The 57,006-nt window shown below is 49.4% G+C and carries 55 protein-coding genes (1 of these 55 only partly in view); 29 read left to right on the top strand and 26 right to left on the bottom strand.

The window, feature by feature from the left end; all coding sequences use genetic code 11:
- From E6Q52_RS04880 to E6Q52_RS04870, 3 genes are all read right to left on the bottom strand, one after another.
- On the bottom strand, window positions 1-312 hold the 5' portion of the coding sequence (locus E6Q52_RS04880; protein ID WP_052179068.1) for a copper-binding protein. 15 nt of this gene lie to the left of the window's left edge; the window shows 312 of its 327 coding nt (coding positions 1-312); its start codon is at window positions 310-312; the stop codon falls past the left edge of the window.
- 144 nt (window positions 313-456) lie between these two features.
- Window positions 457-1,851 (bottom strand): heavy metal sensor histidine kinase, encoded by a 1,395-nt coding sequence (locus tag E6Q52_RS04875; protein WP_292781904.1) that lies wholly within the window; start codon window positions 1,849-1,851, stop codon window positions 457-459.
- Entirely contained in the window at window positions 1,848-2,525 is a 678-nt protein-coding gene (locus E6Q52_RS04870; RefSeq protein WP_047516687.1) for a heavy metal response regulator transcription factor, read from the bottom strand. Before E6Q52_RS04870 ends, E6Q52_RS04875 begins: the two co-directional genes overlap by 4 nt.
- Window positions 2,526-2,819: 294 nt before the next feature.
- Here E6Q52_RS04870 and E6Q52_RS04865 point away from each other — a divergent pair, with 294 nt between their 5' ends.
- Genes E6Q52_RS04865 through E6Q52_RS04850 form a run of 4 tightly spaced genes read left to right on the top strand, consistent with a single transcriptional unit; the run spans window position 2,820 to window position 7,191 of the window.
- Window positions 2,820-3,209 (top strand): hypothetical protein, encoded by a 390-nt coding sequence (locus E6Q52_RS04865; protein ID WP_292781907.1) that lies wholly within the window; start codon window positions 2,820-2,822, stop codon window positions 3,207-3,209.
- Window positions 3,210-3,261: 52 nt separating this feature from the next.
- Window positions 3,262-4,416 carry a DUF2231 domain-containing protein gene (locus tag E6Q52_RS04860; RefSeq protein WP_052179071.1) on the top strand — a complete coding sequence of 385 codons (1,155 nt, stop codon included), beginning with the start codon at window positions 3,262-3,264 and terminating at the stop codon, window positions 4,414-4,416.
- Window positions 4,406-5,788 (top strand): TolC family protein, encoded by a 1,383-nt coding sequence (locus tag E6Q52_RS04855; RefSeq protein WP_047516698.1) that lies wholly within the window; start codon window positions 4,406-4,408, stop codon window positions 5,786-5,788. The genes E6Q52_RS04860 and E6Q52_RS04855 overlap by 11 nt, the downstream gene beginning before the upstream one ends.
- A 2-nt stretch (window positions 5,789-5,790) precedes the next feature.
- Window positions 5,791-7,191: a multicopper oxidase domain-containing protein gene (locus E6Q52_RS04850; RefSeq protein WP_047516701.1), complete on the top strand. Its 1,401-nt coding sequence runs from the start codon at window positions 5,791-5,793 to the stop codon at window positions 7,189-7,191.
- Between the two features lie 75 nt (window positions 7,192-7,266).
- Here the strand turns inward: E6Q52_RS04850 and E6Q52_RS04845 are convergent, their stop codons facing one another.
- From E6Q52_RS04845 to E6Q52_RS04820, 6 genes are all read right to left on the bottom strand, one after another.
- Window positions 7,267-7,761, bottom strand: a complete 495-nt coding sequence (locus E6Q52_RS04845) for a DUF305 domain-containing protein (protein ID WP_235273071.1) — start codon at window positions 7,759-7,761, stop codon at window positions 7,267-7,269.
- Between the two features lie 422 nt (window positions 7,762-8,183).
- Window positions 8,184-8,654, bottom strand: a complete 471-nt coding sequence (locus tag E6Q52_RS04840; RefSeq protein ID WP_047516704.1) for an arsenate reductase ArsC — start codon at window positions 8,652-8,654, stop codon at window positions 8,184-8,186.
- Between the two features lie 16 nt (window positions 8,655-8,670).
- Window positions 8,671-9,717 (bottom strand): ACR3 family arsenite efflux transporter, encoded by a 1,047-nt coding sequence (gene arsB / locus E6Q52_RS04835; RefSeq protein WP_047516707.1) that lies wholly within the window; start codon window positions 9,715-9,717, stop codon window positions 8,671-8,673.
- Complete coding sequence (locus E6Q52_RS04830; RefSeq protein ID WP_047516709.1) at window positions 9,718-10,176, bottom strand: ArsI/CadI family heavy metal resistance metalloenzyme; 459 nt, start codon at window positions 10,174-10,176, stop codon at window positions 9,718-9,720.
- A complete protein-coding gene (locus tag E6Q52_RS04825; protein WP_047516712.1) occupies window positions 10,173-10,514 on the bottom strand; it encodes a helix-turn-helix transcriptional regulator in 342 nt (113 codons plus the stop codon). The genes E6Q52_RS04830 and E6Q52_RS04825 overlap by 4 nt, the downstream gene beginning before the upstream one ends.
- A gap of 405 nt (window positions 10,515-10,919) precedes the next feature.
- Window positions 10,920-12,617: a phosphoethanolamine transferase gene (locus tag E6Q52_RS04820; RefSeq protein WP_235273072.1), complete on the bottom strand. Its 1,698-nt coding sequence runs from the start codon at window positions 12,615-12,617 to the stop codon at window positions 10,920-10,922.
- A 222-nt stretch (window positions 12,618-12,839) separates the two neighbouring features.
- Between E6Q52_RS04820 and E6Q52_RS04815 the strand changes: the two genes are divergently transcribed.
- The 6 genes from E6Q52_RS04815 to flgB all read left to right on the top strand — a co-directional run bounded on the left by E6Q52_RS04815 (window position 12,840) and on the right by flgB (window position 21,677).
- On the top strand, window positions 12,840-13,205 hold the full coding sequence (locus tag E6Q52_RS04815; RefSeq protein WP_047516718.1) for a hypothetical protein: 366 nt from the start codon (window positions 12,840-12,842) through the stop codon (window positions 13,203-13,205).
- A 66-nt stretch (window positions 13,206-13,271) separates the two neighbouring features.
- The gene (locus tag E6Q52_RS04810) at window positions 13,272-14,549 is read left to right on the top strand and encodes a TolC family protein (protein ID WP_235273074.1); all 1,278 of its coding nucleotides are present in this window, start codon (window positions 13,272-13,274) and stop codon (window positions 14,547-14,549) included.
- Window positions 14,550-14,558: 9 nt separating this feature from the next.
- On the top strand, window positions 14,559-15,740 hold the full coding sequence (locus E6Q52_RS04805; protein ID WP_047516724.1) for an efflux RND transporter periplasmic adaptor subunit: 1,182 nt from the start codon (window positions 14,559-14,561) through the stop codon (window positions 15,738-15,740).
- Between the two features lie 9 nt (window positions 15,741-15,749).
- Window positions 15,750-18,839 carry a CusA/CzcA family heavy metal efflux RND transporter gene (locus tag E6Q52_RS04800; RefSeq protein ID WP_047516727.1) on the top strand — a complete coding sequence of 1,030 codons (3,090 nt, stop codon included), beginning with the start codon at window positions 15,750-15,752 and terminating at the stop codon, window positions 18,837-18,839.
- 98 nt (window positions 18,840-18,937) lie between these two features.
- On the top strand, window positions 18,938-21,187 hold the full coding sequence (locus tag E6Q52_RS04795; RefSeq protein ID WP_235273076.1) for a cation-translocating P-type ATPase: 2,250 nt from the start codon (window positions 18,938-18,940) through the stop codon (window positions 21,185-21,187).
- 67 nt (window positions 21,188-21,254) lie between these two features.
- Window positions 21,255-21,677 carry a flagellar basal body rod protein FlgB gene (gene flgB / locus E6Q52_RS04790; protein ID WP_047516730.1) on the top strand — a complete coding sequence of 141 codons (423 nt, stop codon included), beginning with the start codon at window positions 21,255-21,257 and terminating at the stop codon, window positions 21,675-21,677.
- A 386-nt stretch (window positions 21,678-22,063) separates the two neighbouring features.
- On the opposite strand, the gene E6Q52_RS04785 is transcribed toward flgB, so the two are convergent.
- Window positions 22,064-22,840: a thioredoxin family protein gene (locus E6Q52_RS04785; RefSeq protein WP_292819209.1), complete on the bottom strand. Its 777-nt coding sequence runs from the start codon at window positions 22,838-22,840 to the stop codon at window positions 22,064-22,066.
- A gap of 252 nt (window positions 22,841-23,092) precedes the next feature.
- On the opposite strand from E6Q52_RS04785, the gene E6Q52_RS04780 reads away from it, so the two are divergent.
- The gene (locus tag E6Q52_RS04780; protein WP_292819206.1) at window positions 23,093-23,557 is read left to right on the top strand and encodes an EF-hand domain-containing protein; all 465 of its coding nucleotides are present in this window, start codon (window positions 23,093-23,095) and stop codon (window positions 23,555-23,557) included.
- 100 nt (window positions 23,558-23,657) lie between these two features.
- Here the strand turns inward: E6Q52_RS04780 and E6Q52_RS04775 are convergent, their stop codons facing one another.
- From E6Q52_RS04775 to E6Q52_RS04750, 6 genes are all read right to left on the bottom strand, one after another.
- A complete protein-coding gene (locus E6Q52_RS04775; RefSeq protein ID WP_292819203.1) occupies window positions 23,658-24,020 on the bottom strand; it encodes a hypothetical protein in 363 nt (120 codons plus the stop codon).
- Window positions 24,021-24,040: 20 nt separating this feature from the next.
- Window positions 24,041-25,132, bottom strand: a complete 1,092-nt coding sequence (locus E6Q52_RS04770; protein ID WP_292819200.1) for an ADP-ribosylglycohydrolase family protein — start codon at window positions 25,130-25,132, stop codon at window positions 24,041-24,043.
- Window positions 25,133-25,146: 14 nt separating this feature from the next.
- Window positions 25,147-25,869, bottom strand: a complete 723-nt coding sequence (locus tag E6Q52_RS04765) for a tetratricopeptide repeat protein (protein ID WP_292819197.1) — start codon at window positions 25,867-25,869, stop codon at window positions 25,147-25,149.
- Entirely contained in the window at window positions 25,866-27,101 is a 1,236-nt protein-coding gene (locus tag E6Q52_RS04760; RefSeq protein ID WP_292819194.1) for a MalY/PatB family protein, read from the bottom strand. Before E6Q52_RS04760 ends, E6Q52_RS04765 begins: the two co-directional genes overlap by 4 nt.
- Window positions 27,083-29,188 (bottom strand): 5-histidylcysteine sulfoxide synthase, encoded by a 2,106-nt coding sequence (ovoA, locus tag E6Q52_RS04755; RefSeq protein WP_292819191.1) that lies wholly within the window; start codon window positions 29,186-29,188, stop codon window positions 27,083-27,085. The genes E6Q52_RS04760 and ovoA overlap by 19 nt, the downstream gene beginning before the upstream one ends.
- A gap of 222 nt (window positions 29,189-29,410) precedes the next feature.
- Window positions 29,411-30,286: a hypothetical protein gene (locus tag E6Q52_RS04750; protein WP_292819190.1), complete on the bottom strand. Its 876-nt coding sequence runs from the start codon at window positions 30,284-30,286 to the stop codon at window positions 29,411-29,413.
- Window positions 30,287-30,420: 134 nt separating this feature from the next.
- On the opposite strand from E6Q52_RS04750, the gene E6Q52_RS04745 reads away from it, so the two are divergent.
- From E6Q52_RS04745 to E6Q52_RS04735, 3 genes are read left to right on the top strand one after another with little or no spacing between them, the layout of a single operon-like run.
- Window positions 30,421-30,825: a putative toxin-antitoxin system toxin component, PIN family gene (locus tag E6Q52_RS04745; protein ID WP_292819187.1), complete on the top strand. Its 405-nt coding sequence runs from the start codon at window positions 30,421-30,423 to the stop codon at window positions 30,823-30,825.
- 1 nt (window position 30,826) lies between these two features.
- Window positions 30,827-31,063 carry a toxin-antitoxin system HicB family antitoxin gene (locus tag E6Q52_RS04740; protein ID WP_292819184.1) on the top strand — a complete coding sequence of 79 codons (237 nt, stop codon included), beginning with the start codon at window positions 30,827-30,829 and terminating at the stop codon, window positions 31,061-31,063.
- A gap of 35 nt (window positions 31,064-31,098) precedes the next feature.
- Complete coding sequence (locus tag E6Q52_RS04735; protein WP_292819182.1) at window positions 31,099-31,284, top strand: hypothetical protein; 186 nt, start codon at window positions 31,099-31,101, stop codon at window positions 31,282-31,284.
- A 33-nt stretch (window positions 31,285-31,317) separates the two neighbouring features.
- Here E6Q52_RS04735 and E6Q52_RS04730 read toward each other — a convergent pair whose 3' ends face one another.
- The gene (locus E6Q52_RS04730; protein ID WP_292819180.1) at window positions 31,318-32,643 is read right to left on the bottom strand and encodes a M48 family metallopeptidase; all 1,326 of its coding nucleotides are present in this window, start codon (window positions 32,641-32,643) and stop codon (window positions 31,318-31,320) included.
- Window positions 32,644-32,922: 279 nt separating this feature from the next.
- Window positions 32,923-33,162, bottom strand: coding sequence for a hypothetical protein (locus E6Q52_RS04725; protein ID WP_292819177.1), 240 nt, complete (start codon window positions 33,160-33,162; stop codon window positions 32,923-32,925).
- A gap of 28 nt (window positions 33,163-33,190) precedes the next feature.
- Between E6Q52_RS04725 and E6Q52_RS04720 the strand changes: the two genes are divergently transcribed.
- Together E6Q52_RS04720 and E6Q52_RS04715 are read left to right on the top strand one after the other, a co-directional pair.
- Entirely contained in the window at window positions 33,191-34,834 is a 1,644-nt protein-coding gene (locus tag E6Q52_RS04720; RefSeq protein ID WP_292819174.1) for a DUF692 family multinuclear iron-containing protein, read from the top strand.
- Window positions 34,835-34,846: 12 nt separating this feature from the next.
- The gene (locus E6Q52_RS04715) at window positions 34,847-35,299 is read left to right on the top strand and encodes a DoxX family protein (RefSeq protein WP_292819170.1); all 453 of its coding nucleotides are present in this window, start codon (window positions 34,847-34,849) and stop codon (window positions 35,297-35,299) included.
- Between the two features lie 67 nt (window positions 35,300-35,366).
- On the opposite strand, the gene E6Q52_RS04710 is transcribed toward E6Q52_RS04715, so the two are convergent.
- Both E6Q52_RS04710 and E6Q52_RS04705 read right to left on the bottom strand, forming a co-directional pair.
- Window positions 35,367-35,603, bottom strand: coding sequence for a DUF2789 domain-containing protein (locus tag E6Q52_RS04710; RefSeq protein ID WP_292819167.1), 237 nt, complete (start codon window positions 35,601-35,603; stop codon window positions 35,367-35,369).
- A gap of 25 nt (window positions 35,604-35,628) precedes the next feature.
- On the bottom strand, window positions 35,629-36,492 hold the full coding sequence (locus E6Q52_RS04705; protein ID WP_292819164.1) for a bestrophin family protein: 864 nt from the start codon (window positions 36,490-36,492) through the stop codon (window positions 35,629-35,631).
- Between the two features lie 205 nt (window positions 36,493-36,697).
- Between E6Q52_RS04705 and E6Q52_RS04700 the strand changes: the two genes are divergently transcribed.
- From E6Q52_RS04700 to E6Q52_RS04690, 3 genes are all read left to right on the top strand, one after another.
- On the top strand, window positions 36,698-38,518 hold the full coding sequence (locus tag E6Q52_RS04700) for an alpha-amylase family glycosyl hydrolase (RefSeq protein WP_292819161.1): 1,821 nt from the start codon (window positions 36,698-36,700) through the stop codon (window positions 38,516-38,518).
- A gap of 162 nt (window positions 38,519-38,680) precedes the next feature.
- Window positions 38,681-39,121, top strand: coding sequence for a metal-dependent hydrolase (locus E6Q52_RS04695; protein ID WP_292819158.1), 441 nt, complete (start codon window positions 38,681-38,683; stop codon window positions 39,119-39,121).
- A gap of 28 nt (window positions 39,122-39,149) precedes the next feature.
- The gene (locus tag E6Q52_RS04690) at window positions 39,150-39,641 is read left to right on the top strand and encodes a YgjP-like metallopeptidase domain-containing protein (RefSeq protein WP_292819155.1); all 492 of its coding nucleotides are present in this window, start codon (window positions 39,150-39,152) and stop codon (window positions 39,639-39,641) included.
- A gap of 584 nt (window positions 39,642-40,225) precedes the next feature.
- Here E6Q52_RS04690 and E6Q52_RS04685 read toward each other — a convergent pair.
- The 3 genes from E6Q52_RS04685 to E6Q52_RS04675 all read right to left on the bottom strand — a co-directional run bounded on the left by E6Q52_RS04685 (window position 40,226) and on the right by E6Q52_RS04675 (window position 43,106).
- Window positions 40,226-40,486 carry a KTSC domain-containing protein gene (locus E6Q52_RS04685; protein ID WP_292819151.1) on the bottom strand — a complete coding sequence of 87 codons (261 nt, stop codon included), beginning with the start codon at window positions 40,484-40,486 and terminating at the stop codon, window positions 40,226-40,228.
- Window positions 40,487-40,490: 4 nt separating this feature from the next.
- Window positions 40,491-40,730: a hypothetical protein gene (locus E6Q52_RS04680; RefSeq protein WP_292819148.1), complete on the bottom strand. Its 240-nt coding sequence runs from the start codon at window positions 40,728-40,730 to the stop codon at window positions 40,491-40,493.
- 90 nt (window positions 40,731-40,820) lie between these two features.
- Complete coding sequence (locus tag E6Q52_RS04675; protein ID WP_292819145.1) at window positions 40,821-43,106, bottom strand: bifunctional diguanylate cyclase/phosphodiesterase; 2,286 nt, start codon at window positions 43,104-43,106, stop codon at window positions 40,821-40,823.
- A 251-nt stretch (window positions 43,107-43,357) separates the two neighbouring features.
- On the opposite strand from E6Q52_RS04675, the gene E6Q52_RS04670 reads away from it, so the two are divergent.
- The 4 genes from E6Q52_RS04670 (at window position 43,358) to E6Q52_RS04655 (ending at window position 46,293) form a co-directional block, all read left to right on the top strand.
- Window positions 43,358-44,959, top strand: coding sequence for a Na+/H+ antiporter (locus E6Q52_RS04670; RefSeq protein WP_292819143.1), 1,602 nt, complete (start codon window positions 43,358-43,360; stop codon window positions 44,957-44,959).
- 217 nt (window positions 44,960-45,176) lie between these two features.
- Window positions 45,177-45,398 carry a hypothetical protein gene (locus E6Q52_RS04665; protein WP_292819140.1) on the top strand — a complete coding sequence of 74 codons (222 nt, stop codon included), beginning with the start codon at window positions 45,177-45,179 and terminating at the stop codon, window positions 45,396-45,398.
- A 51-nt stretch (window positions 45,399-45,449) separates the two neighbouring features.
- On the top strand, window positions 45,450-45,863 hold the full coding sequence (locus tag E6Q52_RS04660; RefSeq protein ID WP_292819137.1) for a YeeE/YedE family protein: 414 nt from the start codon (window positions 45,450-45,452) through the stop codon (window positions 45,861-45,863).
- Window positions 45,864-45,873: 10 nt separating this feature from the next.
- Window positions 45,874-46,293 (top strand): DUF6691 family protein, encoded by a 420-nt coding sequence (locus tag E6Q52_RS04655; RefSeq protein ID WP_292819134.1) that lies wholly within the window; start codon window positions 45,874-45,876, stop codon window positions 46,291-46,293.
- Between the two features lie 4 nt (window positions 46,294-46,297).
- On the opposite strand, the gene E6Q52_RS04650 is transcribed toward E6Q52_RS04655, so the two are convergent.
- Window positions 46,298-47,656, bottom strand: coding sequence for a sigma 54-interacting transcriptional regulator (locus tag E6Q52_RS04650; protein WP_292819131.1), 1,359 nt, complete (start codon window positions 47,654-47,656; stop codon window positions 46,298-46,300).
- Window positions 47,657-47,831: 175 nt separating this feature from the next.
- Here E6Q52_RS04650 and E6Q52_RS04645 point away from each other — a divergent pair, with 175 nt between their 5' ends.
- Window positions 47,832-48,542 (top strand): MBL fold metallo-hydrolase, encoded by a 711-nt coding sequence (locus tag E6Q52_RS04645; protein WP_292819128.1) that lies wholly within the window; start codon window positions 47,832-47,834, stop codon window positions 48,540-48,542.
- Entirely contained in the window at window positions 48,539-50,266 is a 1,728-nt protein-coding gene (locus E6Q52_RS04640) for a SulP family inorganic anion transporter (protein ID WP_292819125.1), read from the top strand. Before E6Q52_RS04645 ends, E6Q52_RS04640 begins: the two co-directional genes overlap by 4 nt.
- Window positions 50,267-50,349: 83 nt before the next feature.
- Here E6Q52_RS04640 and E6Q52_RS04635 read toward each other — a convergent pair whose 3' ends face one another.
- Complete coding sequence (locus E6Q52_RS04635) at window positions 50,350-51,357, bottom strand: NAD(P)-dependent alcohol dehydrogenase (RefSeq protein WP_292819122.1); 1,008 nt, start codon at window positions 51,355-51,357, stop codon at window positions 50,350-50,352.
- 278 nt (window positions 51,358-51,635) lie between these two features.
- Here E6Q52_RS04635 and E6Q52_RS04630 point away from each other — a divergent pair, with 278 nt between their 5' ends.
- Genes E6Q52_RS04630 through E6Q52_RS04620 form a run of 3 tightly spaced genes read left to right on the top strand, consistent with a single transcriptional unit; the run spans window position 51,636 to window position 55,254 of the window.
- Window positions 51,636-52,091 carry a (2Fe-2S)-binding protein gene (locus E6Q52_RS04630; RefSeq protein WP_292819119.1) on the top strand — a complete coding sequence of 152 codons (456 nt, stop codon included), beginning with the start codon at window positions 51,636-51,638 and terminating at the stop codon, window positions 52,089-52,091.
- Window positions 52,092-52,103: 12 nt separating this feature from the next.
- Window positions 52,104-54,266, top strand: coding sequence for a xanthine dehydrogenase family protein molybdopterin-binding subunit (locus E6Q52_RS04625; RefSeq protein WP_292819116.1), 2,163 nt, complete (start codon window positions 52,104-52,106; stop codon window positions 54,264-54,266).
- Window positions 54,267-54,270: 4 nt separating this feature from the next.
- Window positions 54,271-55,254, top strand: a complete 984-nt coding sequence (locus tag E6Q52_RS04620) for an XdhC family protein (RefSeq protein WP_292819113.1) — start codon at window positions 54,271-54,273, stop codon at window positions 55,252-55,254.
- Window positions 55,255-55,265: 11 nt separating this feature from the next.
- Here the strand turns inward: E6Q52_RS04620 and E6Q52_RS04615 are convergent, their stop codons facing one another.
- The gene (locus E6Q52_RS04615; RefSeq protein ID WP_292819110.1) at window positions 55,266-55,865 is read right to left on the bottom strand and encodes a nucleotidyltransferase family protein; all 600 of its coding nucleotides are present in this window, start codon (window positions 55,863-55,865) and stop codon (window positions 55,266-55,268) included.
- A 94-nt stretch (window positions 55,866-55,959) separates the two neighbouring features.
- Here E6Q52_RS04615 and E6Q52_RS04610 point away from each other — a divergent pair, with 94 nt between their 5' ends.
- The gene (locus tag E6Q52_RS04610; RefSeq protein WP_292819107.1) at window positions 55,960-56,880 is read left to right on the top strand and encodes a PHB depolymerase family esterase; all 921 of its coding nucleotides are present in this window, start codon (window positions 55,960-55,962) and stop codon (window positions 56,878-56,880) included.
- Window positions 56,881-57,006 lie beyond the last annotated feature (126 nt).

Genomic DNA, 57,006 nt, shown 5'->3' with positions numbered 1-57,006 from the left:
GGTGATAACGTAATCTTGACCAGATGGAGCAAGTGTAAATGTCACGTTGTCACCTATCTTTACTTTGTCGAGTAACGCTTTCTCTTTGACCTTAAATTCCATATTCATCGCCGGCCAATTCAAAGCTGGGATTGGCTCATGTTTGAGTCTAATTTGATTGGTGGATTTGTTGATAGACATCACCTTACCCTTGCCAGTGATTACCTTTTCTGAAACCTTTTCAGACGACATAGGCATATCATCCATGGTAAAGCCGGGAATTGCTATTGCGCTTGCAATCAGAACAAACACACTTGTAATGATTTTTTTCATATTTAATCCTTGTGATCTCTAATTAATGGGGGTCTTTCAATACAATGTTACACATCATTGATATTCCTTGGCATCTGAGGAACACGGTCATCCTAAAGCTTTCCATAATGGTAAGGTCAAGAGGCATTTTCGACGATTGTTAGATTAGCCTTTGGTTAAAGTGATTTCGAACCTAGTCGAATGTTGATCAGAAACGACACGAATTTTGCCTTGATGAGCTTCGATGATTGATTTTGTAATTGCCAGCCCTAAGCCTGCGCCATCGCTGGTTTTCTGTCGGGATGGATCTACGCGATAGAAACGGTTGAACAACAAAGGTATATGTTCCGACGGGATCTGCTCTCCTGAATTCTCAACCGTCAATGTCACCAAATTTGGTTGGGTTTCAATCCGAACTATGACTTCACTATTTTTTAAAGTGTGTCGAATCGCATTAGAAAGAAGATTGCTTAGAGCTCTTCTCAACATCAACTTATTGCCTTTAGTGGTTGCCTCTCCCAATACAGTCAGCACCACATTTTTCTCTTCTGCCACCGCTTCATAAAACGCAAAAAGTTCATTTACCTCATGCGCCAAATCAATTAATTCTGTATCTGGAACAAGTTGACCATTATCAGCTTTGGCCAATAACAACATGTCTGAGATCATGCGAGCCAGGCGTTTATACTCCTCCAGGCTTGAATATAGTATTTCCCTATACTCGTCAGCAGAACGCTCACGTGACAGCATGACCTGAGTTTGGGTCATCAAGTTACTAATCGGAGTCCGTAATTCGTGAGCAAGATTAGATGAGAATTCCGAAAGACGCTTAAAGGAGCTTTCTAGCCGTGCCAACATATCATTAAAATCGAGCGCTAACCCATTCAACTCAAGTGGAACAGATTCAAGGGGAATACGCTCTCCTAAATGACTTGCAGAAACACCTCTGGTCACTTCCGCCATTTCACGAACAGGGGCAAGACCACGCCTAGCAGCGAACCAGCCTAATAGAATGGTTAAGACAATACAGGCACAAATCGCTAACCACAGGTTGCGATGGAATGCTGCCATGAACTCTTGGTGATGTTCTATATTAGTGGCCAAACCAATTAACATTTTTGGCTGCCCTGGTATGTCAGTGGCGGCATATGCAGATAGGCCTCTATACATTTGAACATCATGATTCAATATCACCATTTTTGAATGTTGAGATGATATTTTTGATGTCAACCTGCTCATCAGGTGATCGGTCAATGCTTTATCTGTCGTTGAAAAAACAAGGTGTTGTTTTGCGTCCAGAATGGCAGCAAATAGACCTGCATGACCAACAAGCGCGTCATTTAACTTACCGGGTAATTCAGTCATATCCATGTCAGAGTGGACATTTGCTAAAGCATGCCTTATGAGCTGAAGCTTTCCTTCAAGCTCAGTTTGGTCCATATGTTCAAAGTGTGACTCTACTAGTGAGTCAACTAATAGCCCGATCAAAAGCAAAACTATAGTTGATGCTGTCGAGAAAAACAGAGTTAGCCGAAAGGTAATCGATTGCGGGCGCATCATTTTTCAGGGGTTTCTAAAACATACCCCATCCCTCTTATGGTCTGGATGAGCTTGGGTTCAAAGTCATCGTCCACCTTCATACGCAGGCGTCGCATGGCGACTTCAATGACATTGGTATCGCTATCGAAATTCATATCCCAAACTTGGGAAGCAATGAGCGAACGTGGCAGTACCTCACCTTGGCGGCGAAGCAATAATTCCAGTAATGAAAACTCTTTGGATGTAAGTTCGATTCGTTTACCTGCTCGGCTGACTCGTCGGCGTAATAGGTCCAACTTTAAATCGGCAGCTTCCAATACTTCTGCCTCTTTGATTTTACCGCGCCTTAATAGCGTTCTGACACGTGCAAGCAATTCAGAAAAATCAAATGGTTTAACCAGGTAGTCATCGGCACCTAATTCCAACCCTTTAACACGGTCTTCAATCTGATCACGTGCGGTAAGAAAGAGGACAGGCATTTCTTTGCCGATTTGCCGCACAGTCTTCACAACTTGCCAGCCATCCATGCCAGGCAACATGACGTCAAGAATAATTAAATCGTAATCTTCTGTCATCGCCATATGCAAGCCATCGATGCCATCGCGCATGATATCAGTCACAAATCCTGCTTCGGACAAGCCTTGTTTCAGGTAGTCTCCGGTTTTGGTTTCATCTTCAATAATCAGGATTTTCATATGCAATTTGCACCGAGCTTAATGCTATCAATTGTGCATGAGATTTAACGGCTCTGGCAAAGATTACAAAGATGTAATGCGCTAGTCATCAATCAGTTATGGAACATCTATCAATATAGGCATTTTTATGATGTCAGCTTTTGTTCGCACTAGACAGCATGACAAGTTTGTAATATTGCCGTCAGGTTGTGGTCAACAAGCCCAGCGCAAAATGGTAACTGTCATTTCAATGCCAAATGATAAGAAGTAAAGCTCAAGGCATAAATACTTAAATTATTTAAGAAAGGCTTCAAGATGAATAAGCAAACTTTGAATCGTATGATGATCGTGATTGCACTTTGTGCTGCAGGCTTCTTTTCACTCGCAAATGCTGGCATGGATGAAGCTCAACGCCAGCTTATCCAACGTGTCACCCAGGCAAAGCAAGTCCAACAACAAGCACAGGCAGCCAAAGGGGCCGAACGGCAAAAACTTTTAGACAACCATATGAAATTAATGCATGAGAATATGGATACCTGCCGGTCTATGAAACCAAAAGCAGGCATGACCGAAAAAGAGCGGGATGACTGGTTTGCCGAGCACCAAAATATCATGAACCAAATGATGGATCAGATGATGACTGATTATCATATGGTAACCGAATTAAATGGCAGCTCTGCAGAATCCGGTACTCATAAACACTAAATCTCACCAGGCCAGCCTACAACAGGCTGGCTATTAGTTCACGAAAGTTGTTATGGCATTCATTGAAAGACCACACGGGGCAAGAGTCAATATCACTTACTCTTGGTTTAAATATATCTTATCGGCCGCAAGTGTCATTCTGTTATTGTCCGGTCAGACGAGCGCCGCCGGGGATAGTCAATCCGAACAGTCATATCAGTCTGCGTTTGATGATTACAAAGGTGACACTGAACAAAAACGTACAGATTGGATGGATGCCAATACACCAACTTCAAGTGGTCACGCAGGACATGACATGCGCAATATGCCATCTAATGACTTGTTAGGCATGGATCACTCGCAGATGAACCATATGGACCATTCGCAACATGGCACAGAAAAGTCCTCTCAGAAAAATCAATTAGCCAAAAGTAATGTAGGCCAACCAATGAATATGGATCATGCCACTATGCATGATCATAGCCAGCATGAGCACGTGAATTCACAAGCTCACGCTAAAGAGTCACCAACATCCATGAATGAGTCTATGCCGCAAGAACATCAACATGATGACATGCCAGCAATGGAAACGCATTCAGCAGAGCAAACGGAGCCTAATAGTGAACATAACAACCATGATCATGGGAGTCATAACCATGAGGATCAAACAAATTCGGCAGATAACCAGCCTGATTCAAAGCCCTCCACCCAAACTACAGGGTTTGAAATAATCCCCAATGTACATCCGGCAATTGTGCATTTTCCGATTGCATTGACACTCGTTGCATTTTTGCTGGGTTTGATCGCCTACCTTACTCGCCGGTACGCCATTACAGAACATTTTTCGGTGGCCTCTCATATGAGTTTATGGCTCGCTGCATTGGGTGCAATAGGTGCAGTTATTTTTGGCTGGTTGGCTTTCAATTCTGTTAACCATGATGAAGGAGGCCATCTGGCCATGCTGACTCATCGGGTGTGGGCGATCCCAACTGCTCTAGGTCTGGTTGGAGTCGCAGTGTGGGATATCGCTAAGAACGGCTTCAAAAAACCAGTATCTCTGTTTATGGTAATTCAATTATTGGTACTGTCGATTGGTATTAGTGTCACTGCTTGGTTAGGTGGTGAAGTGGTTTATCGTCACGGTATTGGCGTGTTATCTATACCCGCTACTTCAGGTACTGGCCATAGTCATCAGCATGGTACAGAAGGAGCTCAGCATGAACATTAATGATACTGCATTGAAGCATAAAGGAATATTGCTAGCGCTTGCTTCGGTGTTCGTATTAACCGGATGTGCGACGTTCACTAAAGACGGTGGTTTTGACAATGTACAGCAGATCGCCAAGAAACAACTTAAACAGGAAATTGCTTGGCCTAAATCTGAAAAGGAACATGAAAAGATCAATGAGCGTGTCCAGTCATTACTATCCCAGAAAATCAACGCGGATGCCGCTGTCCAGATTGCACTACTGAACAATCGAGGCTTACAGGCTGCCTTTTATGATTTAGGTATATCGGAGGCTGATTTGGTACAGGCCGGCAGATTGCCTAATCCACGCTTTTCAATGTTGTATGCCAAAAATGATGGCGAGTACAAAATCGAACAGGCCTTCACGTTTAACATTTTTTCTTTGATTACCATGCCAAAAGCTGTGGAAATTGAAAAGCGGAGATTTGAGCAAACTCAGAAGTCTACTGCCATGGAAGTGCTTAAGTTGGCAAACCACACCCGAGCTGCATATTTCAATGCAGTAGCTGCTGCTGAGCTCACCCGATACAGCGAACAGGTGAAAGAGTCAGCTGAAGCTAGTGCCGAGCTGGCTAAACGAATGTTTCAAGTGGGTAACTGGAATCAGATACAACAAATGCGTGAGCAAAGTTTTTACGCAGATGCTGCATTAGATTATGCCAATGCCAGAAACAAACAGGTCAAAGCCTATGAGGCTTTGGCCCGGCTATTGGGTGTATCAGTTACAGAACTTCACTTGGAAGAGAGGCTGCCAGATTTACCGAAGACCATTAATGATTTACAGCCTTTTGAGCAGAGTGCATTTGATCAAAGACTGGATTTGCAGGAGGTTCGTTTGGAAACGGAGGCCGTCGCTAAACAACTCGGACTTACCAAAACCACACGTTTTATCAATGTACTCGAAATCGGCCCGGCTAGAGTGCTAGAAGGTAAGCGTAGTGATCCTTATAAAAAAGGCATCGATCTTTCTTTTGAAATTCCACTTTTTGATTGGGGAACCGCCCGTGTAGGGAGAGCAGAAGCCATTTATATGCAGGCAGTGAATCGGACGGCACAAACTGTCATCAATGCGCAATCAGAGATCCGTGAATCCTATAACACGTATCGAACTTACTATGACACAACCAAACACATCCGCGATGAAATCGTGCCTTTGCGCAAGAAAACCCTGCAGCAGAGTTTACTCAGATATAACGGCATGCTTACCAGTCCGTTTGAGTTGTTTGGTGACGCCCGTGCGCAAGTTCAAAGCGTCAAAGGATACATTGAATCATTACGCGACTTTTGGGTGGCTGACGCTGCGCTACAAGCTACTTTAGTGGCAAGTCCTCAAATGATGGAAGGTCAATAAGCATGAGTAATCCAGGTTTAAACAGAAGAAGTTTTTTTAAATATGCAGGTCTCGGGATGGCGGGTGTTGCGATCTCTAGCGTCAGCAAAGTTGCAATGGCTGCGCTGCCCGAAATAGTAACTAGTGATGCGGCCACTACTCAACCCCCACTACATCCTACGACCGGTAGACCTTATAATCCCGTGGTCACATTAAATGGCTGGACACTGCCATGGCGTATGAACAATGGAGTTAAAGAATTTCATTTGGTAGCTGAACCTGTTGTGCGTGAAATTGCACCTGGTATGAAAGCACACCTATGGGGCTATAACGGCCAAAGTCCTGGGCCAACTATTGAGGTGGTGGAAGGCGACCGAGTACGAATATATGTTACCAACAGGCTTCCTGAGCGAACCAGTATACACTGGCATGGTCAACGTTTACCGAATGGCATGGATGGAGTAACTGGCTTGACGCAACCTGCGATTGAACCCGGTAAGACATTTGTCTACGAATTTGAAGCAAAACGTCCTGGTACATTCATGTACCACCCACATGCTGATGAAATGCTGCAAATGGCAATGGGCATGATGGGAAGTTGGGTGACACACCCTAAAGACCCGAATTTTATGCCGGTTGACCGTGACTTTATCTTCTTGCTCAATGCATATGATATTGAACCAGGCAGTTACACGCCAAAAACCAATACCATGCTGGATTTTAATCTTTGGACGTGGAACAGCAGAGCATTCCCAGGTATCGATTCTATTGTTGTTGGCAAAAATGATCGCGTGCGAATCCGGATGGGCAATCTAACCATGACCAATCATCCCATTCATATCCATGGACATGAGTTTGAAGTGACAGGCACTGATGGTGGATGGATACCAAAAACGGCTCGTTGGCCTGAGGTTACGACCGATGTGGCGGTTGGTCAAATGCGGGCGATTGAATTTATTGCAGATGCGCCGGGCGACTGGGCATTCCACTGCCATAAGAGTCACCACACAATGAATGCGATGGGTCATGATGTCCCCACCCTGATTGGAGTGAAACAAGGAGACCTCATCAAGAAAATAGGGAAATTGGTACCTGACTACATGCCAATGGGCGAAACAGGCATGTCAGAGATGACTGATATGGCTGAGATGATGGATATGCCTATTCCCGAAAATACCTTGCCTATGATGATGGGCACAGGCCCATTTGGTGCCATAGATATGGGTGGGATGTTCACTACTGTTAAAGTCAGAGATGGACTGAAGCGAGATGATTACAAAAATCCAGGAAATTATAAACATCCGGCGGGCACTGTGGCTCATGCGGTGGATAGAGAAGCGCCACCGATTGAGCGTAAGAATACAGTTAGTACAAATGATGCAGACGTTAAGGTTAGAAAGCCAACAGGCCACTCAGGGCATTAACTGATTTGGGTAGTATATGGTTGGTTTTAGTCGGTAGAAAGACGCTACACAGGCCAATCATATGCTCTAGAATCGTTACTGATTCCGCTTCAGGTCTGTTATATAACCTTTCATTTCATCTATCTCCTTGCGCTGCGCTTCAATAACTTCGTCCGCCAATTTCCTTACTCTAGGATCAGTTATTCTTGCCCGTTCACTAGTTAATATAGCAATCGAGTGATGAGGAATCATCGCACGCATGTATGCAACATCATCGACTGTAGTCTGACTTCGTACTAACCACAGTGACACCCCAAAAACGAGGACGCTAGTCCCTAGAATGAGTATATTGATTTGTTTGTTGGGGTACATATTCCACATGAAAGCTAGCATAACAAATGCCATGGTCGCCCCCATGATCAGTGCCATGTATGCTCTAGTTTCACTAAAGAAAACATGATCAACCGAATAAACATTCAGATACATTAGCCCAAACATGACAATTGTGCCTACCACAATCATTAGAACAAATTTTGAGTATTTCATTGAACCCATCGGGTGGTTGTGATGAGATGCAGTAGAGTTTTGCATTGGCTTCTCCTGGTCAGTTGTCTGATTTAAGAGATGACATGGTTTTAAGTGATGAGTTCAAGATCTTTGCCGTCATAAAATGGCATGGAGATTTTAAGCTGAGAGTCTTTTAAAAAAAATTTTTAGAAAGATGAGGTCAATTAGTTGCTCGGCAGTGGAATGCGTGGTCACATGAATGAAATACGCCCCATCGTAGTGATGCGAACTTCTCTTCGGCTACTCCCATGCGGGAGGCGATAACACAAATTCCAAAACCAACAAACTTGCCAGTGATCATCAACGGCATACCATTTAACAAAGCATCGCGACCTGCGGTTAACTCATGACCTAAAACGCTATAGAGTCCCTAGCAGCAGCACTGCTAACAAACGATATAGTGTTTTAGACTTTAATTAGTGGCCCATGAAGCACCATAGGAACGTTCAAATATTACCAATGAGCTGTAACTCTTGCTTAAGTCTCTCTTTATCATTCAAGATGTCTGGACTTAAGTTAAGAAATGCCTCAATCCTCTTGCGAAGTATTGAATAAGCCTGAACGAATGAAGCTTCTATCTCAGCATCTGTGCCTGTTGCTTTGGCAGGATCATCCACTCCCCAATGCGCTCTTAAGACATTTCCCAGATAGGCCGGACAGGTTTCCCCTGCTGCATTACTGCAAACTGTAATAACGATGTCTGGGGTCACCGGCAGGCTATCCCATGACTTGCTATAATAGCCTTCTGTAGATATGCCTTCACGCTTTAACAATACAATAGAACGTGGATGCACCTCGCCTGTAGGCTGGCTTCCGGCGCTCATTGCTTTCATGCCTGTTGGTGCCAGAGCATTGAATGTTGCCTCAGCCAAAATTGAACGGCATGAGTTACCTGTACATAAAAATAGAATATTCATTGATAGCTTTCGATTATTAGGCACTCTCGTACCAATGACGGCTACGATTCACAATTGCGATGACTGACAACATGACAGGCACTTCAATCAGCACACCTACAACGGTAGCTAGAGCGGCGCCTGAATTAAATCCAAAGAGTGCAATAGCCGTTGCGACAGCCAACTCAAAAAAGTTTGAAGCACCAATCAGCGCGGATGGAGCAGCTACGCAGTGCGCTACCTTAAGTTTTTTATTCAGCCAGTAAGCCAGCATAGAGTTGAAATACACCTGGATAATAATAGGCACTGCTATCAGGACAATAACGATGGGCTGGGCAAGTATTTGCTGGCCTTGAAAACCAAAAAGCAAAATTAAGGTTGCCAGCAAAGCGGACAAAGAAATAGGCTGAATACGCTTAAGTAATGCATCAAGTGATTTTGGGCGGCCAGACAATATTACCTCTCGCACAAATTGGCTGATTACCACAGGTACAATAATGAAGAGTACTAGAGACAGGAAAAGCGTGTCCCATGGCACAACGATATTCGAGAGGCCTAATAACAACCCTACAAGTGGTGCAAAAGCGAACAGCATAATGGCGTCATTGAGTGCAACCTGAGATAACGTAAACTTGGGTTCACCGCCACACAAGCCGCTCCAAACAAAAACCATAGCCGTGCATGGGGCAGCAGCTAAGAGAATCAGTCCGGCTATGTAACTATCAATCTGGTCTGCGGGCAACAAGTCACCGAAAACATGACGAATGAATACCCAAGCGAGTAAAGCCATAGAGAAAGGCTTTACTATCCAGTTGATGAACAAAGTAACACCTATCCCTTTGCTGTGGGCCAAGACGTCTCCCATGGTCTTGAAGTCGATTTTTAGCAGCATCGGGATAATCATTAACCATATTAGGGCAGCTACAGGCAGGTTGACTTCTGCAATCTTGAGACTTCCAACAGCCTGAAAGAACTTAGGAAAGGCTTCACCTAATCCAATCCCGACCAGAATGCATCCAAGAACCCACCATGTCAGGTTGCGCTCAAAGCTGCTTATTGAGTTTGGTTGAGTGATGGCATTCATTTAGCAACACTGCTTTCTAGTAGCAAACTCTACTTTCTGGGCAGCGGGCACACAACATGCAGCGCTAGGCTCAGTTGTCTCTTGGCCGCTAAATGTCGGAGCACTGTCTAAGGTCCGATAGGTTTCCCAGGCAATCCCCGAAGGGTCTTGTACCCAATGCTTATCTGACTTAGCGTAGCAGCAAGTCGTGCCTTCTTCAGTAAGCAAGCTCAGCTCAGCCTTATCTAAGCGGTCTTTGATTTCTTCAAGCTCTGACTCACTCTCAACCTGAATACCAATATGGTCTAGGCCAGCTTTAGCGCCACGTTTGCTAATCGCAAAATTGACTAGAGGATCATCTAACATCCACTTGGCATAATCCGGTTTCGATACTGTGGGCGAAGCACCAAACAGATTGCTATAGAAACCTACACTTTGATTGATGTCATCAACGGAGATGTGCAAATGCATACGTTTCATGGTTCATTTCCTTTCTCTTGATTGCAGATTGTTATATCAGGACAGCACTCGTTCACACCTGCACAGCAATTTTCAGTGAGGTAGGCAAGTAAGCCATTCATTGCGGCATAGTTGGCGGTGTAGTAAATGAATCTACTAACCTGGCGTGAGTCAATCAGTCCGGCATGGCTTAGCTCTTTAAGGTGAAATGAGAGAGTGCTGGGCGGAATATTAAGCTTCTCTCCAATGCTTCCCGCTGGCAGCCCTTCAACCCCCGCTTGAACAAGCAAGCGAAATATCTCTAAGCGAGCCTCTTGGGCAATTGAAGAAAGTTGCGTCACTGCTGATTTGATGTCCATGTATTCTATATTTCCATAATTATGGAAATAATGCAACCATTAGATGGTTTGAATGAAGCAGAGGATTAATCAAAATCAGTAGTAATGTAAAAACAAAATACAACAACGGTGAAGTCGATTTTTATGTGATTATCGCTAAATCGACATTTCAACTGACATCCCCAAAGTCACACTCAAAATTAATTTCCAAGCTACCAGGTTACGCTGCAAGTGGGGTACAAGTGTGTTGGTACGTTCTATGGGTGCCTTTACTATATTACGTCACCTACCTTCTAGAGGTAGGTAATTTAGATTACATACATCAAATAATGGATGGTTGATGAGGAATCATTGCACGCATTTATAGGTATTAAAAAGACTAATAGATGACAACGATTAGACTCGGACAATACCTATAGGTAAAACTTAGCTGGTAGAGCCTTGATCTTCAACTGCAATTACATCGTGATCTAATGAGTTGTATAGGTGTTTAGCTGACTCCACATAAGGCATACAAACATTCGAGCGGAAGTCATATGCTACTAGTAAAGAGCAAAAAACATCATCATGGCTAAGCGCAACATTTTTGTGTTGTCTTAAATGACTTTGGGGAAAGGATGAGGTATTACCTGTCCAAACGATGAGCGGAACTCTAGTCTGTTCTTTGGGAGCAATCATCACCGGCGCTGCATGAAGATACATTCCGTATTCCCCAAGCGATTCACCATGATCTGCTATATACATCATTCCAACATCATAGTTTTCTTCATAGGGTTTCAAAAACTTAATGACCTCTGACAAAAAGTAATCGGTGTACAAGATTGCGTTGTCGTAAGCATTGTCGATTTCCTGTTTAGTGCAATCCTTTAGCTCTTTGGATTTACAAACAGGACTAAATTTCTCAAAGGCAGCCGGATACCTTCTGAAGTATTCTGGGCCATGATTTCCCATTTGATGTAACACAATCAAAATGTCTTTATCACTTTTAGACTGAATATGCTTATCAAGACCATCAAGCATTCCAACATCTCTGCACTCAGGGTCGCAGATGGGATTTAAGGTCGTAGATTGAAAATCTTGGTATTTGACTCTCAATGCAACCCCTTTTGAGTCAGAGTTGTTATCTCTCCATAGTACGTCGATACCATTTCTGGCAAGCACATCAATGACATTTTCCTGATTCACTGCAGCTTTCTTATCGTAATGTCTTTTACCCAAGGATGAAAACATACAAGGAACCGAAACACCTGTTGAAGTGCCGCAAGATGAAACATCATCAAAACTAATTACATTGGCTTTAGCCAGATTGGGATTCGTTAGCCGTTGATAGCCATTGAGGGAGAATCTGTCAAATCTGGCAGTTTCACCAACTACCATAATCACTAACTTATGTTTATTGCTGGTTGTAGAGGTTTTTACAGCGTCTTCTGCAATCTTTTTGAGAGGTGTATTGCGTGCTTCATAAACATTAGCTTCTTGATTCAAGTACTTGTATGAAGAATAAATAGAGTAAGTTGGATTTGCATAAAATCTCACAATTTTATGTTCTCGAATGAACGACGCATAACCCGCGGTAAATGGCATCACGACTATTAGGGTGGTTAAGCTTAAAGTTGCTACAGTTTTGAGTCGCCCTTTGATTTCTTGATTAAATGCTCCTGCCTTTGGAAAGGACTTAATAACGAAATACGCTGGTAGCAATCCAAATAAAATCAATCTCATTAATAGTTCGATACTAATTAACCCTTGCAGCTCTTTAAGATCAGTTTGAGCTACGTTATCCATCATAGTGTGATCAATGACCACTCCAAAGCTATCCATAAAATAAGCATTAATGGAGGAAACAATTATTAACAAGGCTAAAATCCATTTGGCAGATTTTCCAATGCAAAGAATTTGGAAAACAATTGCGATCGTAGCAAAAAAGAAAATAACTAAGGAAATTAGAAAAGGTAAGTTATGGAAATTGAATGGGTAAGTCTTTAGGAGGTTTTGGAAAAGAGAAAGGTTATCAGTCACCATGATAAATAACGAACCTGCCAAAATCCACGTTGTTTGTGTATTTGGTAGAAAACAGTATTTTGCAATCCGAGTTTTGAAAGTACTTAAGAGCATTTGGCTCATTTTCTATTGATATCATTATCCACAAGCAAGCCGGATGCCAATTCATAACATACTGATAATTAATAATTTATTTAAATATTCTGTTCTGAATGCTGCAATTTTTGCAGGACTTTTATTTTTCTTCTGCAATTTTTGCAGAACTGTCAAATTTCATTAATGCCTTACAATCGTTACATACGACTAATTGACTAATTGACTAATTATTGTTAGATTTGAAAGGGCATGTATCAAATTCTGAAAAAATTTATGGTTTTTCTTGCACTGGTCTCAGTAATGAGTTCATCAGGGTGGGCTTTTTCGCCAGAAGTTTTGTTTGATGATGCCACGACGTCTCAAGCCATAATGCAAGATGTACACTTGATTAATAAGTCGCATGTCAATTCCATTTCGGATAATGGGAATGTGCCAATGCCGGAGCAGTTCTGTAATCATGCTTGCCATATCTCTGCGCACATGACGGCCATTGAAACCAGTGAAATTATTAATTCACTACCAGAATTAGATTCAACGATTTTCAAAATCGAATCTAAAGATCAATTCACTAATCCTGTCCTAAAAAGTCTCTACCGACCTCCTGAACTCGCTTAATCAATTTTTCTAAGATGCTGCTTTATTCGGCATCTTGATCATTGATCTAACGAGAAAGGTCTTCCCGTGTTTGAATCATCTTTTAAAAGATGGCTATTGCTTTCAATAGCTTTCTTGTCAGCCCCATCTATACAGGCGGAACCGTTAACATTGGACGCAGCTTGGAATATCGCTGCCCAGAACAATCCCGATCTGAAGCGCATGATCGCCAACCAGAGTATTCCTGCCGGCGAGTTTCAGGATGCATCCGGTCCACTTTATTACAACCCAACGATGAGTTTGGAAGCCAGAACACGCCGAATTGCGCAAACAGGCGGTTCAGACCCGTATCGCGGTGAGTATGGTATTGGTGTTTCCCAGACTTTTGAGATTGCAGGCCAACAAGGCTTCCGTAGACAAGCGGCCGAAGAAAGCAAAACGGCCATTAGTCAGGATATCGCTGAAGAGTACCGGCTCTTGCATGCACAATTAGAAGAGCAGTTCATCAACGTACTTGCGCTACAAAAGCGTATAGACGTTGAAAGGCGCATTCTCAAACTCATCGAACAGAACACCTCACTCTCACGTAAACGGGTTAGTGCCGGCGAGGATAGTTTGCTTGATGGCAATCTGGCCATCGTGGACGCAGAGCGCGCAAGAAATCAGCTGATCTCCCTCAATGAGCAATTATTGCGCGCAAGAACTCAACTGGCTGCAACACTGCAGCTTAATGCAAATGACTTTCCTGAAGTCATGGGCGAGTTAACGCCAAATCAAACGCAATATACGCTGCAGGATCTTTTCAGTAAGCTAGATACACGGCCAGGCATCCAGGCACTTACCAGTAAAGAAGCTTCGGCACGTTCTCGTTTAGAACTGCAAAAGAGCATGCGTTACCCAGACTTAACTGTGAGCCTGATCAATACGACCGAGGCTAGCCTGGCTGGTAGCGACAATATCTCTTCGATTGGTGTATCTATGCCTTTGCCTATTTTCCGCCGAAATGCAGCGGGTATTGGTCGGGCGTCAGCTGAACTCACTCAATCTGAAATCAATCGGGCCTCTGGTACTCGTAATGCAAAAGCGACTGTAGAGGCGGCATGGCTGCGTCGTGAAAACATCAAAGACCGCGTCAGACGCTTGAATAGCGAGGTATATCCAAAGCTTGAAGAGAACCTGAATTTATCTAAGTTAGCGTTTGAAAACGGTGAAATTGGTCTGCCTCAGTTGTTAATCGTTCAACGACAAGTCGTTGATGCTCAGCGGGATATTATTGACGCTCAGAAGGAGCTTCGCCTTGTGCAAATTGAGCTGGAATACATCTCAGGCTGGTTATCCCCTGTCGCTGCGGCCAATCAATACTAGGAAATCAAAATGCTAAAGTTCTTCAAAAATTTATACGTCGTAGCGCTGGCATGCTCAGTCATCATTTTCTTGCTACTTTTAAGCGGGTGCAGCTCAAAAAGCAACCAAGCTGCAGAAGCAAAAGCAGAACCTTCAACAGTTGCCACAGAGGCCAAGACTGACGAAGACTTAATCAAATTGAGTAGCACAGAAATTCAGCAAAGCAGTGTCACTATTGCTAAAGTCACCAAGCAACCCATACAGGATCAACTCAGTTTTACGGCTAATATTCTGGCCAATCAGAACAAGCTGGCGCACGTGACACCCCGTATTGAAGGCAAGCTGTCTAAAGTCATTGCCAATCTTGGGGACCATGTCAAAACAGGCCAGACCTTGGCTGAAATTGACAGTATCCAGATGGGTGAAGCTCGTGCCCAATTCAGAAGCTCTAAAACTGATCTAGCGCTCGCCCAAGCAAACTTCGACCGTATATCCAAGCTGTATGAGGATAAGGTTGTTCCACAAAAGCAATTCATCGAATCACAGTCAGCATTGGAGCGAGCTAAATCGGCACTTTATGCAGACTCCGAAAGGTTGAGAATGTATGGCGGGCTGGGGCAGCCGAGTGGTTCTACTTACGTCTTGAAAGCACCATTCAATGGCATTGTGATTGAGAAAAATGCGGTCATTGGTGAGTTGGCTAATCCAGCAGATACCATCTTCACGATTGCCGATATGTCCACAGTCTGGATTGATGCTGATGTCCCCGAGCGAGACTTGCGATATCTTGAGGTCGGCAAAACAGCGAGTGTAACCGTGACTGCTTATCCTGATGAGGTCTTTACCGGTAAAGTAAGTTATCTATCCAGTGTCGTAGACAAAACCACGCGTACGGTGAAGGCACGTATCGAGCTCCCAAATGCAGATCAAAAACTCCGCATTGATATGTTCGCCAAGGTTGTGCTGGACCATTCTGGTAGCAAAGAAGTCTTGGTTGTGCCTAATACCTCCGTCGTGATGGTACAAGGCATTCCAAATGTCTATGTCAGCGAAGGTGGCGGTTTCAAAGCAAGAGCGGTCGAACTAGGTGATCGATATAACGAGTACGTCGAAATTAAAACTGGGCTGAGTGAGGATGAAAGTATCGTTCAGACCGGTGTATACGCGCTTAAAGCTCGACAACTCAAATCACAAATCAGTGATGAGCACTAGGAGAACAGCATGTTGAATTGGATATTAGATGCTGCTCTTAAATACAAGCTACTTGTGATTCTGGCATTTATTGTCGTGGTTTTTTTCGGCGTAAAAGCATGGCAGGAAGTCCCTTTAGATGCTTTCCCCGATGTGACGCCTGTACAGGTGAACGTTTATACCGAATCTCCCGGACTTGCTTCAGAAGATGTCGAAAAGCTCATTACCTTTCCAGTAGAAAGTTCACTGGCTGGCCTTAAAGGTATAGAGGAAATTCGGTCTGTGTCATTGTTTGGTTTGTCCTATGTCAGTGTGTATTTTTCTGACACAACTGATATTCAACAAGCTCGATTTCTGGTGGGTGAAAAGCTAGCGGATGCTCGCTCTAGAATGCCAGCAGGCTATGGTGAACCAACGCTTGGCCCCAATACCTCGGGTTTAGGTCAGGTACTCTGGTACACCTTGAAGTCAGACAAGCGATCCACAATGGATCTGCGCACATTGCATGACTGGAATGTGAGGATGGTGATGCGTACTGTACCAGGAGTGGATGACATCACATCCTGGGGAGGTAACGAGAAACAATTCCAAGTGCAAATAGACCCACAAAAGCTATTCAAGTATGACCTGACCTTTTCCGAAGTCATTGACCGTTTGGTAACAAATAATCATCAGGTTGGTGGTCAGTACGTCAATATTGGCCAAGAGCAGTTTTTGGTGCGAGGTTTAGGGTTGGTTAAGAACAGCAGCGACATTAAGCGTGTAGTCGTCTCTGAGAATCAAGGTACACCAGTCTATATCGAAAACATTGCCAACGTCGTTGAAGGCGCAGGGCCTCGTTTTGGTGCTGTGACGCAAGATGGTAAAGAAGTGGTGATGGGAATGGTACTTGCCAGGATTGGTGAGAATGCTCAGCAAGTTGTTGACGCCGCTAAAGAGAAGCTGAATCTGGTTAAGGCCACTTTGCCTAAAGGCGTGACGCTGGAAACTGTTTATGATCGCACCGCGATTATCGACAAAGCGATTCGTATGGCAGACCGCGCCATGATTGAAGGCGCATTACTAGTGATTGCCGTATTATTCATGCTGCTTGGCGAAGTTCGCTCCGCTCTGGTCGTGGTTGTCGCCATTCCTATGGGTCGTCTGATTGCTTTTATCTTTATGGAGAAATATGGCATCTCAGCAAATTTGATGTCATTAGGCGGCCTCATCATTGGCTTGGGTATGACCATTGATGGGCCGTTAGTACTTGTTGAGAATTGCTTCAGACGCTTGGCGCATTTCGCTGGTCAGAAGGTGGATAGATCCAAAATCGTCCTGGATGCTTCACGTGAAGTGATCAATCCCATCACTTTTGGTGTACTGATCATCACTGTGGTTTTCCTGCCTATCTTTTCCTTGACTGGCTTAGAAGGGAAGCTGTTTAAGCCGCTCGCCATCAATATGACTTTCGCCATGATTGGCTCAATGATTCTGACGCTCACACTGATCCCTGTGTTGTGCTCTCTGGCATTGAAACCAAAAGAGGAGAGAGACCCTTGGCTGATACGCTTGATTAAGCCTAAGTATGTCTCACTGTTAAAGTGGTGTTTGTCACATAAAAAGTTAGTCGTCGGCTCAACTGGTATTGCCTTCATAGCCGCATTAGCGATGTTTCCATTCTTGGGTAAAGAGTTTATGCCTAATCTGCAAGAACAGGACATTCTATTCCGCGTAACAAGCATCCCCTCAACGTCTTTGGATCAATCCATTGCAGTCTCTGATCGAGTTGCAAAGAGTTTGAAAAAAATGCCGCAAGTACAAAGTAGCCTAGCGATGATTGGTCGTGCTGAAAAAGGCGAAACTGCTGACGTGAACTACATGGAAGTATTGGTGCATCTAAAGCCAGTTGGTGCATGGCCAAAAATGATGACCTATGGTGAACTTGCGCAAGAGCTTCAGGACCAATTAGAGAAGGATGTGCCAGAGGCTGTTGTAGGCGCAACGCAACCGATTCAAATGCGGGTAGAGGAGCTCATCTCTGGGGTGAGAGCTACACTTTCAGCCAAAGTTTATGGCGAGGATCTGGCAACCATAGATCGTATTGCTACTGAGGTACGGTCAGTCATCGCCAAGGTCAATGGTGTTGCTGATTTGGCATTGGAGGCGAATATTGGCAAACCTCAACTCATTATTAATGTAGATCGTGAGGCCATTGCCCGTTATGGCATCAATGCAGACGATGTGCTGCAGATTGTTCAATCAGGGATTGGTGGCAAGACAGTCTCTACCCTGATTGATGGGGTAAAGCGGTTTTCCATACAGGTATGGCTGCAGCCTGAATATCGCAGTGATATCCGAGCGATCAACGATATTCCTATCTCTACAACGCAAGGTGCATTGATTCCACTGTCGCAAGTAGCCAGTGTCGATGTGGAGGAAGGCTACTCATTCGTCAGGCGTGAGCAATTGCAACGTTACGCCGTCATCCAAATGGATGTTCAAGGGCGTGATATTGATGGTTTCGTTAAAGAGGCCCAGACCGCGATCGAACAGCAAGTAAAACTGCCAAGTGGATACTGGATTCAATGGGGCGGCGCATTTGAGAACCAGCAAAGAGCCATGTCTAAACTGGCAATTATTGTGCCGCTCACGATTGGCTTGATATTCGTGCTGCTCTATACAGCCTTCCATTCACTCCGCTATGCCGGGCTGATTATTGCCAACGTACCTTTTGCAGCTATTGGCGGGATTTTCTCGCTGGCGATTGCCGGGCAGTATCTGTCAGTGCCTGCGGCAATTGGTTTCATTGCCGTATTCGGGGTTGCCATGCTGAACGGTATTGTTTTGGTGGAGTTTATCAACGGGCTCCGGGAAGAAGGTAAAACCGTAGATGAAGCTGTACTAGAAGGTACAACGCTCCGATTAAGGCCTGTGATGATGACAGCCATGGTTGAGATTTTCGGTCTAATTCCATTCCTACTGGCAACCGGTGTGGGCTCAGAAATCCTCAGGCCGCTTGCTGTCGTGGTCATCGGAGGTCTGTTAACCGCCACTGCATTAACCCTGGTTTTCCTGCCAGTTGCATACGACTGGATGGAAACAAGAAGGGAGCTCAACGAAGCCAAAATCATCAATTGATTTGGAGTTTTGGTTAATCAATCGCTTGTACCAGGTTGCCGTTTGAACAGCCTGGTCATCTTAAACACATGTTTCATGATTCCATCTAGGAGAATATCGTGAATAGTTCTAAAAGTCATATAAATGAAAATGTGCCGTGCCCGGACTGCATGGATAAAGAATCAACAAAGGTAGCTGGAATCTCAGAGGACTCATCACTCCACTCAGTTTCTGCAGACGATAATGCCGCAAGATTTCGTATACCTTCCATGGACTGTGCCTCAGAGGAGTCTGAAATCAGGCGTGCACTCGCTAAGATTGATGGAATTAAAAGCTTAAGATTTAATCTGGGGGCGCGGGAGTTAATCATTAATGCCGACGTTGACAGCATCCAACTTGCCGTCGAGGCAATCAAAAAGGCAGGTTTCAATTCAGAGTTAATTTCTGATGCAGAGAGTTTTGAAAGTGGTTCAGAGCTATCAAAAGGATTCTGGAATACATGGGGCAGGCCAATCAGCGGTCTAATCTTGGCTGTGATTGCTGAAGTCCTTGAGTTTGCATATCCGGATATTCAAGAAATTAAATATCTTGGAATGGCTTTAGCCAGCATATCCATCATACTCGCTGGACTGGATGTCTACGTAAAAGGCCTCAAAGCCTTCGGTGATGGCCGCTTAAACATCAATGCATTAATGACAGTTGCTGTCACAGGCGCCTTCCTCATTGGTCAATGGCCAGAGGCCGCAATGGTCATGGCGCTATATGCCATTGCAGAAGCTATTGAAGCCAAGGCCGTGGATAGAGCCAGGAATGCGATTAAGAGTTTGATGGAATTAACGCCAGAAGATGCCGAAGTTTTGCAACCGGATGGGGCTTGGAAGCGTGAATTAGTCAAAGACATCCCTATCGATTCAAAGGTACGCATTCGACCGGGGGAGCGTATTCCACTGGATGGCATCGTTATCTCTGGTCAAAGTGCAATAGATCAGTCGCCTGTTACCGGTGAAAGCTTACCGGTTGATAAATCTCCCAATGACGAGGTATTTGCAGGGACAATCAACCAGGCCGCAGAACTAGAGATTCGAATCACTGCACTTTCTTCGAATAGCACAATCTCCAGAATCATCAATGCAGTCGAGGAGGCCCAAGGAGCCCGTGCACCTACACAAAGATTTGTAGATGCATTCGCGGCATTCTATACCCCGGCGGTCTTTGTGCTTGCACTCATCGTAGCCCTCTGGATGCCATTCTTGCTGGAATGGACATGGATGAAGTCAATCTACAAAGCCTTGGTCTTACTGGTGATCGCTTGCCCATGTGCATTAGTGATATCCACCCCAGTGACTGTAGTGAGTGGCCTTGCTGCGGCAGCGAGGAGAGGAATACTCATCAAAGGTGGCGTGTATCTTGAAGAGGCACGCAAGATCAAAGCAGTCGCACTGGACAAGACCGGCACGATTACCGAAGGTAAGCCTAAGTTATCTAATTTCGAAGTATTCGAATTGCAGGCTGACTCAGCCGAATTGAAGGGCATTGCAAAAAGCTTGGCAAGCAGGTCTGACCATCCCGTCTCCAAAGCCATTGTAGAGGGCTTATCTGCGCAGGCGAAGGAGGTTAAAAACTTCAAAGCTATTGCAGGACGAGGCGTCCAAGGCCGAATAGCAGATATTACTTATTTCCTGGGTAATCATCGATGGATTGAAGAGCTTGAACTTTGCACTCCAGAAATTGAAGCTCAATTATCGATATTGGAAAACACTGGTCGCACAGTCAGTTTGTTAGCTACTACCGAAAAGGTGCTGGCAGTTTGCGCGGTTGCCGATACGATCAAAGTCTCCTCCAAAACAGCTGTTTCAGAACTAATATCACTTGGTGTCACACCAATTATGTTGACCGGGGATAATGCGGCCACAGCAAGAACGGTCGGTGTCCAAGCGGGTATTTCAGAGGTAAAAGGCAATCTTTTACCAGAAGACAAATTGAAGGAAATTGAATCTCTTCAGAAACAATTCGGTGTGACCGCCATGACCGGTGATGGAATCAATGACGCCCCATCTTTAGCAAGGGCAGACATCGGTTTTGCAATGGGCGCCGCTGGCACGCACACCGCGATGGAAGCAGCGGATATTTTAGTTATGAATGATGATTTACGTAGGCTACCTGAAACTATTCGACTCTCAAAACAAACGCACGCCATTCTTTGGCAGAACATCGTACTCGCCTTAGGCATCAAGTTTGTATTTTTGTTTTTAGCATTATTCGACAACGCATCTATGTGGATGGCTGTGTTTGCGGATATGGGGGCTAGTTTGATAGTGGTGTTTAATGGCTTGCGACTGATTACTTTCAAACCTAAGTCAAAAAGCTGATTTCGGAAATAATTGCTAAAGATATTCACGGCTAATCATTTGTTGAAGCATTTTAGGGAGAGAAAAGATGTTGCTCAAAAAGTTGGATGAAGAATTGAATTTGCAGCAGGCCGCTTTACGGATACGTAGTCAGCGCCAAGAGTTGCTTGCTTCTAACATTGCAAATGCCGATACCCCACAATATAAAGCGAAAGACATAGATTTTAAAGCGGCAATGCAATCTGCGATGCAGCAAATGTCAGGTAAAAATCCAACAGACCAACATGCAGGCCTGTTGCAGCAGACTAATGAATCACATTTAAACGCGGTGAAAACCAATTCGGGAGATACCCTATACCGTTCTTTAGTACAAGGCTCTGTAGATGGTAATACGGTAGACATGGATGGTGAACGAAATGCCTATGTGGACAATGGAATTCGCTATGAAGCCGGGTTAACTTTTGTGACGGATAAACTTAAAGAAGTGATGGCTGCAATTAATGGCTCATAAGTAAGTACTGTAAATTAAGATTTTCGGGATGCTTCAACCTTTCATCTATTTTTAAATAGAAGGTTACGATTTCCCATCTTTTGCGTGTAACTAGGCCTACTCTCTTCTGCCTAGAATAATTAATCACTAGCCTACCAATGACTGGCTAACTGATTCATACCAATATGCCAATACGATATAAATTGTGTGCCACCTTAGAGATTGCTATTTATAGTTGCTCATTTGTGCTGGAATGGCTGCTCAACATGGTGGAATAACTGCTCAGTATTACTGGAATACACATCAGTCTGCTTTCTGATTTTTTCAGTAGTCATTCTTTTAGCAATTCTTTTCTAAAAAAAGGAATCAATGGGGTCTGGCACCATTGGCTATAATCATGCCGCCTATTATTCGCACAACCCCAACGCCAATCCCTGCAAAATCTCTCCCGTTGTTGAGTTCTGCACGAAAGCCACCACGCTAAGATCCCGCTGCTTCCAGGCTGGTTGAAGTTGTATTTCATGACTTGCACTTGTTTTTCCATCTGTCCCAAGCTTAAACGGACCTAACCACTGACGAACCACATAATCATGACGCAGCAGCTCGCCACGGTTTTCACCAGCATTGACGGTGGATTGCAGGTTGTTTTCTTGTAGCGCGAGGTAATAGACCAATGGCCCGGCCTCAACGGTTTTGATGTTGGTGGAGACTTGCACTGACTTAGCCGTTTGTGCGTTTACTGTCAGGCGAATCTCGGCTTTGGCAGGCATGTGATTAATGGTTGCGACTTCACTTTTAAAGCGCGCATCATTTAACCAGCTGCGCGTATCTTGCCCATTGATGGCGAGTTGCGGGGTATAGACGCCACGGGCACGCCCTAAGGTGGCCATGTCACGTTGCCGTTTGGCAAATTCTGGGTTGGCGAAGTTGTCTTTCCAGCCGATGTAATCCCAATAATCCACATGCAAGGCGATGGGCACGATGTTGCCAATCGGTTTGCTTTGATTTTTGAGGCGGCTTAGCCATTGGTCGGCGGGTGGGCAGCTGCTGCATCCTTCTGAGGTGTAGAGCTCAACCAGGGCATTGGTTTGCGGGCCGCTGACGGCGGTGCATTGTGGTTGTGCGAGGGCGTTTGACGCAAACACGATGGCGCATAAAGCGGTGAACATAGATTGTTTTTTCATGACTTCACACCCTTCAATTGGTTGGAGTTGATTGGTCGCGCCTGGCTGTTAAGCCTTACACATGACGATGCGGATTGTGTGGTGTGGTCTTTTAAAACCAATGCCACGATGCTGGTTTTGTTCACATTGATTCAACAGGATGAATGCGGTGAGGCAGATTGTTTTGATAAATCTGTAAGGGGTTGGATTTTCTGACGACGAAGGAGTGTTAGCTAACAACGACCTTTTTTAAATTCTTTTGGAGTAGTGAACATGAACATTCAATTAAATGTATGGGCGGCACTGTTATTAGGTGTGGTTTCTATCAATGTGGCGAATGCTGCTGATTTGGTGACGGGTGGTTATGCGCGTGAGTTTCAGCAGATGGGCATGATGAAAATGCTGGATGCCGATGGTAATCATATGGTGACCCAGGCGGAGTTTAATCAGTATCACACGGCGGTATTTAACGAGTTAGATAAGAATCATGATGGCAAGCTGGATAAGTCAGAGTGGACGGGTACCAAGTCTGAAAAGCTGGCGATGCTAGGCACAGGCGGGTATTTACGTGAGTTGGGTAATGTGGCGATGATGGATGCCGCGGATGCCAACCACGACCACGTGGTGACGCAAGACGAGTTTTTGACTTTTCAGGGCAAGGTGTTTGCCAAACTGGATACTTCAGGCGACAAACAGCTGGATTCGCAAGAGTTTGTGGCAAAACTGGTTGGGCGCTAGTTTAGAATTAAGTGCTGTAATAGCGCAGCCTTGGCCTGTTTTAAGATGACGAAAGCCGCTACGAGCGGCTTTTGTCATTGCAGAATAGACTGGGGTCTGGCTAAAGGGGTAATGACGATTTCTTATCAATACGAAAAGACGCCACGCTCAATTGCCTGGTGATGGTTTTGATCTCTAGCCGTTGTTTGCCTTTTTGGTAGACGAATGTGCAACCATCAATTTCCATCGAGATGCAGTCGGTGACTTCTGTCATGCCCATGGCGTAGATTTCTTGCGCGTAGAGGCTAGACCGATCAATCTTTGCGTTTTTAATGGGCGCCCAACCTTGATCAATGAGCGTCTGCTTGACCTCGCTGTATGGCTTCCCTTCGGTAATAAAGCTTAAATGATCCGCAGCAAAGGCAAGGCTGCTGCACATGAGAGTGATCGATACTAATAATCTTGTCAGCATGGTGTTGTTCATAGTCTGATGAGTCATCCATCTTAAGCAAACTGCGCCACAAACTGCTCGATTTCCTGGTGGATGGCATCGTGTGCGGTGAGGCCTGTGATCCAGCGTGGCGGGATGGCGCTCACCCCTAATGAAGCGCCCAAAATGGCACCGAGCACGGCGCCACGGTGGCAATTATCCCCGCCGACGTTGGTGTTGGCGATTAAGGCGCTTTCAAAGTCGTCGTGGTAGCGGGTGGCGAGGTAGAGCACCGATGGGAACGATTGGTCGATGTAGCAGGCGGGGCTTAGTAAGCCACCAATGATATCGAGGTCAGATTTTTGCGTGGCGCGCACTTGCTCAACCACTTTGGCGGCGGGAAAGCCGACTTGACTGGCGGCAGCGCTGGCGAGTTGTTCGTTGTCTGGTTGCTGGGAGTTAAAAATATCAAACAACAATTGGCTGAGTGCCAGCGTATGGCGTTGTAGCTCGGTTGAGCGGTGCGTGAGATTTTGTTGGGTGAGTGCGGCTTGCTGGCTGGCTGCCAGATCGTTTGCCTTCACCGTGGCCATCACCACCAGCGGAATATTGACCAGGCCGCCGATAGAAGCGGTGTCGTGGCCTTCGTCGCCCGCACACTTTTCTGGGGCGATGCCTTTGGCGTAGTTGGCAAAAAAATCACGGTGGTACGACTCGGCATAGGTGTCGTTGTGCTGATCGGGCTCGGTCATAAAGCGCACATAAGCCTGCAAAAAGTCTGCCGGGTCAGGCTGGCCGTTGGTGATGAGCGAGCGCAACAACACCCGGGTGCATAACAGGTTAAGGGTGTTATCCCCAGCTTGCATGCCTTGGTGATAATGGCCGTTGGGCAGCCCCCAAAACTGTTTTTTGCCTTTTAAAATCACACTGCCGACAATGTCCCCCGCTTGCGTGCCACGGCCCGCCTTGCCAGTGCTGGCGAGGGGCATGATGGAGCTAGGATGCTTGGCTTTGGGCGCCTGATAATCGCGGATTTGGCCAAAGTCTTGCCAGAGGGCGGCGATGTTGTAATACCAGTGCACGGGCATGGCGAGGGCGTCACCAATAAACATGCCCCAGAGGGCGCCGCGCATGCGGTCTGCGCGAGAAAGGGTAGTGATGGGCATCCGATAATCCTCGCTTAGCAGCCTTTGAGTTGCTGGCTGTTGCATTGTGCGGCCAGTTGTTTGGCTGCCGTTTTTTGTTCCTCGGTCATTTGTGCTGCCAGGTAACTCAGCATTTTGGTATGACGGTTGAGAAAGCGTTTGTCTTCGTTTTGGGTAGCGATCATCAGCCACATGGCGGCTTTGACGCTGTCTTGTTCTACCCCAGCGCCTTGCTGGTAGAGTTGGGCCATATAGCCTTGGGCTTCGCTATTATTGTTGCTTGCCGCCAGGCTGAGCCATTGCACGGCGGCGGGTAAGTCTTGCGCGATCACATCGCCCCTAAAATACAACATGCCTAAATTAAGCTGCGATTTGACGTGGCCTTGTTTGGCGGCTTGCTCGTAATAGGTGACGGCTTGCGGGTAGCTGATGGTTTGAATCTGCCGCTGAAACACCAATGCCCCCAGCGTGTATTGCGCCTCTTTGTAGCCGAGCTCTGCCGATTTGGTGTACCACTTGACCGCTTCGTCCAGGCTTTTGGTCACGCCGTCACCATCTTGGTACATCAGGCCTAAGTTGTAGCAGGCTTTGGCGTCGTTTTGATTGGCGAGTGATAAGTAAATGGCGTGGGCGGCGGCAAAGTCTTTTTCGGCCAGTTTTTGCCTGGCTTCTTCTAGCGTGTTGGCTTGCGCGATGCTGGTCGTGAAGAGTGCGCACAATATCACGCCGGTAAATATCATTTTTAAAGGGTGCATCATGCGAGGTCCTTACGGCTGAGGGCGGTTTTTAATTGCGCGAGTGCGGCCATGACGTTGGCTTTGGGCGTGGCGATGTTCATGCGCATAAAGCCTTCACCGCCGTGGCCGAACATGGCGCCGGGCGAGAGGCCGAGTTGCGCTTCTTGAATAAAAAAGTGTTTGAGGGCGTCGTCGTCGAGCTGGAGGGCACGGCAATCTAGCCACAGCAAATAGGTCGCTTGCGGAGCGACGGCTTTGATACTCGGCAGTTCTGATTGAATGTAGGCGATAGCGGCATCGCGTGTGTCCTGCAAATAATCTAACAACGCACGCTGCCAGGCGTGCCCACCGCGATAAGCCGCTTCAAACGCGGCCATATTGAGCGGATTGGTCACCGAGACGCCTAGCGTTGTTAGGTGGCGTTGAATGGCTTGCCGATGCTGCGCATTGGGCACAATTAAGGCCGACAGGCCCAGGCCTGGGATATTAAAGGTTTTGCTGGGCGACACGGCGGTGATGATGCGGTGCGACGAGGCCAGCTCGCTATCCGCCACTCCTTGCGCGCTCAAGCGGCTGAGCGGCTGATGTGGCGGTGCATCGGGGTAGACCAGATCGGCATGAATTTCATCGGAGAGGATGATTAAATCGTGCGCCTCGGCGATGCCTAATAGCGCCTCAAGTTCTGCCGTCTGCCACACCCGACCAACCGGGTTGTGCGGTGAGCACAACAATAACAGCCGTGCTTGTTGGGCACAGACGGTTAAGTGATCCATGTCCATCTGGTATTGCGGCTGGCCGGTGGCGTCATTGACCAGGCGCAGCGGGTTTTCAAGCAAGCGACGCTGTTGCCCGGTGGCCGCAGAAAAAAACGGAAAGTACACCGGCGGTTGCACAATCACGCCATCGCCCGGCTGCGTGAGTGCGGCGACGACCAGGTTGAGTGACGGCACCACGCCGGGCGTGAGTACGATCCACTCGCGCGGCACGTGCCAATCATGCTGCGTATGCAGCCAGTCCATCAAGGCTTGATAAAGACTCTCGGGCGCCAGGGCGTAGCCAAACACCGGATGCGCGACGCGGGCTTGTAGCGCCTGCGACACGGCCTCAGGCACGGCAAAATCCATATCCGCCACCCACATCGGCGTGACTTCGGTGGTGCCGAAGGTCTGCGCGCGACCATCGAACTTTAACGCGCCGCTGCCTTCACGGTCGATGGGCTGGTCAAAGCGGCTGGTCAACGGATGCGCTCCCACAGCGTCACTTCGGACAGCGTATGCTGGAATTTGTGGCGGGTTTCACGAATCACAAACGGAATCTCTACTGGCGATTGCATGAGGGTGAAGTGGTCGCCGAGCAAGGTTTTGAGGCCATCGAGCGTGGTGACATTTTCACCATCCTGCTTGTAGCCGCCTACCCATTCGTCGCGCGGGGTGTGCTCTTCTAGCCAGGTGTAGGGCGAGGTAATCATCAGCACGCCGCCGATATTCAGGCGTTCGTGAATGCTGCTCAAAAACTGGCGCGGGCTATAGAGCCGGTCAATCAAATTGGCCGCCAGAATAAAGTCGTAGCCGCTAAACTGGGGCTTGAGGTTACAGGCGTCGCCTTGCCAAAACTCAACCTTGTCGCCCAGCTGGTCTAAGCCCAAGCCACTAAGCGTGCGCTCTTGATAGCTGACCAGGTCGCCCTCGTTGACCATGGTGTAACGCAGCACGCCTTGTTCGGCGGCTTGCATCGCCAGGCCAATAAAGCGCGCAGAAAAATCAATGCCGGTGACATGGTCAAACGCGCGCGCCAGCTCAAAAGTGGCGCGCCCGGTGGCACAGCCTAAGTCGAGCGCGGTGCGCTTGGGCTTGCTCTGCAAATGCTGCAAGGCATAGTCGCTCAAGGCTTTAGGAAAATTGGGCACGCCAAAATAGCTGTCGCCATAATGAAACTCGGCATACTCGGACAATTGCTTGTCAGATTCGTAATAGGCGTCTTTTTGTTCTACGGCGGTATCAGTCACAATATAGCGGAATCCTGCATGTTGAAAAAAGTGGCGGCGGAAGGCGTAGCGCGAATGCTTAATCGCCTCGTTGCCGGTCGAAATCCAGGCGCCGCCTTTGATCAGGTTATGGCGGCCATCATAAGTTGGGGTGGTAAAGTCATCGTAGAGCGGATGCACTTTAAAGCCATCGAACGGAAAAATCGGCGTTTCTGTCCATTGCCAGACATTGCCGACCACGTCGAATAACTCACCGTGGGCAAACTGATTGACTGGGCAAGACGAAGCGCCATGGTCTAAAAACAGATTGGCGTGTTTGCCCTGCGCGATGTGGTCGTCTGACAGGCCCGCGTGTTCATACAGACTATACCACTCAGCCTCGGTGGGCAGGCGTACCGGTTTGCCGGTGTGGGCAGACAGCCAATGACAAAATGCTTTGGCCTCATGGTAATTGACCTCGACTGGCCAGCTCCAGGGCATGTCGACTTCTTCCGTCGTCAAGCGCAGTTTCCAGCCATCGGTTTGCTTGATCCAAAAGGTCGGGTGTTGGGCCTGCGTGTATTGGCGCCACGCCAGGCCTTCTTCTTGCCAGTAGGCATCCGTCTGGTAGCCACCGGCTTCGACAAACTGTAAAAACTCGGCATTCGAGGTGAGGTATTGCGCAGCTTCAAACGCGGTACAGTGGGTGTGAAAGTGGCCGTACTCGTTATCCCAGCCGTAATAGTTGGCTGACTTGTTGAGTACGATGTCACGGGCGGGGATGCTGACCAGGCGGTTTTCTGGCGCGGCGACGTTTTGTGCCGCAGAGGGTGCCCACGCAGGTAATGACTGCACGTATTGGAGGCTATGTTGGCGGATCAGCACTGAGCTGGTTTCGAGGTGGATGCGCTCATGCTCGATGCCCATCAAAATCGGCCACCACGGGCTCTCCCAGTCGATAGGCAGTTCAAGCGGCAGGCGCGTGATTAATTGATCGACCACTTCGCGCACCTGCGCCCGGTAGGCTTTGACCTCGGCGGGTGTCGGCCACTGATAGTGGGCTTCGTTCACGTCGTCCCAACCCATTTCATCGACGCCGACGGCAAACATGGATTCAAATCTGGGATTGACCCGCTCGGAGATCAGCCCGGCCAGAATCAGCTTGTTAATAAAAAACGTGTTGGTGTGGCCGTAGTAGAAAATCAGCGGATGTCTGAGCGGAATCGGTTTAACGTAATACGCCTCGTCGCTGGTGAGCACCTCAAACAAGGACTCATAAATATCGGCGGTTTCATGAAAATAAGCACGGATCTGCTCACGGCTTAGCAACGCGGGGTCCGCGCTTAAGACAATACTGCGATGAGGGGGTTTGTTCATATTTTTAATGGTTGATTTAGAGGCTTGCTTGGCAAGCGCATGTGTAGCATATCTCAAAACGGGATGAACACAGACGATTGGTTGAAAGCAGCCACTCGCCAGCGCTAGTCTATTGAATCAGAATGGAAATGATTGGTTCCATTGACATGCTATCTATTGATGCGCGCGCCATCGATTGTTGCATGTCGCTGAACCTATACACGCCGGACAACGGGGCTGTGATCATGCCTCTTTCAAGCCCATCCACTGCGCAGCGCCAAGCGCAGAGGCTTGCACCGCTTGCTGGTAGGTGGCACTTGCAGGCAGCTGGTCCGCCAGTTGCTGTAGCGCCTGATAGCCGGGGTCGAGGCGATGATCCTTTTCACGAAAGATGCTGTGCTCTTTGGTATAGGCTTCCGCCAGGGCTCTGAGCGATTCGGCCAGCGGCTTGCTGAGGTCGCTGGGCGTAAAGTCACCCAGCAGCCATAAATGCACATCTTCTTGCTCGGTATATCCGTGTTTCGGGTCAGCCAGCTGATAGGCATGGGCGATTTTTGCCTGATTGTCTACCTGCGCCGGGTCGCCATAGGCCACTTCATAATATTTCACGTGCTGGGTGAGTAAGGAGGTCGGCCCATCTAGCGGCACCTGACCCACCGCATAATACCCTGCAATCGCCCGCAGACTGTTTAAATGATGCTCTTTACCGACAAAGTGGATAGCTTCACCGTGAGCCTGCAGCGCTTGAATGCCAGCGGCCATGTCTTTAGTGGCCGCGTAAATCAGCGCGGCGCAGCCAGGGAAAGAGTGGTCGTCAGCATCTTTGCGAGCCAGGCTGTAATTAATCATGGCTGTGCCATTGTGATACAACTCCAGCGCGCTGGCAGCCGCCACGTCGCCTTGCGCATCCAGCACCACCGAGACCGCCATTTTGGTGCCGTTGTCATTGCCGCCCGCCAACGCTGCAAGCCAGTTTTGCAATTGCTCGGCGGGCCATTCGGGATATTGTTCCCTCGCCAGTGTAAATACCTGCGGCAGCATGCGGGTTTGTTCGGCGACGCTTAAGTCTTGCAGTCGCACTGTGATGTATGTTGGCGGCAGGGTGAAATCGTAAGTCATGATGCTGAACTCACATGGAGCGATTGATGATGTTTATGACAGCATTCGGAAGTATAAGCGCATTCCCAGCATTCAAATGATACCTCACAAATATGGTTGATTGACATGGTTTTGGTATTGCTTATAATATCAAAATGATTGACATCATTATTGATACGAATGTGCTGGTAGCTGCAATGAAGTCCAGAAATGGCAATTCATTCAAGCTGTTATCTATGATAGATGGTAGTCATTGGCGTATGAATATATCAACCCCTTTAGTGTTTGAGTATGAGTCGATATTAAAACGGGAAATTGAAGCGGAGCGAGCGCAAGACTGCGAAAGCTTAATTGATTACATTTGCCTGGTTGGCACGGCACACCAAATTTTTTATTTGTGGCGACCCATGTTGAAAGACCCTAAAGACGACCACATTCTTGAGTTGGCCGTGAAATCAAACGCCAGCATTATTACTTGGAATGTGAGAGATTTTGGCCTAGCCAGCCAGTTTGGCATTAAAGTGTTCACACCCGCCGAACTATTGCAGAAAGGATTTTAAAATGAGCGTATTAAGTATTCGATTGCCTGACTCACTGCACCAAGTCGTTAAAACAGTTGCGGCGGAAGACTCTATCTCGATTAATCAGTTTATCGCCTCGGCTGTGGCAGAAAAAGTGTCTGCCTTAACGACAGAAAAATACATTCAAGAACGCGCCAGTCGTGCCTCAAAAACCCAGTTTGAGACCGTACTCGCTAACGTGCCAGATGTAGAGCCTCAAGCATTTGATCGGAAGTAAATCACAGGCGCTGGGTCTTTTAAAAAAGACCTATCATGAGCAGATTGACGATGGATATGACTGATCAACATCAAGTAACGGGCGATGGCGATGAAGATGGCTTTGCTGAGCTGAGGTCAGTCTTGACTACTCGTGCAGCAGAGATAAGTCGCGGTGAGGTGTCTGATAAAGGTATTTCTGAGATTGCTGCTGAGGTGCTGCAATCCCATAACGCTTTGTGACAAAAACACGGAAACTGACTTCTTGCGCAGTCATTAATTATTAACTGTTTGTACCTCAACCTTTTCGCTGATTTTAATCTCCCCGCATTTATTCATCTTGGCCGTGGCACAGGCGTATTTGTCGGTTTTTGCCAAGTCTTTAGCTTTTGACATGTATAGATCACCCGCTAGATGATTCTGCATGCCGTATGCGGCTTGGGCCAGATAGTAATAGGAGAGGTCAAACATATAGTTGATGTTTACGACTTTATGCACCAGGCCGCGCCAGTCTTGTTTGCTATGCAGCGTTTTTAAATCGCTTTGATTCATGTAAAACTTAAGCCCACAGGTTTCACATTTCATTTCTAGCGTGCCTGCCTTAAACGCTTCAAAATCGCTGGAGTAAAAGGCGATGGCTTTGGCTGCGTCTATTGTCGGCGGATCCGCCAGGCTGGATTTGCCTTCTTCAATCACCCTCACGTTAGATGAATTTTCCAGCCAGTCATTTTTGGCGGTGCGCACATAGGTGTACTCGGGTGTGTAGTCGGCATACACCGGCAACCGTTGCTCATAAATTTTTAGCATGGGTTCTTGCAGCGCTTTTAATGCTTCGATGCGATTGGGCGGTGATGGGTGTGTGCTTAAAAAGTCGCCTTTACTTTTGTTGCCGGTGGCTTCCATCATTTTTTCCCACAGTGTGACTGAGGCCGCCGGGTTGTAGCCCGCTTGCGCTGCAATTTCGATACCCAGTTTATCTGCCTCGGTTTCTGCGCCACGGCTGTTGGGTAGCGTGACAAAAGCACCGCCAGCCAGAATGGCTAACTGATTGGCGGTTTGCACATTGTTGTTATTTTGTTGTTGTGTGCCGTTGCTTGATGCAGCAACAGCCACGGTGACGGTGGCGACGGCGATTTTGGTCAGAATGTCCACCGACATTTTTTCTGCGGTATGGTTAGCCAGTGCGTGCGCAATTTCGTGGCCCATGACCTGTGCTAGCTCGTCGTCTGTCGGTTTCACTTTTTCTAGCAAGCCGGTATACACCGCCATTTTGCCGCCAGCCATGCAAAACGCATTAATCTCCTCTGACACTACCACATTGACTTGCCACTTCCATTTTTGCGATTCTGGCTTATACAACACGGCACGTTCTACCAGTCGGTTAGTGATTTTTTGCACACGCTGATTGGTCTCCACGTCACCACTGAGTTTCTTTTCTTTATCGTAAGCGTCAATCATCGAGCTATACAACGACGAACTTTTATTGATGGCCGCATCTTCAGACACAATCATTAGTTGCGATCTACCAGTCATATTGTTGGTGACGCAGCCCGACAGTAGTAGGGATAAACCAAGCAGACACCCGATTAAAATTGCTTTCATTTTTTAAGCCTTATCAGCATTTTTTTACAACTATAACTAAATCTGATTGAAATTCAATCTATGCAGTCACTATCAGTGTTTGCGACCTGTTTGCAAAACCTATTTCAAAATAATTAAAAAATAATTGTAAGGCGCTTTTATATCGCCAGACTAAGCATTGCAGTACACATTTACTGATTCACTTTTTGATCGTTACTTTAAGGACATATGATGAAAACTACTAACAAATTAGCCGCCGCTGCACTTTTGGGCCTGTTCACTGCTTCTGTGATGACCGCTTCACCAGCTTTTGCCGGTGAGGATAGTAAGTCTAGCTGCAATGGCAAAGATAACGCCAAGATGGAAAAGGCCAATTGCAAAACTGCGGATGGCAAAGAGAAGCATGCGTGTAAAGGCCAAAACTCTTGCAAAGGCAATGGTGGCGATGGCAAAAATACATGTAAAGGCCATGGTTCTTGCGCCACTGACGGTAGCAAGTAATTTAGAAGCGATTTCAACCAGTATCAAAAAAGCAGGCATGGCCCTGCTTTTTTGAGAGGATTTTTAAATGTCTTTAGACACGCCATCTCTCGGTTTTGGGCTTGGGTTGCGACCCCAGCACTACCCAACTATTTTTGAACATCAACCTGAGGTTGACTGGTTTGAGATTATTTCTGAGAACTTTATGGATACCGATGGCAAGCCTAAACGCAATCTGGCGCGCATCAAAGAGTTGTATCCGCTCGTGATGCACGGGGTTTCCATGTCGATCGGCAGTGTGGACCCGTTAAATTCCGAATATCTTACAAAACTGAAAGCGCTGATTGACTGGGTGAATCCGGCCTGGATTTCTGACCATTTGTGTTGGACGGGTGTGGCGCACAAAAACACGCACGACTTGCTGCCGCTGCCTTACACCGAAGAATCACTGAAGCATCTGGTGCAGCGGATTAAGCAAGTACAAGACCGCCTGGGCCGCAGAATCGCTCTGGAAAATCCGTCGACCTACTTGGAGTTTAAGCACTCCACTATTGCCGAGGCGACGTTTATGGCCGCCATGGCCAACGAGGCCGACTGCCATTTGCTGCTGGATGTGAATAATGTCTATGTGACCTGTTATAACCACCGGCTGGACGCGCAAACCTATCTTGACGCGCTGCCTTTGGACCGCGTGATACAGGTGCATTTATCCGGGCACAGCAATAAAGGCAACCATATTGTCGATACCCATGATGACCATGTGATAGATGATGTGTGGAACCTCTACAAATATGTGGTGCACCGTGCCGGGCGTGTGCCCAATACCATGATTGAGTGGGATGACCGCATCCCCGATTTTCCGGTGTTGCTTGCCGAGCTGGATAAAGCCAAAACGGCAGCGCAGCACGCTAGCGAGTTTACCCTGCCGCAGCTAGCGCAGGCAGGCAGCGTGGTGTTGGACACGCCTGACATGCCACTACTCGCGGCGCAAACCCAGATGCAGCAGGCGGTGACGCTGGGCAGCCGGTTTGACAGCGCCCCCGAGCAATGGATACGCGCCAAACATGCGTTTGCGCCACACGAGCAGTTGTCGGTGTATGCCAATGCATACCGCTACCGTTTGTATGATGTGGTGGCGGAAGATTATCCGGTGCTCAAGCATTACCTGACAGAGCAAGCGTTTGCTGACCTGATGTGGGCGTTTGTGGCCGAGGTGTTGCCAGACCACTTTAATATTGGCCGCTTTGCGCTCAAGCTCCCTGCGTTTATTCAACAGGCATTGCCTGACGATGCCTTTGCGCATGCCTTGTGTCAGTTAGAAACCACCGTGGCGCAAATGACCGACCCGGCAGAAACCGAAGCGCTAAATGAATCCCATCTGCAAGGGCTGACCGTAGAGAGCATTCTTGATTTAACACTGTCTCCACGGCAAGCACTGCGACTACTGCAGTTTGACCATCAGGTGAATGCCTATTATCAGACGGTGATGGATGGCGAGGCCGATGTGCTGCCTAGTAAGGCGCCGGTTTACCTGGCGGTGTTCCGGCATGAGGATGTGGTGTGGCGCATGCCGCTGGAGGCAAACGAGTTTGCATTGTTATCGCGTATTTTTAGCGGCGCGACTATCGGTGAGGTGTTGGCGGACGTCGATGAATCCGAGCATCACAATATCACGGTTTATTTTTCAAAATGGATGCGCAATGGCTTATTGGCATCTCAACACGACACATAAAGGGGAGTACACATGCACACAGTTTTAAACTTATTGATCTGGTGGCCAAAACGCATCGCGGCACATTTTTCATGGGCGGGCCCGTTGATCGCGCGCATTGTGGTTGGCTACACGTTTATGCTCACTGGCTGGGGCAAGCTGATGAACTTGCCTGCCATGATAGAAAATTTTAGAGGCTGGGGCATCCCTTACCCGGAATTGCTGACGCCATTTGTGTCTGGCTGGGAGTTTTTAGGCGGGCTGGGTTTGATGCTGGGCTTGATGACCAGAATCTGTGGCGGCGGCCTGGCCGTGGTGATGGTGGTCGCCATTATTTCGGCCAAGCTGGCGGATATTGATTCTTTAGAAACCCTGCTCGGCTTTGAAGAGGCGACTTATTTTGCCGTGTTTACCTGGCTGGCGATTAGCGGCGCAGGTAAGGCCTCGCTGGATTATTTTCTCGAGCGCCTGGCTCCTAAACGCTAAGAGCCTAAACGATAGCGCCTAAAATAAGCACTGCATGCGCAGCAGCCTGCTCAGGCAGGCGCTGCGCTTATTTAGCATGCAAACGTGCATTGAGCTGGTCTATCACCTCCGCCCAATCTGCATCTTTTAATATTTCTTCGCGCAAAAAGGCGGCTTGGGCGGGCGTCCAATAAGGCGCGTCAGCCAGTGAAATCGTGCCCGCCAAGTGACTATGCGTTTGAATAAAACTTTCGATCTCGTCATTACTATTCGGCAAGCCAAGTTGGGCAAATAGGTTGTTGAGTGTGTGTAGTGAGGATTCCATCAGGCTGACTCCTAAAGGTGTACTTTCAAAGTAATTCTTCCACGTGCTTTTTAATATTGGCCGCCATTTTGGGCGTCGGCAAATCGTTGGTATCGGTGCCAAACGGGTCTTCAATTTCTTCGGCGATGAGTTCCAGACTGGCTAAGACGTAAAAAATAAAGACCACGACGGGGATCACGTAATAGCCCAGGCTGAACACAAAGCCAAACGGCAAGGTCATCACATAAAAGAAGATGAATTTTTTAATAAACGCACTGTATGAATAGGGGATGGGCGTATTTTTAATGCGTTCGCAGATTCCGCAGACGTCGGTAAACGATTTAAGCTCTTCGTGAATAATAAAAAATTGGTCGCCAGTAATTTTGCCGCTGGTGTAGAGCTCGTTGGCTTTGTGAAAGATGCGTTGGGCGATCTGGTTAGGATGGTGCTCGTGGTGGTCGATGTCTAAATCAAGGCCTTCAAACAGCATGTTGCTGACGTCTGCATTCATTAAATGCTGGGACAATACCGAGGCGTAAGTCGGGATGATTTTTTTAAAAAAGTCTCGATCGCTTTCGTCCGATAAGTAAGCCGATAGCTTCATCGACAGGTTGCGGCTGTTGTTCACCAGCGCGCCCCAGGCTTTGCGGCCCTCCCACCAGCGGTCGTAAGCGGTGTTGGTGCGATAGGCCAGCAATAACGACAGCACAAAACCAACCGTGGTGTGGATTAAAGACAGGTTCTTCACATGGCTGCTGTCGGCCAGTTTCCAATATTCAATTTCAAGATAGGCAATACCGCCGGCATAGGCGCCGATGAGCACCATCATGGGCATCAGCTGGCGGAAGGTGTCGGACTCGTGAAAACGAAAGATAAAGGTGAGCCAGTCTTTGGGATTGTATTGAATCATGAGGATTGCCTGTTGGATACTGAGGCTAAGTTTAACATGAGGTGTGTGGCCTGAAGGCGGCTGCCGATGACAGACGATACTGACAACATTGTCAGAATGCATCGTCTATGAGGCCGCCGATGCATTTTTATATAATCTCTCCATCATCCGGCCACTCGCCCATACTGTGCCGACCGTATTGATTGATTTTTGCAGAGGATATTTCATGGATTCTACCAATCGCGTATCACAAACAGCCGCTGAGATTGGCGCTCGGCCAGGCATGGGCGCGATTGCGCATGACAAGGGCGTGGCTTTCCGGGTGTGGGCGCCGCATGCTGAGCAGGTCTCGTTGATCGGCAGCTTTAATGATTGGCAGGCGGGCGTTGATCTGTGTGTGAACGAAGGCAACGGTTACTGGTATGCAGACCTCGCGCATGCCAAGCCCGGCGATGAATATCAATATCATTTGATCAATGGTGAGCAGCAACTGCAGCGCATAGACCCTTATGCCAGAATGGTGACCCATTCGGCAGGCAATGCGGTGGTATGTGCGCCCGATTTGTTTTCGCAGCCTGCACCAGACTTCAAGATGCCGCCCTGGCACCAGCTGGTGATTTACGAATTGCACATTGGCACGTTTAACGCGCACGCAGAGGCGCTGGGCACTTTTGATACGGCGATTGAACGCTTGCCGTACTTGAAAACGCTAGGCATCAACGCGGTGGAGGTGATGCCGGTTGCCGAGTTTGCCGGGGATTATTCGTGGGGCTATAACCCGGCGCATCCTTTTGCGGTTGAGGGCGCTTATGGCGGGCCTGAGGCGTTTAAGCGCTTTATTGCTGCTGCGCATGACTTGGGCATCGCCGTGATTGTGGATGTGGTGTACAACCATTTTGGGCCGTCTGACATCAGCTTGTGGCAGTTTGATGGCTGGCAGGAGAACGGTAAAGGCGGCATTTATTTTTATAACGACTGGCGCTCGACAACGCCGTGGGGCGATACGCGGCCCGACTATGGCCGCGGTGAGGTGCGCCAATATATTTTTGATAATGCCATGATGTGGTTAGAGGATTACCACGCTGATGGCTTGCGCTATGACATGACTTTGTATATCCGCAGCGTGGAGGCCAGCGCCCAAGACATGATTGTTGAGGGCTGGAGTTTGCTGCAGTGGATTAATAGCGAAGTGCAGCGGCGCTACCCAGGCAAAATCACCATTGCCGAAGATTTACAAAATAGCGCTGCACTGACCTTGAAACATGAAGATGGCGGCGCGCACTTTAGCAGCCAGTGGGATGCGGCGTTTGTGCACCCGGTGAGAGCTGCCCTGATTGAGGTCGACGATACCAATCGCGCCATGCCTGCGGTGCGTGATGCCTTGCTCCAGCGCTATAACGACGATGCCTTTCAGCGTGTGGTCTATACCGAGTCGCACGACGAAGTGGCCAACGGCAAACAACGACTGGTGTCAGAAATTGACCCCAGTGAACAACCGGGCCGTTATGCCATCAAGCGCTCTTGCCTGGGCGCTGCGCTGGTGATGACGGCGCCTGGTATCCCCATGCTGTTTCAGGGCCAGGAATTCTTGCGTGACCAATGGTTTCGTGACGATAGACCGATTGACTGGCAGCGCGCTGAAGGCTATGCCGATATCACCACGCTTTACCGCGATTTGATCGGCCTGCGCTTAAACCAAGGGGGCCACTCGGCTGGCCTCAGTGGGCAACACACGGCGGTGTATCACGTCAACGATACTGACAAACTGATTGCGATGCACCGCTGGCAAGAGGGTGGCGCTGGCGACGACGTGATTGTGGTGTTTAACTTTGCTGAGGGCCGCAAGGACAATTATGTGATTGGCTTGCCGCAGGCAGGGACGTGGACCTTACGTTTTAATAGCGATGCAACGCTGTATAACGACCAACTGGATGCCACCGTGTCCGGCGATATCACCGCCAATGCCGAAGCGCGTGACGGCTATACGTTCTCAGCGGCGGTGACCATTGGCGCTTATAGTTGCCTGATCTACACCCGGGAAAAGTAATGCCGGGGCCAGTGGCGACAAATTTAACGCTACGCTTAACGCCGCAGGCGATCTTTTAAATTAGCTGTTAAATGAGATGTGCCAGTTGAATATGCTATGCACGTTAAATAAGCTATGTAAGCGCAGCTTGTTTGAATGAGAGCCGCTCTTTAAAATGGTGGCATGTCTGCAACACTGATTCAACAATACCTTCCTGGTTATCCTGCCCATGTGCGCGCGCAAATAACGCACTTGCATGCGCAAGGGCAGCTGGGGGCTTATATTCAGCAACGTTATCCGCAGATGCACGTGATACAAAGTGATAAGGCTTTGTATGATTTTTGCACGGCGCTCAAGCAGCGCTATTTAAAAAACGCCCCCTTGCTCGATAAGGTGTATTTTGACAACAAACTGACCATTGAAAAGCAGACCTTGGGCCTGAACACCGCCATTTCACGCGTGCAAGGCGGCAAACTCAAGGCCAAAAAAGAAATCCGTATTTCGGCATTTTTTAAAGCAGCGCCACTGGAATTTTTGCAGATGATTGTGGTGCATGAGCTGGTACTCACAAGTAATTCATCTTGTACCAGAATGCTCAAGTTAACAAAAAATGGACATAATTAGTCTATTAAAATACTCGCTATAGCATGCCATGACCAAACTTCCTTACCTCAATGGTTATCCTGCCGAACTTATCGCACGCATCGAAGATTTGCTGGAGCAAGATCAACTTGGCGACTGGCTAAAGCACAAGTATTCATCTCGCCACGATATACAAACTGACAAGGCGCTTTATCAGTACGTAACAGATATCAAACAGCAGTACATCAAAAACTCGTCAGTTTTGGCCAAAGTAGCATATGACAGTCAGCAGCACCCCATGAAAGGTACACTTGGCACCAATACATTCGTATCGCGAGTGCAAGGCGGTAAGCTCAAAAGTAAAAATGAAATTCATATTGCCGCGCTTTTTCGTGAGACACCAGAGGCATTTTTAAGGGTGATCGTGATACACGAGCTCTCGCATTTGAAAGAAAAGGACCATAACAAAGCATTTTACAAACTGTGTTGTCATATGGAGCCGGACTATCACCAGTTGGAGTTTGATTTGCGGGTTTGGTTAACTTGGCGAGATCTCTCGTGAGCAGATAAAGCTAGAATCTTGATAAGGTCCAGAAGCCACCATTTTGTAGTTATGAAATTGCAGTTTGTAAAAAATTAAACTTCTAAAGTTAATTTTTAAGCAGCTTTAAATACCTATTGCTTAAGATGATGGTGGGGTATTTAGTAACTGAGCTTTAGCTTTTTTCAGAGCTTATTAAACTCATAAAGGCCCAGAAAAACTGGGCCATAACTACAAAATCACTTAATTCTTTATGCGCAAAAGTAATTATATTTCTTAATGTTGTGTTTAAATAAATCTAATTCTGTATAGTAATTTGAACCAAAGGATAGACTTTGAAATGGACATTTGCAATTTGAATTGTCCATATTTGAGTCGAGTCTGATGGACACCCACCGAAAGTCTAAAGCATTGATTTTTTTCAATGTTGATGTGTCCATTTGATGCCCACTTGTAAGTAAACAAGCGCACTTAAAAGAGCGCGATCACGACAAGGCGTTTTACCAGTTGTGTTTGCATATGGAGCCTAACTATATGCAGTATGAGTTTGATTGCCGCGTGTATTTGTTGTGGCAGGTCTTGAATCCCCCCGCGACGCCAGTCGTCTAGCCAAATAAGTCATCTAGCGGATTTTTACCGTTGGATGCTGGCTTGCTGGCAACGCGGCTGGCCGTGAATTCTTCTGCAATATTGTCGCGGTAATAGCTCCACGGGCTGCTGGCATTTTTGAGGGTACGCCAAATACTTTCGCCGACGTTGGCATATGCCAGTGCGCTGCCATCTTCAAGTTCTACGCTTAAAGTCCGTGTTTGTGCATCGTAACCAATCGCGCGCAGTTTGCCAGAGTGGATGCGGCGTTTGTCCATGACGCTAGCAGCAGCCACCCGTTTTACAACCGCAGGATTTACCGGCGGGCTTCAAGCCCTTGTGTTGCCAGGCTTTTAAAAACGCCTCTTTGCTCATGGGCTGTATGTTGAGCGATTGCTGCAGCGCGTCATCCACCACTTGTGTCTGGTAATGTTGAAAATGCGCCAGGTATTTAGCATAGGCGCGGTCGGCGCCCCGCAGTTGTTGCCATTGTGTCCAGATCCATTTTTTAATTGCAAACATACCAACTCCTGCCGTTGTGGCGATGACTAACCGCATATTAAACTAATTTTGCCATCCATTTAATGGGTGTGATGGTTTGAGTCAGTTTCTTTAGTCGAGTTCATAGCGCGTGGCTTCTATGCGCTGGACAATGGCAGGGATTTCACTGGCGGGCATGGGCGCCGAGAATAAAAAGCCCTGTGCGCCATAACAGCGCATGGCTTTAAGTTGCTCCAAGCTGACAACCGCCTGTATGCCCTCGGCGATGACTTCTATATTGAGGTTTTTTGCTAGCTCCAGCGTGGAGCGCACAATCGCCAGGCTGGAAGCATCCTGATGCATTTCGCGGATAAATTGCTGGTCGATTTTCAGGTAGTGCAAAGACAGTTGTTGCAGGTAAAGCAGGGAGCTGTAGCCGGTGCCATAATCATCGATACTGATTTTGATGCCTAGCGCAATCAGGCCTGACAGCAACTGCTTAACGCGTCTGGGATCCGCGAGTGCGCTGGACTCGGTAATTTCGACCTCTATTCTGTGCGCAGGCATGCCATGTTTTTCCAGTGCCTGTTGCATCTCTTTGACCAGGTCAAAGTTCATCAGGTCACGTGCCGTGACGTTCACCGCGATGGTCAAATCCAGCTGCTGTTGATGCCAGCGTTGCCACTGCCGGGTCGATTCATTGAGCACCCATTTGAACAGCGTGTGGATGAGGTCGGTGTTTTCAATCTGCGGCACAAACTCGCCTGGCATAATCAAGCCCCGTCGCGGATGTTGCCAGCGTACCAGCGCCTCTACCCCTATGACGGTTTGCGTCGCTAAATGTACTTTTGGCTGGTAGTAAACCACAATTTGCTGCTGCTGAATGGCTTGCCTGAATTCGTTGATGACCCAGCTTTTATCATCGGTTTTATCACGCATCGCCAGGTAGCATTCGACTTGCGACTGGCTCTCTTTCGCCCACAAGAGTGCACGCTCACTTTCGCGTTGCATGTTGGCAAACGTATGTTTGGAAAAAGAAGCTGCGATGGAGATGCCTATGCTACAGCTGACTTTGGTGGTGAGGCCATTGACCATAAACGGTTGTTCCAGCAGTTGGTGAATATGCCAGGCTTGTTGCTCTACCATGGCTTTTTCCGGCACATTGAGCATCAGTAAAATAAACTCATCACCGTCGACGCGGGCAAAGTGGTCGCCGTGCACCTGGCTATCATGATAAAGCCTTTTAGCGACAGCTTTTAAAATAAGATCACCCAGGCCAAAGCCAAAAATATTGTTAAAGGCTTTAAAGCCATCAATGTCCATCAGTAACATGGCATTGAAGCTATGCGGTAGCGGTTTGCGCGCGGTATAAATGCTGTTTTCGACCACTTGTTCAAGGTAATTGCGATTAGGAACGCCGGTGAGGTAGTCGGTGCGATTTTGTTTTTCCAGTTGCTGCTTGACCTCTATGATGTGCTGCATGGTGCCTCTGAGTTGAAACCAGCCAATGATAAACACAATAAAAAATCCCACTAAAATGCCGACAGTGGCCGGGTGCAAGGCTTGAAAATAGCGTAGCAGCAAGGCCACTGGAAACAGCAGTGCCAGCGGGAGCAATAGCGTCAGAATATGATTGGCATGACGGCCATGTTCACTGGCACGCGGTTGGCTGAGTTGCGCCAGGTCAGGGTGTAACGCGACGCTGGCAAAATTCACATAAGCCATGAGCCAGAACAGCAGATTGAGATCACTAGGGACGGCCAGGCTATTGCTGGTGCCGTGAAAAACACACTCCCCGATCGCAAAAGAGAGAATGCCCAGGCATAACTGGATAAAGACCCGTGAGGCATAAGCGGCACTACTGGTCCAAAGCCATAGCAGCATGCCTATTTCTATAAATGAGAGGCAGGGGTATAGCATGCGAAAGATCTGTGGTCGGTCTAACGAAAAGCCGTGATGCAGAATGGTGGGTAAAAACAGGAACTGCCAGCCAATCAGCATTAAGCTGGTGGCCAGTATCCAGCCTTGAAAAAAACCGTGACGCGGAAATTGTGGCTGCTGGTAGCAAGCTAACTGCCACAAGCTACTCATCATGGCCAGATGCCCGCTGAGCAAGCACATGTCGGCGAGCGACAAGTGCATGCCAAACGCACCGCTGACATCTGTATTGGCCTCGATGAGCCCACCCAGGCATTGCGCGCTGATGGCGATGGCAAACTGTCGCCATGGCTGGATTGGACGCGGGCCTTGTTGCCCAATGCCTAGCCAGATGACTCCGGCACTTGAGCAGGCAATTAAAAAATACCAGCTATCTCTAAGCCCCAGGGGGCTCAGCAGGGGCAGGCAACTAGCCGCGAGCAGGCCTAGCAGCCAGAACATCCTCCAGTCTAACTTCAGGGCTGCCAAAAACGGCGACATAATGACTCCGGCTGATGGGGGCGCAATTAAATAGAAAGCATAGGAGCCGCTATTAAACACTGCTTTTATAACATATGTAAATATGTGTTTTTTAATGTTGAAGTTGATGCAGGGTGTTGCGCTTGGTCTAAGGGATTAAACTGCTTTTACCAGTTTAAATAAAACGACTGCGGAGGTTTTCTATTACACTCGTTAAGCGTCTACAGAGGACGCCATTGCGTATCGTTTCTTGAGTCTTTGCATCAGAAAGTATGGCTGCTGTCAGCCCCCAATATATGTCCAACGCGTTCTATTTCAATCTGATTTTATTTTTTCTGGTGGCGATTATCGCGCTGGAGGTGCTGGCGAAAAAACTACGCTGGCCGCCTGCCGTGGCGCAACTGATTGGTGGGGTGCTGATTGCATTTATCCCTGGCTTGCCTGCGTTTGAAATCGACCCTGCGCTAGTGTTGGTGGTGTTTTTGCCGCCGCTGTTGATGGCGGGCGCTTATTTCACGGTCTGGCATGAATTCAGGCGTCACCTGGCGGGCATTTTGCTACTGGCGATAGGCGCCGTGCTGTTTACCACGCTGGTGGTGGGGCTGGCGCTGCATAGCTTAAACCCTGCATTGCCATGGGCCGCCTGTTTTGCCTTAGGGGCGATTGTGTCGCCACCGGATGCCATCGCCGCCAAGGCGGTGTTGCAACGGGTGGCATTGCCGCGCAAATTGCTGGTGTTGCTGGAGGGGGAAAGCCTGCTCAATGACGCCACTGGCCTGGTGTTGTACAAGTTCTCAATCGTCGCCATGCTGACTGGCGTGTTTTCGATGACAGGCGCGATTGAAGAGTTTGCCTGGCTCAGCATTGGCGGCATCCTGCTCGGGGGCGCGTTTGGTTATTTAGTCTATAAAACCTTGCGCTATTTGCACGACACCGAGCTCATGATTCTCGCCTCTGCCTTACCGGGCTGGATTTGCTATGTGGTGGGCGAACATATTGGCGTGTCGGGCGTGATTGCCACGGTGACTTACGGCATGATGCTGGGCTGGCACCAGCACGAAATCATGACCGCTACCGCCAGACGTCGTGGGGTCGCTTTTTGGGAAATCATGATTTTTGTGTTTGAGTCGCTGGTATTTATCCTGATCGGCCTGTCGTTGCGCGGGGTGTGGGATCGGATTGCCGAAGGCAGCAAGTCGATGGCGGATTACAGCTTGGAGGTGTTGCTGGTATTGGCGGTAGTGATTATGTCGCGCTTTGTCTGGGTGTTTGCCGTCGATGGACTGGCCGGATTATTCAGAAAGCGGGCAACCGCTGCCTCGAGTAGTTGGCGCGAGTCGTTTGTAACCAGTTGGGCCGGCATGCGCGGCGTGGTCACGCTGGCCGCTGCGCTGGCGGTGCCCGCCGAGGTGCCGGGACGTGACCTGATGCTGTTGTGTGCGTTTGCCGTGATCCTGGTCACCGTGTTGTTTCAGGGCACGACCATCGGCTGGGTGATCCGCGTGCTCAAATTAAAAGCGACTACGCATGAGCGGACTTATCTCAACGAGCCGCAAACCTGGGCGCGCATCGAGCAGGCGCAATATGCGGTGGTGAACAAGCTGGCGTATGACGCACAAGGCAGCTTGCAACACCCGCGTTTGCTGGAGCAATATGGCTACCGCCAAAGCCTATCAGACAAGCATAAAAATGATGCCATGCTGCCGGACGATATCCGTAAAGCGCATTTTAATGTGGTGCTGGCGGCAGTAGCTGCCGGGCGTGAGGAGTTGCTCAAGTTACATCGTTCGGGCCAGATTCATGATGAATTACTGCATATGATGGAGCGCGACCTGGATATCCAGGAAATAGCGGCTTTACATAGTCGAGGATAAGACCATCCTGTCCACATTTTTTGTGGATAACTTTTGGGATGTGCTGTGGGTGGATTGTTTAACACTATGATTTTAATGATGAAATTGAGGGTGATTAAAATCTGCACGTAAAAAATATTTTGCTAAATTTCTTGCTGAACGCTATTTTTTGTGTATTGCCAGCCCGCAGTCGGCGGCGTAGCATAAGCTGATCACTGTTGCCAATAAGGAGGCCATGATGAAGCGACTGTTTTATATCGATTATCCACAAGAGCATTTTGAGGGGCAGGCACACCGCTACCGTTGTGCGTTTTGCAAGCAGGAGACCACGCAGATCAATGGCCGCCTCGAGGGACATTTGCCCAGTTGTGAGTATCGCGTGACGCTGGAAAAAGCAGGCTTTGAGTGCAACCGCAACACGCCGACGCCGCATGAAGACATGGCCGATGAAGTGGACTAAGCGCTACACGCCATCGCCAGCGCATTTTTTCTTGGATAACAAGCTAACCTTATGACGACTTTTACCCCCTTGCCATCGCTGATCGGCGGCCTGCTGATCGGTTTTTCGACCCTGTTGATGATACTCTGGCTGGGTAAGATTGCTGGTGTCAGTGGCATAGTCGGCCAGCTCTGGTCCGCCGCCGCGGGTGACCGTGCCTGGCGCCTGGCCTTTATCAGCGGCCTGATGCTCGCCCCGCTATTGTATGTGTGTTGGGCGCCATTACCCGCTGTGCAAATAGCCACCAGCACACCGATGTTAGTGGTGGCCGGTCTACTGGTCGGGTTTGGCACGCGCTTGGGCAGCGGTTGCACCAGTGGCCACGGCGTTTGCGGTTTGTCGCGCTTATCCTTGCGCTCGCTGGTTGCCACGCTCACGTTTATGGCAACGGCGATACTGGTGGTGTGGCTCTTGCGTCATGCATAAGGAGAATCTCATGTCGAGCGTCATTGCATTATTGGCGGGCGTGATCTTTGGCCTGGGCCTCATCATCGGTGGCATGACCAATCCCGCCAAGGTGTTGGCCTTTCTGGACATCGCCGGTGATTGGGACCCTTCACTGGCATTTGTCATGATGGGGGCGATTGCCGTCGGTTTTTTTGCGTTTAGAGTTGCACGCAGGCAGGCCATCAGCAGGCTGGGACTCCCCATGCAACTGCCTGCCACCACCTTGATTGATCGCAAGCTGGTGCTTGGCGCCATCTTGTTTGGCGCCGGTTGGGGCATCGCTGGTTTTTGTCCTGGCCCGGCCGTGGCGTCAATCCTCATCGGCGGACGTGAGGTGTGGATATTTGTGGCCAGCATGCTGGCAGGCATGGGCTTGTATACCTGGGCAGCCAGGCGCGGCTGGCTGTAAGCCGCTATGTCTGGTCTTGCCAGAGCTTGCGGTAGCGCCACAAGGTGGTTCGCCCAACGCCCAATTGTTTGGCGGCCTGGGTCAGGTTGCCGTCGCTAGCTGCCAGCGCCTGTAAGATCTCTGTTTCTGACAGCGTTTTTCGGCCAGTGCTAACAGTCGCCATATTGGGAGTTGCCTGCTGCGTGGCTTGTAACTCCGTTGGTAAGTCAGTCACCTCTATCTGTTTGCCATCACACATCACCAGGGCGTAATGCATCACATTGCGTAATTCGCGCACATTACCTGGCCAGTCATAGGTCATCAATTGCTGCATGGCGGCCGAGCTCACCACAGGCAAACGATCATCACTGAATTGTTGTTTTAACAGGTGGCGGATAATCAGCGGGATATCCTGCTTGCGTGCATTTAACGGCGGAATGAACAGCGGAATGACCCGTAGGCGGTACAGCAAGTCCTGCCGGAACCGCCCGGCCTTGACCTCTTCACGTAGCGCTTTATGCGTGGCCGCCAGGATACGGACATTCGCCAATAAGGGTTTGTCCGCGCCCACAGGCAGGTATTCTCCGCTCTCTAACACACGTAACAAGCGTGCCTGCAATGCAATTGGCAGCTCTGCGATTTCATCCAGCAATAATGTGCCGCCTTCGGCACGGCCAAACAGGCCTTGGTGATCGCGCACCGCGCCAGTAAACGCGCCTTTCACATGACCAAACAGTTCACTTTCCAGAATGCCCGCATTCAGCGTGGCGCAGTTAATGGCTACAAACGGTGCCTTGTGGCGGGCACTTTCGCCATGAATCGCGCGCGCCACCAATTCCTTACCGGTGCCTGAGTCGCCACGAATCAGTACCGGCATGTCGGTGTTAGCCACGCGGCGTATCATCTCGAACACTTTGTACATCTCCGGCGCATGACTGATCAGGCCATATTTTTCTGCCATGTCGCTGGCTGCCGGGCGCGCGTCTGCTGCGCGCTGTGGTAACAGGATTTCAAGGCCACCGTCAAAGCTGCCGTCGACGGCCTGAAAAGCCATGGCGTATTTAATCACGCCTTGTAGCTGGCCATCGTCACGCTGCAACTGCAGTGGAAACGCGGTGACTTTCCCTGACTCGGTGAGCCCGCAACCGCGCATGCATTGTATGCAACGATTGGCGGTGAGGCAGCTTTCGCCCCGCAGGGCTTGTGCTGCGTAGCCTAGTAGTTTTTCAGCGCCTGGGCTCCAAAAGCTAATTTTCTTGGCGCGGTCCACCGTGAACACGGCGGCATCCGGCATGATTAGTGCAATCATGCGGGCCAGTGATTCGCCCTGTGACTGGCTGAGTTGCGGTGGATGCGCAAAAAAATCGATATTAGGTTGTTCCATTTTAGGTTTTGAAACGTTCCAGTGTTTAATTGTGATGTTTCATTGAAACATTTAATCTCGACACTGGCAAGTCAATGGGTATGCTAAGTCATTGATTTTGATAAATATATAAATTATTTGAAACAATGGCATTGCTTTTGCTATGACCTATTGGGTGACATGGAGGCGAGACCAGATGATTTTTGAGCAATTTTTTGAACCAGACAGTAGTACCTACACCTATTTGCTCGGCTGTGAAGATAGTCGGCAAGCCGTGCTGATCGACCCGGTGGCGGTGGATGTGGCGCGCTATATTGACGCTTTGGCGGGGCATGGCCTGACGCTGATTTATACGCTGGAAACCCATGTCCACGCCGACCATGTGACCGCCGCAGATGCCTTGCGTCAACGCCTGGGCAGCAAGAGTGTGGTGCATCGGGATGCCGGTGCGTTGTGCGGTGACTTGCTGGTGACGGAGGGCACGCGTCTGCAGGTCGGCGCGCTGGAGATCGATGTGCGCTACACCCCAGGCCATACCAATGGCTGTGTCAGTTATTTGGTGGGCGACCGTATCTTTACCGGAGATGCCTTGCTGATTAATGGCTGTGGGCGCACTGACTTTCAACAGGGCGATGCCGGGCAGCTGTATGACAGCATACACCACAAGATTTTCACGCTACCGGATGCCACGCTGGTATACCCTGGGCATGATTACCACGGACGGACGGTATCGACCGTGGGTCATGAAAAACAGAGTAATGCGCGTCTTGGTGGACACATCACCCGCGCAGCGTTTATAGAACTGATGGCGAATTTGAAACTGGCGTATCCCAAGCAGATCGATGTCGCGCTGCCCGCCAACCAGGCCTGTGGCAAGCAGGCGGACAGGATCAAGCAGTCATCATGAGCCCTCAGCGCTGGCAACGTGACTTACCATGCCTGCGCTGGGCTTCTGGCTATCAGCGCCCGCAAGCACTGCGCGATGCCACCGCCGCCGTGATTGTGGCGCTGATGCTGGTGCCACAGGCGCTGGCTTATGCCATGCTTGCAGGCTTGCCGCCGCAAGTCGGCTTATACGCCAGTATGTTACCTTTGGTCGCCTATGCGTTGCTCGGCACCAGCAGCACGCTAGCCGTCGGGCCGGTGGCCGTGGCGGCATTGATGACGGCGAGCGCGATTGCGCCTTATTCGGCCCAAGATGCCGCCGCTGGCATGCAAGCGGCGATGATTCTGGCCTGTCTCTCCGGCCTGATGCTGGTATTAGCAGGCTTCTTGCGACTCGGCTTTCTGGCAAACTTTCTGTCACATCCGGTCATGGCCGGGTTTCTTAATGCCACCAGTCTGCTGATTGCCAGCAGCCAGTTACCCATCTTGCTGGGGTTGTCAGCGGGTGGTGACCATTTGCTCACCTTATGGCAGAACCTCTTGGTACATCTGCCTGCAATCCACCCACCCACCGTCATGCTCTCCAGCCTCACCTTGCTGCTGCTTCTGGCGGGGCGGCGTTATGGGTCCGCGGTTGGCCAGTGGTTAGGCCTGAGTCATGATTGGGCACATACCCTGAGTCGTTTGCTGCCTGCGCTAGTCGTGATTGTCGCGACGCTGGCCGCGCAGGCCAAGTGGTCTTGGATGTCTGGCGTGCGACTCCTCGGCGAGATTCCGGCAGGGTTGCCTGCGCTGGCTTTGCCACCCTGGCAAGGCCCACTCTGGCAATCATTGCTGATGCCAGCGCTGCTGATTTCGGTGGTGGGGTATGTTGAATCCATCTCTGTGGCCCAGCATTTGGCCATGCAGCGTCGCGAGCGTATCGACCCCGATCAGGAACTAATCGCATTAGGTGCCGCCAATCTGCTGGCGAGTGTGAGTGCTGGCCAACCAGTAGCTGGCGGCGTCGCCCGTTCGGTGGTCAATATGGATGCCGGGGCACAAACACCGGCTGCCGGTTTTTTGACTGCGCTCGGCATGTTGCTGGCCACGCTGTGTTTAGCAAACTGGCTGAGTGATTTACCCAGATTTGTCCTGGCGGCGACGATTATGGTTGCCGTACTCAGTGTGTTTGATGCCCAGGTATTTATCGTAACCTGGCGCCGCAATCGCAGTGACCTGATGGCGCTGGTCATCACTTTTCTGATTACCTTGTTGGTGAACGTGGAGACAGGCCTCGGTGCTGGCGTCCTGCTGTCGATTGCCATGCATCTGTATCGCAGCAGTCGACCCCATATTGCGGTTGTTGGGCAAGTTCCCGGCACCGAGCATTTTCGCAATATTGCGCGGCATCAGGTGCAGGTGTGCCCCGATGTGGTGACCTTGCGTGTGGATGAAAGCTTGTATTTTGCGAACGCCAGATACCTGGAACAAAAGGTGCTCGAAGTAGTGGCTGACCAGCCACAACTGAAACATCTGGTGCTGATGTGTTCGGCTGTGAATGAGATAGACGGCAGTGCGCTGGAGGTGCTGGAAATGATCAACCACCACTTGTCGCGGCTGGGCATAGGCTTTCATTTGTCCGAGGTGAAGGGGCCGGTGATGGACCTGCTGCAACACAGTGCCTTGCCTCAACACCTCAATGGCCAGATTTATCTGACGCAATATCAGGCGTATGCCTCGCTGGCCTGCCTGCCCCAGATTTAACACACCAGACTTAACACAATTACCTTTTGGTATCGTCGCAAACCATGCGTGTCGCGATTGCGTCAGCCCGCCTGCACATCAGCCTAAATCTGCAGGCAGATTTTGCCAACGTGCTGGTTGGTTTCCTGGTATTGAAATGCTTGCACGATGTCTTCTACGGCAAACACCTGATCAATCACAGGGCGTAAACCATTGGCATCAATGGCCTGAATCATGGCTTGTTGCTGCGCCCGATTGCCGACCAGTACGCCTTGTAAGCGTAATTGTTTGATCAGCGCCGTCACCAGCGGAAAATCGCCCGCCAGGCCAGTCAAAATGCCAATCACCGAGATATGGCCGCCCACACGCGCGGCGAGCATCGATTGCTCCAGGGTGGCTGGACCACCGACTTCCACAATATGGTCGACGCCGCGACCACCCGATATTTCTCGCGCCAGCGGGCCCCATTGCGGCGTGCTTTTGTAGTTGATGAGGTGGTCTGCACCCAAGGCGCGCAGTTTTTCTAGTTTGGCGTCGCTGGACGAAGTGGCAATCACAGTAGCGCCTGCCAGTTTGGCAAATTGCAGCGCAAACATAGACACGCCGCCCGTGCCTTGCACCAGCACGGTATCGCCAGGTTTGAGATGGTCGTCTGCCATCAGCGATCGCCAGGCCGTGAGTGCGGCAGTGGTGAGGGTAGAGGACTCAATATGACTCCAGCCTGTGGGTGCGCGCGTGAATGACGCCACTGATGCGGTGACCAGTTCGCGTGCATAGCCATCGATGCCATCGCCGGGCACGGTGGCAAAACCTTCGACTTGCGGTTCGCCAGATTGCCAGGTGGGGAAAAACGTACTGACCACCGCATCGCCGACATTAAACTCAGTGACACCCTCGCCGACGGCAACCACTTCACCCGCGCCATCGGCCATCGGGATGCGTGGCTCACTCGGCCCCCACATGCCGCTGACCACGGCAAAGTCGTGGTAGTTAAGGGAATTGGCATACAGCCTGACCGTGATTTCTCCTGCGTTAGGCGCATTGGCTGCGCGTGTGCCGATGGTCACGTTGTGATAGCCGCCACCGGCTTGCAAAATAATGGTTTTACTCATTTCATTCTCCTCAAGCATCGTCATCAGACATAGATGGTGGACGCTATGTTTTTGATTGTGCCGTGCTGTCGACTGGATGTACATGATCCACATCAATCGTAGCTTTCATGCAGACATAGCGGACCGGTGCGCAGCCGTTAACAATATTAAATTTCCTGTTTATCGTGCATGAAACACACATACATACAGATGTGTATGTTAGTATATTTTTCACGATAACCAACTTGAGATTGGTTCTGCCGACTGGCATCAACAAATTTTCAAAAGGAACAACCCCCATGAAACTAACAATCAATGGCAAAGAGACCGAGTTAAATGTCAGCGATGATATGCCTATTTTGTGGGCGATTCGCGATGTGGCGGGCATGACGGGCACCAAGTTTGGCTGTGGCATGGCGCAATGTGGCGCTTGTACCGTGCATCTGGATGGCCAGGCCATCCGCTCATGTGTGACGCCGGTGAGCGCGGCGGTAGGTAAACAAATCACTACTATTGAGGCCATGCAGGACGACAAAGTCGGGCAAGCGGTGCAAGCCGCCTGGCAGCAGATTGATGTGGTGCAATGCGGCTATTGTCAGTCTGGTCAGATCATGTCTGCCACCTCATTACTTAAGCAAAATCCTAAGCCCAGCGATGCCGATATCGATGCCGCCATGAGCGGCAATATCTGTCGTTGCGGCACTTATCAACGTATCCGCACAGCGATTCACGAAGCTGCGGCTAAACTGGCTTAAGGGGAGAAAACCATGAACGATATGATTAATCTCTCGCGTCGCAGCTTTATTAAAAGTACTGCGCTGGTGGCCGGTGGCTTGGTGGTGGCTTTTAGCATTCCGCAGGCCAAGCGTTTTATGGGCGTGGCGAATGCGGCAGAGGCGATGCCCTTGCCTGCGCCAAATGCCTTTTTGCGCATAGGCGCTGATGACAGTATTACGGTGATGCTGGCGCATAGCGAAATGGGGCAGGGCGTATGGACGACTTTGCCGATGCTGATTGCGGATGAGCTGGATGCGGACTGGAGCAAGGTCAAGGTTGAGCATGCACCTGCCGCGCCGGCCTATATCCACACCGCGTATGGCATCCAGATTACTGGTGGCTCATCGACCACCTGGTCTGAGTTTGATCGTTATCGCCAGGCGGGTGCTTTGACGCGTGCGCTGTTAATGCAGGCGGCTGCTAAGCAATGGAATGTCCCAGTGACGGAGTTACGCACTGAAAACGGCGCGGTGATTCATGGCACACAACAATTGCGTTATGGCCAACTGGTAGAAACCGCGAGCCAGCTAGAAACACCCACCAGCGTGACGCTGAAAAAACCGGAACAATGGAAATTTATTGGCAAAGCAACCAAGCGTCTGGACAGCACAGAAAAAATCAATGGCACGGCCAAATTTGGCCAGGATGTGCAATTTGACGGACTGAAAGTGGCCATGGTAGCGCGTGCGCCGGTGTTTGGCACCAGCTTGAAAACTGTGGATGACAGCGCGGCGCTAAAAATACCGGGCGTGATTAAGGTGGTGAAAGTGCCAACGGGCGTGGCGGTGATTGCCGAACATTACTGGGCGGCCAAGCAAGGGCGCGAAGCGCTTAAATTAGAGTGGGATGTGGCCGGGCATGACAAGCCGGACTCCGCGGCCTTGTTGAAGCAATATCAGGCACTGGCACAACAGCCAGGCTTGCAGGCGGCCAACGCGGGGGATGTGGTTGCTGCCAGCAAACAGGCCAAGCAGGCCGTGACGGCAGAGTATGTGTTGCCTTATTTGTCGCATGCGCCGATGGAGCCGCTCAACTGCGCGGTGAAAATTTCTGACCAGGGCTGCGACATCTGGACCGGGACGCAAATGCAAACCACGGACCAGGCTTCGGCTGCTAAAATTTTGGGTCTCAAGCCAGAACAAGTGAATATCCATACCCAGTTTTTAGGCGGTGGCTTTGGCCGTCGCGCTAATCCGCGGGCGGATTTTGTGTCTGAGGCGGTGCAGGTGGCCAAAGCCGCTGGCCTGCCAGTAAAAACGGTGTGGAGCCGCGAAGATGATATCAAGGGTGGTTTTTACCGACCGATGTTTGTGCACCGCGCGACGGTTGCGCTGGACAAACAGGGCAAGCCATTGGCCTGGCAACATACTCTGGTCGGGCAATCCATCATCAAAGGCACGCCGTTTGAAGCTTTTATGATTAAAGAAGGCATCGATGCGACCTCGGTGGAGGGCGTGGCAGATTCGCCCTATGTGAAAGGCACCGCCAACCATCAGGTGCAACTGCATTCAGTGCAGAGCGATGTACCGGTGTTGTGGTGGCGCTCGGTGGGCCATAGCCATTCAGGCTTTGTCATGGAAAGCCTGATCGATGAACTGGCGCACGCCAGCAAACAAGATCCGCTGGCCTATAGACGTCAATTACTCAAAGACCATCCGCGCCATCTGGCTGCACTCAACCTGGCGTCTGATAAAGCCGGCTGGGGCAAACCATTACCCAAGGGCGTGTTCCGCGGGATTGCCGTGCATGAGTCGTTTGGCAGTTATGTGGCGCAAGTGGCTGAGGTGTCTGTGAAAGACGGCGAAGTGAAAGTGCACCGTGTGGTGGTGGCGATTGATTGCGGCCTGGCGGTGAACCCGGATGGCGTCAAGGCGCAAATGGAGTCTTCGGTTGCCTATGCGCTGGGCGCGGCATTGAGCAGTGAAATCAGTTTTAAAGACGGGCAAGTGGTGCAATCTAATTTTCACGATTATCAGGTGTTGCGCATGAAAGACATGCCCAAGGTCGAGGTGCACATTGTCGCCAGCACCGAGAAAATGGGCGGTGTCGGTGAGCCGGGCGTGCCGCCATTGGCGCCTGCGGTGGCCAATGCGATATTTGCCGCCACTGGTAAACGTATCCGCCGCCTGCCCATAGGCGAGCAACTGGCGTAAGCGTATGCAATCGACAGATTGGGAAGTGCTGCAACGCGCCAGTGATTGGCTGCAACAAGGCTATCGCGCGCACCTGTTTACCGTGATCCAGACCTGGGGCTCGGCGCCGCGTTTGCCGGGCGCCATTCTGGTGGTGCGTGAAGATGGGCATTTGATTGGCTCGGTGTCTGGCGGCTGTATTGAGGACGACCTGGCAGATAAAGCCAAACACCAGCAGTTACCCACGCAGCCGGCTATTCTTGAATACGGCATTCACCAGGACGAAGCGCAACGTTTTGGCATCCCGTGTGGTGGCCAGCTTAAAATTTTTGCTGAACCGCTGACGCAGGCCGCGCAACTGGCCCCTATGCTGGAGAGCTTGTCACAGCGCCGTTTGTTAAAGCGCTCGGTCAATTTGCACAGTGGTGAGATACGCCATCAGCCTGTGTTGCCAGAGGGCTTACCGTATCTGGAGAACGACTGGTTTCACAGCTACTTTGGCCCGCAATGGCGCTTGCTGATCATTGGCGCCAACCAATTGGGCTCGGTGCTGGCCGCTATGGCGCAAGCGCTGGATTTTCATGTCATGATTTGTGACCCGCGTGAAGAAATGCGTGCCGAATGGCATGTAGAGGGCGCAGACTGGTTGCCGGGTATGCCGGACGATGTGGTGCTGGACATTACGCCTGACCCGCATACGGCGATTGTGGCGGTGACGCATGACCCCAAGCTGGATGACATGGCTTTGCTGGAGGCCTTAAAGTCAGAGGCATTTTATATCGGCGCCTTGGGGTCGGTTAAAAACCAGGAAAAGCGCAAGCAGCGTTTGCGTAGCTTTGATTTAAGTGAGCAGGAAGTCAATCGCCTGCATGGCCCGGTGGGCTTGCGCATTGGGAGCCGCACCCCGGCTGAAATTGCGGTGTCTATTCTGGCTGAATTGATTCAGGTGCGGTCGCAGTTGCAACAGCTTGGGCTCGCGCAAGCCAGTGCCAATCTGGCTGCGGCTTGATCCGTATGGTGTTAAACCAGGTCTGCAGGGGTGTCAATATCCTTCAAGATGCCTGCATCCTGGCATTCAAATCTTAACATCTCGGCCTGATGCGCACGCAACACCGCGCGCGCGCCCTGATCTCCTTCAACCTGCAGTAATTCCGGCATCAGGTCACTGGCAAAGCCAACCGGGTGCCCAGGCTGGCCCTGAAATATGGGCTGTACCAATCGTGCTTGCGTCAGTTGTTGGGCGACGCGAGTAATTGTCGCTGCCTGAATGTATGGCATATCTGCCAGCGCAATCACCAGTCCGGATAGCGTTGGAAAGTGCGTTTGTGCTGTCACAACCCCTAGCTTCAGGCTGTCCGCCATCTCTTGATGCTGTTCTTCACAGGCCACTACCTTAAACCCCAGTGACATGAGCTGGCCAGCGAGCGACGACTCATAGCCACGGATGACCGCAATGCTGTACGGCAAGGCTTGAATCAAGGCTTGGGCGGCACGCAGTGCCATGAGTTGCCCATCTGCGAGTGGTTGTAGCAGTTTATTCTGCGCACCAAAGCGCCGCGAAAAGCCCCCTGCCAGTAGTAAACCGACGACAGGTCGTTGTGTGGGGTCAGTAGGGGTCATATATTTGCTATTGCATCGGTTGAACTCACGTGGTCAACAACTCACTTCACTGGCGCGTTCATGTATGCTTGCCATTCGGTTATCTGGAGCCGCCATGACTTTGCCTAAACGTTTATATTACCCTGTGTTGCTGGGTTTGCTGATTTTTCCTGCGCTGGTGTGGGCCGGATTGGCGGCAGGCGATGATGCATTTTCAGTCACCGTGAATGGAGACAAACGTCCTTATCTGGTGCATATCCCCAAGCAGGCACAATCAAGCCAAGCCTTGCCGATGGTGCTGGTGCTGCATGGAGGCCTGGGTAATATGCAAGTGCAGGCCAATGAGCGCTTTTACCACCAAGTGTCGGCCGCTGAAAAATACGGTTATATCGTGGTGTTCCCGAACGGCTACAGCCGCTTGCCGGGCGGCAAGTTTGCGACCTGGAATGCGGGCAATTGTTGTGGCCCGGCAGTCAAAAAGCAAAGTGATGATGTGGCCGTCATCCGCGCCATCATCCAGGACATGCAGCAGCGCGCCAATATTGACGCTAAGCGTATTTTTGTCGATGGTATGTCGAATGGTGGCATGATGAGCTACCGATTGGCTTGTGAGCTCTCTGATACCATCAGCGCCATCGCCTCGGTCGCAGGCACCGACAATACCCAGCGCTGCCAGCCTGCCAAGCCGGTCGCGGTGTTGCATATCCATGCCAAAGACGATGACCATGTGCCGTTTAATGGCGGTAAAGGCCAGCAATCCATGGCCGATGTGAGTTTTAACGCAGTCCCAGCAACGATACAAAAGTGGGTGCAACTCAATCAGGCTAATCCGCAGGCCGAGCGTATATTGGAGGTTGCGGGTGCTTATTGCGAAGTTCACCGTGGCGGATTGGCGCCAGTGCAGCTGTGCGTCACGGAGATCGGCGGTCACTCATGGCCTGGGGGTAGCAAGCCGCGTGGCGGCAGTGCTGGCTCTGATGCGCTGATTGCCAATGATGTGATCTGGCAGTTTTTTAACGCTAACGGCCGCCGTTAGCCGCCTTTTCCTATCTGTTAAATAACAGTTGATTTAAGAATGCATTTTACCTACTATGCAGAATGACTAACTTTAATTAAATGGTAGATTATGCATGGGAAGAAGATCTAAAGCGCCAGTGACGAT

This window comes from Methylophilus sp. (assembly GCF_008015755.1).
Lineage (GTDB): Bacteria > Pseudomonadota > Gammaproteobacteria > Burkholderiales > Methylophilaceae > Methylophilus.
Note: the sequence above shows the minus strand (reverse complement) of the source record. Positions and strands in the feature narration are given on the sequence as shown.

Bases quoted from the DNA above. Each gene is read 5' to 3' on its own strand.
- E6Q52_RS04875 (WP_292781904.1), bottom strand. From the start codon at position 1,851: ATGATGCGCCCGCAATCGATTACCTTTCGGCTAACTCTGTTTTTCTCG.
- E6Q52_RS04870 (WP_047516687.1), bottom strand. From the start codon at position 2,525: ATGAAAATCCTGATTATTGAAGATGAAACCAAAACCGGAGACTACCTG.
- E6Q52_RS04865 (WP_292781907.1), top strand. From the start codon at position 2,820: ATGAATAAGCAAACTTTGAATCGTATGATGATCGTGATTGCACTTTGT.
- E6Q52_RS04860 (WP_052179071.1), top strand. From the start codon at position 3,262: ATGGCATTCATTGAAAGACCACACGGGGCAAGAGTCAATATCACTTAC.
- E6Q52_RS04855 (WP_047516698.1), top strand. From the start codon at position 4,406: ATGAACATTAATGATACTGCATTGAAGCATAAAGGAATATTGCTAGCG.
- E6Q52_RS04850 (WP_047516701.1), top strand. From the start codon at position 5,791: ATGAGTAATCCAGGTTTAAACAGAAGAAGTTTTTTTAAATATGCAGGT.
- E6Q52_RS04845 (WP_235273071.1), bottom strand. From the start codon at position 7,761: ATGCAAAACTCTACTGCATCTCATCACAACCACCCGATGGGTTCAATG.
- E6Q52_RS04840 (WP_047516704.1), bottom strand. From the start codon at position 8,654: ATGAATATTCTATTTTTATGTACAGGTAACTCATGCCGTTCAATTTTG.
- arsB (WP_047516707.1), bottom strand. From the start codon at position 9,717: ATGAATGCCATCACTCAACCAAACTCAATAAGCAGCTTTGAGCGCAAC.
- E6Q52_RS04830 (WP_047516709.1), bottom strand. From the start codon at position 10,176: ATGAAACGTATGCATTTGCACATCTCCGTTGATGACATCAATCAAAGT.
- E6Q52_RS04825 (WP_047516712.1), bottom strand. From the start codon at position 10,514: ATGGACATCAAATCAGCAGTGACGCAACTTTCTTCAATTGCCCAAGAG.
- E6Q52_RS04820 (WP_235273072.1), bottom strand. From the start codon at position 12,617: ATGAGCCAAATGCTCTTAAGTACTTTCAAAACTCGGATTGCAAAATAC.
- E6Q52_RS04815 (WP_047516718.1), top strand. From the start codon at position 12,840: ATGTATCAAATTCTGAAAAAATTTATGGTTTTTCTTGCACTGGTCTCA.
- E6Q52_RS04805 (WP_047516724.1), top strand. From the start codon at position 14,559: ATGCTAAAGTTCTTCAAAAATTTATACGTCGTAGCGCTGGCATGCTCA.
- E6Q52_RS04800 (WP_047516727.1), top strand. From the start codon at position 15,750: ATGTTGAATTGGATATTAGATGCTGCTCTTAAATACAAGCTACTTGTG.
- flgB (WP_047516730.1), top strand. From the start codon at position 21,255: ATGTTGCTCAAAAAGTTGGATGAAGAATTGAATTTGCAGCAGGCCGCT.
- E6Q52_RS04785 (WP_292819209.1), bottom strand. From the start codon at position 22,840: ATGAAAAAACAATCTATGTTCACCGCTTTATGCGCCATCGTGTTTGCG.
- E6Q52_RS04780 (WP_292819206.1), top strand. From the start codon at position 23,093: ATGAACATTCAATTAAATGTATGGGCGGCACTGTTATTAGGTGTGGTT.
- E6Q52_RS04775 (WP_292819203.1), bottom strand. From the start codon at position 24,020: ATGAACAACACCATGCTGACAAGATTATTAGTATCGATCACTCTCATG.
- E6Q52_RS04770 (WP_292819200.1), bottom strand. From the start codon at position 25,132: ATGCCCATCACTACCCTTTCTCGCGCAGACCGCATGCGCGGCGCCCTC.
- E6Q52_RS04765 (WP_292819197.1), bottom strand. From the start codon at position 25,869: ATGATGCACCCTTTAAAAATGATATTTACCGGCGTGATATTGTGCGCA.
- ovoA (WP_292819191.1), bottom strand. From the start codon at position 29,188: ATGAACAAACCCCCTCATCGCAGTATTGTCTTAAGCGCGGACCCCGCG.
- E6Q52_RS04750 (WP_292819190.1), bottom strand. From the start codon at position 30,286: ATGACTTACGATTTCACCCTGCCGCCAACATACATCACAGTGCGACTG.
- E6Q52_RS04745 (WP_292819187.1), top strand. From the start codon at position 30,421: ATGATTGACATCATTATTGATACGAATGTGCTGGTAGCTGCAATGAAG.
- E6Q52_RS04740 (WP_292819184.1), top strand. From the start codon at position 30,827: ATGAGCGTATTAAGTATTCGATTGCCTGACTCACTGCACCAAGTCGTT.
- E6Q52_RS04735 (WP_292819182.1), top strand. From the start codon at position 31,099: ATGAGCAGATTGACGATGGATATGACTGATCAACATCAAGTAACGGGC.
- E6Q52_RS04730 (WP_292819180.1), bottom strand. From the start codon at position 32,643: ATGAAAGCAATTTTAATCGGGTGTCTGCTTGGTTTATCCCTACTACTG.
- E6Q52_RS04725 (WP_292819177.1), bottom strand. From the start codon at position 33,162: ATGCCTGCTTTTTTGATACTGGTTGAAATCGCTTCTAAATTACTTGCT.
- E6Q52_RS04720 (WP_292819174.1), top strand. From the start codon at position 33,191: ATGTCTTTAGACACGCCATCTCTCGGTTTTGGGCTTGGGTTGCGACCC.
- E6Q52_RS04715 (WP_292819170.1), top strand. From the start codon at position 34,847: ATGCACACAGTTTTAAACTTATTGATCTGGTGGCCAAAACGCATCGCG.
- E6Q52_RS04710 (WP_292819167.1), bottom strand. From the start codon at position 35,603: ATGGAATCCTCACTACACACACTCAACAACCTATTTGCCCAACTTGGC.
- E6Q52_RS04705 (WP_292819164.1), bottom strand. From the start codon at position 36,492: ATGATTCAATACAATCCCAAAGACTGGCTCACCTTTATCTTTCGTTTT.
- E6Q52_RS04700 (WP_292819161.1), top strand. From the start codon at position 36,698: ATGGATTCTACCAATCGCGTATCACAAACAGCCGCTGAGATTGGCGCT.
- E6Q52_RS04695 (WP_292819158.1), top strand. From the start codon at position 38,681: ATGTCTGCAACACTGATTCAACAATACCTTCCTGGTTATCCTGCCCAT.
- E6Q52_RS04690 (WP_292819155.1), top strand. From the start codon at position 39,150: ATGACCAAACTTCCTTACCTCAATGGTTATCCTGCCGAACTTATCGCA.
- E6Q52_RS04685 (WP_292819151.1), bottom strand. From the start codon at position 40,486: ATGGACAAACGCCGCATCCACTCTGGCAAACTGCGCGCGATTGGTTAC.
- E6Q52_RS04680 (WP_292819148.1), bottom strand. From the start codon at position 40,730: ATGTTTGCAATTAAAAAATGGATCTGGACACAATGGCAACAACTGCGG.
- E6Q52_RS04675 (WP_292819145.1), bottom strand. From the start codon at position 43,106: ATGTCGCCGTTTTTGGCAGCCCTGAAGTTAGACTGGAGGATGTTCTGG.
- E6Q52_RS04670 (WP_292819143.1), top strand. From the start codon at position 43,358: ATGGCTGCTGTCAGCCCCCAATATATGTCCAACGCGTTCTATTTCAAT.
- E6Q52_RS04665 (WP_292819140.1), top strand. From the start codon at position 45,177: ATGAAGCGACTGTTTTATATCGATTATCCACAAGAGCATTTTGAGGGG.
- E6Q52_RS04660 (WP_292819137.1), top strand. From the start codon at position 45,450: ATGACGACTTTTACCCCCTTGCCATCGCTGATCGGCGGCCTGCTGATC.
- E6Q52_RS04655 (WP_292819134.1), top strand. From the start codon at position 45,874: ATGTCGAGCGTCATTGCATTATTGGCGGGCGTGATCTTTGGCCTGGGC.
- E6Q52_RS04650 (WP_292819131.1), bottom strand. From the start codon at position 47,656: ATGGAACAACCTAATATCGATTTTTTTGCGCATCCACCGCAACTCAGC.
- E6Q52_RS04645 (WP_292819128.1), top strand. From the start codon at position 47,832: ATGATTTTTGAGCAATTTTTTGAACCAGACAGTAGTACCTACACCTAT.
- E6Q52_RS04640 (WP_292819125.1), top strand. From the start codon at position 48,539: ATGAGCCCTCAGCGCTGGCAACGTGACTTACCATGCCTGCGCTGGGCT.
- E6Q52_RS04635 (WP_292819122.1), bottom strand. From the start codon at position 51,357: ATGAGTAAAACCATTATTTTGCAAGCCGGTGGCGGCTATCACAACGTG.
- E6Q52_RS04630 (WP_292819119.1), top strand. From the start codon at position 51,636: ATGAAACTAACAATCAATGGCAAAGAGACCGAGTTAAATGTCAGCGAT.
- E6Q52_RS04625 (WP_292819116.1), top strand. From the start codon at position 52,104: ATGAACGATATGATTAATCTCTCGCGTCGCAGCTTTATTAAAAGTACT.
- E6Q52_RS04620 (WP_292819113.1), top strand. From the start codon at position 54,271: ATGCAATCGACAGATTGGGAAGTGCTGCAACGCGCCAGTGATTGGCTG.
- E6Q52_RS04615 (WP_292819110.1), bottom strand. From the start codon at position 55,865: ATGACCCCTACTGACCCCACACAACGACCTGTCGTCGGTTTACTACTG.
- E6Q52_RS04610 (WP_292819107.1), top strand. From the start codon at position 55,960: ATGACTTTGCCTAAACGTTTATATTACCCTGTGTTGCTGGGTTTGCTG.